The sequence below is a fragment of the Gracilimonas sp. genome (assembly GCF_014762685.1).
Lineage (GTDB): Bacteria > Bacteroidota > Rhodothermia > Balneolales > Balneolaceae > Gracilimonas.
Genome location: NZ_JABURM010000005.1, coordinates 576,714 through 634,384 on the forward strand (window position 1 = coordinate 576,714; position 57,671 = coordinate 634,384).

Genomic DNA, 57,671 nt, shown 5'->3' on the forward strand with positions numbered 1-57,671 from the left:
GACTTACAATCCCCTCTAATAAAGAGGGAACAGTTGTGCAGAAGCTATTAAATCAAGGACTTAAGAAAGTGGCTAAAATTTATGCTCAATTAAATTTAGAACGCACGCTTCTTAAGGTTCAGTATGAGCAGGTGGGTCCTCTTAGAATGATTTTTTCCTATGCTAATTTTCGGACACAGCGACTCATAGAAAAATTAAAGGCTACTAAGCTTTTTAAATAAAGAAAGAATTAAGGAGATAAATTGATTGACAGCAAGGTAATATCAAAAGAGAAAGCCGATGATGAAATCCACCCATCGCTAAAGCTAGAGGTTATTTCTAAAACATCAGACTTTGATTCATTAAAAGAGGAATGGAATACACTGGCTGAACAAACCGGTGTTCACATTTTTCAAGCATTTGAATGGCAACGAACCTGGTGGGAAGTTTTTGGCGGAAATAATAAACTCCATATTCTTCTTTTTCGATATAGGCATGAACTGATAGGGATTATGCCTTTTTTTCTGGATTCTTTTAGAGTTTTTGGTTCACCTGTATATCGTTGTTTAAGGCTGCTTGGTTCCAGAGTAATACAGCCGGAATCAGGAGCAATTCCTGTTGAACTAGCTTTTAGTGATTACTTATCAGCGATTATTCATCCTGACTATAAAAGGGAAGTATTAACATGCCTTCAGGAATATCTACAATCTAATTCAGATTTTTATGATGAAATTATCTTGGAAGAAATTCCACAAGAAGATGTTCTGATTGATAAATTTCTTCCCGAAATGAAGCAAAGAGGATGGAAATCAAAAACCAAAGAGGCTTCTGTTTGCCCACAAGTTCATTTTCCTGAAGAATGGGATGAATTATTAAGTGATTTAAGCAGTAATGCCCGCTATCAGATTAGGAGAGACATACGACGTGTTACGGAGGATGGAATATTTGAGTTGCATACCGCTGAATCATTAGAGGAATTGAAACAAGTCTTTCAGGAACTTGTGTATTTTCATCAACAACGTTGGCATAATCTTGGCCAGCCGGGTATTTTTGCTGATAAAAGAATCACAGAATTTTTTGAAAAAGTCACAATGCGGCTTTATAAACAGGGTCAGGTGATTTCAAAAACTTTATCTGCCGAAGGGCAGAATGTAGCCATCGATTTATATTATAAATACAACAACCGGATTTATATGATTCAGCGTGGTTTTGATGACACATCTACTTTCAATCAATATGGTCCCGGAAATGTTCTCTTGTATTGTTTTCTCAAAGAAGCTATCGAAGAAGGCATTGAGGTGTATGATTTTCTGCGTGGAGATGAAAAATACAAATTGAGGACAGCAAATCATGTCCAACAGAATTTGGAAGTGATTTTACAAAAAAAAACAGATTTGCAAGAGAGACGCTCTAAAGTGAATAATATGGTGCACAACTATGCTCGAGCAAAGAGAAAATTGTACAATGAAAAGCAGATAATGAAGGTACATATGGAGAAAAACAATCCTGTTTTTGCATTGGGAATATATATGAAGGAGTTCTTTCAACGAGGTATCAGGAAATTGAATTCAAGTACTAAAGTTCCGAAGCCCTGATTTAATTTTAACAAGAGAGACAGAGGTTAATTTATGGACTTGATCAGGTATCGAGAAATATCGAAAGCTAAAGAAGCATTTGCTCGTCACGACAGGGTGATGAAATGGAATGTGAAGCTTAAGTTGGAAATTATAACAGAAAAGAAGTCATGGAGCTCAATTTCAGAGGATTGGAATAGATTAGTTGAAGAATCAAATACCCATATTTTCCAAACCTATGAGTGGCAAAAAGCTTGGTGGAAGTATTTTGGCGAAAATAGCAAGAGACAAAATCTGCATATTTTATGTCTTTATCATAGAGAACGACTTGTAGGAATTGCTCCTTTCTTTATTGATGATTTCAGGATTAATGGCAGGATAAAATATCAGTGCCTTAGGCTCATTGGCTCAACAGTCATGCAAAATGAACATGGAGAAGCTATGGGTAGATTTACTTATACCGATTATTTGGACCTGATTATTTGTCCCGGTTATGAAGAATGTGTGAGCCAAAAAATTACGGACTATTTGGTGAAAGCCGATGCGTTTGATGACATTTTACTAGAAGAAATCCCAGAATACAGCGTGCTGTTTAGTAATTTTATTCCTTTAATTAAGCAACAAAAGGGTGAGTGGAATGTGACTGTTAAGAATTCATCGGTCTGTCCGGTTATAAAACTTCAAAATACATGGGAAGGTTTTTTAGAAAAACTGAGCACCGAAGCAAAAGATCAAATTCGTCGTTTTGAAGAAAGCAGGAAAACTCAAGATAAACAGTCAATACTTAATACCAGAAAGATTACGGATGGGCAGGAGATTAGTGCTGCATATGATCGCTTGGTCAATTTTCACCAGCACCATTGGACTAAACAAGGCAGGCCCGGTGCTTTTGGAAAACGATTAAAGTATGAATTTTATAAAGAGATGATCTCCATTTTCCATGAACGGGGATGGGCGCAGTTATGGGAGATTACCGCACCTTCGGAGGAGGACCAATGTTTAGCAATTGATTTACTTTTCGTTTTTAATAATACCATTTATCTGGTTCAGCGTGGATTGAAATACACTTCAGCTTTTACAGAATTTAAGCCGGAAAATTCACTGTTATATAATGTTTTAAGAGAATCGATCCGAGACAGAATGGACAGATTTGATTTATTGAGAGGAGCCGAGGATTATGCATTCAAACCCGGAACTCATGATGTACAGACCAAAAATATTCTGATCCGGAAAGTTCGAAGATCAAGCATGAGATTATTTATTTACGATCATTTTTTTACCCGATATATCTCAATGAAAAAGAGAATTCGGTTTGAACGAAGAGTTCTTGAAGCTTACATGAAACAGGGGTCTGCAGTATTTGCCGTGGGCAGTTATATCAATGGCTTTTTTGAAAGAGCCATACTTAAAATCAGTCATCTAATAAACGGAAAAGGAACTAAGCATCCAGTTAAATGAAGATATTACATGTTTTTCCTTACCTGCCAACACCTCCGAATTTCGGAGGCGCACTTCGTATTTATTATATCTTGCAGCACCTGCACAATAATCATGATGTGACTGTGGCCGGCTTCAGTACAAATGGTAACCTGGAACAATTTCATGAAACCTTTCCCGGACTTAAAGGGAAATCACATTTTATCAGCCGCCCATGGAAAAAGAAGTTTCGGAAATTAATACAGATGTATTCTTTATTCACGAATCACAGTTACTGGTATACAACGGTATTTTCAAAAAAATTACAGCATACTATCGACCAATTGCTGTTAGAAAATGCATTCGACCTCATCCAATTTGAGTTTCCTGTGATGGGAAGATTTGTTAAAAATACTGATGCCATAAAAATTTTGGATGCCCATAATGTGGAGTATGATAATTTCAAGCGTATGTCTAATCTGAAAGGATCGAAACTAAAACAATTCTTTTACCGACATGAGTACGAGAAATTATTTAATGAAGAAATTAAGATTTGCAGTGAACAAGATGCTGTTTTTACTACCAGTAACAGAGATCAAAAGCTATTGGATAAGGATGTACCTGAAGTTTCTAAATTTGTAATCCCGAACGGGGTAGATGTTTCTTATTTCTACCCTTCGAAACAAAAGTATGAATCTGCTTCTCTTGTTTTTACGGGTATGATGGGATACGTGCCAAACTATGAAGGAATAATCTGGTTTTTAGACAATATTTTTCCATTAATTCGAAAAGAGATACCAAATATAAAAATTTATATAGTCGGAAAGAATCCTCCACAGAAGCTGCGTAAAAGAGCAACAGGTAATATCATTGTAACAGGTTTTGTGAAAGATGTCCGGCCCTATGTCTGGCGCTCGAGTGTATATGTGGTTCCCCTGAGGATGGGAGGAGGAACGAGGTTAAAGGTTTTAGAAGCTCTGGCCATGAAAAAGCCGGTGGTTACAACCAGCATTGGTTGTGAGGGCATAGATGTAACCAATGATGAAACGGTGTTGAAAGCTGATAATCCCGAAACCTTTGCCGATTCAGTAATCAAATTAATCGGGAGGAAAGAACTCAGAGACAGGTTATCACAAAATGGCCATGAACTAATACATTCGAAATATCGATGGGATGCTATTGGCAACCAAATAGAGGAAGCCTATTCAAAATTAATGCAAAATTCCCTTGCGGGGAAAACTGAGAAAAAAGCGATGGTAGACGAACAATTCTAACCCCATTTAACAGAAGTAGAAAAATATATTCTCAATAAACTTCTCAAATATAAACAAATGAAAAAAAAACAGGATAATCTACCAGTTCCGGCATTTGTTTGTGGAGAAATTGGGCTTGTTCAAAGCTTGGGTATTGCCGGTATTCCAGTGTATGTGGGATCAGAATATGAAGAAAATTTAGCTTTTTACTCTTGCTTTGCCCAGAAAAAAATATTGATGCCTCCTTATGATTCCGGAAAATTTATTGAAAAACTATTGGAATTTGGGGACCGTGTAGCTCATAAACCCTTACTTTTCACCGATGATGATCAGGCGTTATTGGCTATTTCCCGAAATAGAAGAGCTTTACAGCAAAAGTATCGCTTTTTATTGCCGGCTGAAAGAGTGGTTGAACAAATTCATGATAAACAACAATTTTATAAGAAAGCAGGAGATTGTGAGCTTCCGGTACCCGAAACTTATACAATCACATCCTATAGTACGTTGAAAGCCATACAGCATAAGCTTTCATTTCCATGTATTCTTAAACCTGCCAATACCAAAGATTGGAGAAATGATGAGTTTGTTAAAATTTTTGGTTCAAATAAGAAGGCCATTCGGTGTGACAATAATAATGAGGTATTACTTTTTTATAAGAAAATTTCCAAAATAAACCCTAAAGTAATTCTCCAGGAATTTATAGAGGGAGAAGATCATCGCCATTACAGTATAAATATGTACTTCGATAAAGAAGGGAATTTGAAAGGTTATTATTCTTATCAAAAGCTGAGAATGTATCCTATTGGTGCAGGAAGAGGAAGTTTTTTTGAAACCGTCCATGATCGGGAAATTCTGGAAAAGGCTATTGATGCAGCAAAAAAATTTGAAATGCGGGGTTTAGTTAATCTCCAGTTTAAAAAAGATTGTGATTCGGGGATATTGAAATTAATCGAGATGGAGGCGCGCTTAAGTATATCCAGTTTTTTGGGCCCTGCATCCGGGATGAATCTTGCAGAACAATATTATTATGATCTGATCGGATGGGAGGCAAAGACAACCAATAATTATCGTCCGGGCATCAAGTACGCAGATTTATTGAGAGATATTAAAGCATTTGTTGCATATCGAAGACAAAAAAAATTATCATTTAGAAATTGGATAAGATCATACAAGGGGAAGTGTGTTTATAGTGGGTATTTGTTAAATGACCCTCGTCCTATGCTGCAAGATATTTGGCTTGTATTTCGGAACCGGGCCATAAAGAACAAAAAATCACAAAAAAAATATAACAGAGAATCGACTTCTAAACTTGTAAAAAGTAAAAGTAGTTAACAATAAATGATCACATTTTGCCGGCATTAAGGGATAAATAAAATTTAAAACTCGACAGGACAGTCACAATTTTAGTTTAAGACTAAGAACTAATGGTTTTCTGTTTTCCTTTGGAGATAAGCACCTCGTTAAGTGATGAAGCTATATCCTGAAGTATAACATTCACCGTTTGCTCAAAATTAGTGTTTTCTATGACCATAACATCATGTTTAAGTGCTTGTTTTTTAATATAATTTTGAATTTTCCTAATCGAGGACATATCACGAATATAATACTCCGGGTCTCGTTTACTGCCCTGAGATCTTTCATAAAATCGCTGAATATGACGCTCTTCGTCTTCAAGATGAAGGATATATTCAAATAATAAGACTTCGCCATTATCATAGCCTAAATCAAGGTAGCCCGGTATAAGGTGCACACCATTCATAACCGTGTTAAGCCCTTCTTTTACGTTTCTTCGAATGTAGGCTAGCACTCCCTGGCTCACAAGACTACTTTGCTGACTAAATCCATAAACTACATTTTTTTGGATAAAAGGATTATTTACAACATGCCCAGCTGTGAAACTTGATTCATGAAGGGTAGGGACGACTTCTTTGGGTAACATATACCTCATAATTTCCCGAATTACATCTGAATTATTAAACCTGTCGATACCAAGTTTCTTGGATACCGCTGAAGCAATGGAAGTTTTACCAACACCGGTCACTCCTCCAATCAAAACAATTACCGGTTTTTTGAGTTCGGAAATTTGGCTTAGAGTTTTAGATAAGCCATCTTTATCGTCAATTTCTTTTGGATATTTTTGTATGAATTTTGAATCTATATTATTACGGTGTGATTGCCCATTTCTCATGTTAATAACTGTATTGATGGTTCTTGGTTAATAGACTCTCGACTATTAAGTAAGTATCAAGAAGTGTGCCAAACGTTTTATGTTTCTGCCTGCAAGTGTAGCATACATAGAGGGGTGGTAAAGAAGAAAGAGGGGCAAGTTGTTAATTTATTTAACATAACTGTCAACATATATAACAGCTAAGCTAAACTTATAAATGATACTTTGGTCTATGCCATCGATAACATCAGTTTTAAATCAACCGTAGCTCTGGAAGTCATACGCCTTCTAATGCAGCGTAAGTTTTTTGCACAGGTCAAGCATAATATCGTCGAGATTTTTGGTGTTATTTTCTTTTAAAACAAGTTGGTTATGTAAGAAAACAATTTTCTTTTTGTAATCCATAGCAGCTTTAGCCGCCATATCAATTGATGCTGCTTTTATTTCGGTAAGAAGGATGTCGGCTGATTTAAGTTGCTTTAAGTCATTCTTCAAGAGTTCCCGATTAGATAAATGAGTAGAAACCCCGGTTACTGTACAGTTATAGTTTTCCTCTAGCCACGCGCTTTGAGTTTTTATAACCTTTGCAGGTGAAGTAGTAGCTAAAAAGATTTTTTTATTTTTGAGATCTCCAAATGGTTCGGGGCGAAACACAGTGAATACAACTTCAACATCCGGATTTATTTGCTTTATAATAACCTCAATTGCTTTGATTTTTTCTTGATTTGCATTGGGCGGCTCACACATGGTCACAATTACCAGATCTGCTGTAATTAAACGGTAATCACCAAAATAAGTATTCAAATCTTCGATCTTTTGGTGGGCACCTGTTACAAGTATTTTTCCCCCGGTTTTAACTGGAGGAGTAGTAGGGCCTGATCCTTCCATAATAATTAAATCCTCCGGCAGATTGTTTGCAATATTTACTCCTTCACTTACATTTGAAATAAAAGGATTACCCGCAAATCCGCCTCCACACCGCCGGCAACCAATGGTGGTAGTGTTGGATAAAACGGCATTTTCCCAATAGTCAGAAGCTGCATGATGCCCTTTTGCAGCAAAATCCAACAAATATTCCGGTGTGATTTTAATTTTATTTGGAAATACAACCTGAGGTTCTGACGGTCCGCCTCTGCCCATTGCTACAACAGCAGGAGATATGTCATGGCGTTTTAAAATTCGTGCTAATGTGATACTTACTGCTGTTTTTCCAACTCTCTTCCCGGTTCCCTGAATAGTTATTGACGGTTTAGTTAAAATATTTGAATTGGCGGGAGGGGTAAATATGAAATCTGCACCTGCATAAGTGATTTCATGAGCCAAGAGGATGGAAGCAATCTTAAAACGTGTTTGCGAATCTAGGATTGGCATGTCTGATAAATCAATGACAAGATCCGGGGAGACTTCTTCAACGGCTTGGTGAACTAATGAAGCCAAAGTTGTAGATGACTTGTTCTTCTCCGATGCATAATAAGGACAGGAAATTGAGAAAATAGAATCACTATTATTTCCTTTTATTTTCTCTGTGCCTCCAGTGAAAACAAGACCTGAAATTTTTCCTCCTTTTCTTTTTATAGAATTCAATGCCCATTCTGTTACCGGAGGATGATGTTCTCCATCTACAAGACAGAGTATTCTTTTTTTATTAATTATACTCAGGCTGTTTAGCCAGTCAATTCCTTCTGCCATCTTGCTATATATAGAATTTCAGATTAATGTACATTTCTAATGACATGCAAAAACCATTCCTTAAGCATCTGAAGCAGTGAACTTATTTCAGGAACTCATAAATTTTATGTTTGATCACTTTATGGAATAAGGAAGGAATAAAAGTGGGTTGAGAGGTTATATTTATGACATATCTACAATTAAATAAGCGGATATAATTGAATAAAATTCTACAAGAATATCAGAAGATGTACTATTTTATTTAGCTGAAATGTTTATGAGCTTATAAGAGCAGGTTGCGTAAATAGTTTCAAAACTAGAAAATTTGAATATTGTTAATAAGAAGCTAAATATTACGGTTATGGGAGGGAGTACAGATTCAGAAATGAATAAATTTCTTTATGAGCGGTTTTATGTTTTTGGGATACAGTATTTAAACAGGATTATTGTATGATTCAGAAAAATCAAAATAATCCTGCTCTTATATGTAGCGAAATTGGATTAGTTCGTTGTCTTGGGAGTGCAGGGATTCCGGTTATAACGGGTACAGAGGTAAAAGGAAACCCTGCACTATATTCTCGCTATTCTCATGAGCGCATCAATTTTTCATCTTATGAATCGGAACAGTTTATTCAAGAGCTATGCGAATTTGGAGATAAGCTTGACTATAAACCCCTTTTGATGTCCTATGATGATCGATTGCTTCTTAATATTTCCAGAAACCGTGATGAATTGTTAAAGTATTACCGGTTTTTGTTGCCAAAGCCAGAAATGGTTGAGGGCTTGTTAGATAAATTGAAATTTGTAGAATTGGCAAAGAAATATAACCTGCCAACACCGCCATCTGTCAGGGTTAGAAAAAAAGGTGATTTAAAATTAGTAAGTAAACACCTGAAAAAACCATATTTGCTTAAACCCCTTTATCGGCATCATTGGTTTCATGAGAATTTTTCGAGTATTGTGGGTTCTTATAAAAAAGCGTTTGTTTGTTCCACATTGCAAGAACTTAAAACACTTTATGAACGAATAGCACAAATCAATCCAAATGTAGTTATACAGGAGTATATCGAAGGTCCTGATGATCATATGTATGACATAAATATGTATATCGATGACCGGGGTAATGTTAAGGGAGCCTTGGTAGCTCAAAAATTAAGAGTATATCCTCCTACAGCCGGTTATGGAAGTTATGTTGTTACTGTTGATGACCCTGAAATTTTAAATCTTTCAAAAGAAATCGCACAAAAATTGGATTTAGCAGGTTTGACTAATATTCAGTTTAAAAAAAGGAAAGATACCGGAGAACCTATACTGATAGAAATTCATACCCGGACCAGTATTTTTGATATACTGGGTATTAAGGCGAAAATGAATCTTCCTGTTATTTACTATAAAGATCTGAATGGGCTTCCCCTCCATACCAATGGCCAGTATTTATCCGGAGTTAAATATATTAATGTTGGCAGGGATCTGAGGCTATTTTTAAAAAACAGAAAAACCTATGGGTTGACTTTGCCTAAAATGGCCAAATCCTATATGGGTCCCAAAGTAATAGATGGATTTTCAATTAAAGATCCTTTACCCACAGCTATAGATATTTGGCAAAAGGCAATAAAGCTTTTTTAATTCTTTTTGTATAACAATTTTGCGGGGAACCGGAATATTTTCATCATGTTTATAAGTACTAAAGAAGGTTAGTAAATACGCTCTATATAGACATTATTCATTCTACCAGGAAAGTGCTTATCATAACTAATAAAGAAAAGTTCTCTTTTAAAAAGAGCCCTGTTTTGTTTATGTAATTAGTTCCGATACCCTCATCCCACATTCTTTGTTACAAATGATTCAAGCTATATGCCATGTTTTGCCAATAATTAGATTATTACTTTTAAGTAATTATAAGGGAGGGCTCTAAAAAGGTCAGAGTTAAGATTTAAAATCATTTGGCATTCCTGTACATCATTATTTCAGTATAATTAAATCTCATTTGTACATTGAATAGGTATAAAATAGAATTACGAGGAGGGGAATTTCCTGAACAGGAAGAAATCCTTACCTCTGCAGCTCAAAGGTTTTTGGCAGGTTTGCATAAGACCTTTAATCATCGAAGAAAAATTCTTCTCCGGTATAGAAATATGCAACACGCTCGCTTTGTTACAGGGAAGTTACCAGGGTTTTCTAATACTATAGGTTCAATCAGACGAATGCCATGGGTAATTGATTCAATTCCCGATGATCTCAAAGATCGTAGTGTAGAAATTCTAGGGCCTGCAGATCGTAAATCTATAGTACATGCCCTCAATTCCGATGCTAATGTGTTTATAGCTGATTTTGAAGACGCTACATCCCCGACATGGAAAAATTGCATATGGAGTCAGATAAACCTCAGAGATACTGTGAAAGGCAATATATGGTATATGGATAAACTGGGCATAAAGCGAGGGCTAAATGATAATACAGCGGCTATCGAGGTACGCCCGCGTGGATTACATCTTAATGAAAAACATATGTTGATTGACGGAGAACCTATTTCGGCTTCGTTTTTTGACTTTGGTCTCTATGTATTCCACAATGCGCTGCCATTGTTACGGAAGGGATCCGGACCATATTTCTCCTTGCCAAAATTAGAAAACCGTCATGAAGCTGAGTTCTGGAAGGATATTTTTCAATATGCTGAAGACAAATTACCAAGTATACGGCCAAATGTAATCAAGGCAAGTGTTTGTGTTGAGACATTGCCGGCTGTTTTTGAACTAGATGAAATAATTTATGAATTGCGAGAACACCTTACCGGGTTGGAGGCCGGCCGCTGGAATTATCTATTTAGCCTTATAAAAAATTTCCGAAAATATAAGCGATACATTTTACCTGATCGTGATTTGATTAGCATCGGCCTTCCTTTTATGGAGGCATATAGCCAGTTAATAGTTAAAATGGCCCATAGACGGAACTTACATGCCATAGGAGACATGACCGTTGCAATGTACGATAAGACTAAATTACAGGGTTTAGGGCAAGGGCAACAGATGCAACAAAGTTTGATTGATTTGCTAGAGGGAACTTTTATGGAAGCAAGCCAGGGTTTTGACGGAACACAAATAATAGATTCTGAATTGGTAACGCTTGTTCGGGAAGTTTTTCAAAAATTTATGGAGGGGAGCTTCGATCAGAAAGATAACCTGAGAGATGATATATCAATTTCCAGGTTAGACCTTCTTTATACACATCTATTAGATGCCGGGAAAATTACAGAAAAAAAATTTCGACAGAACATAGATGTTATGATACTTTATATTGCTTCATGGTTAAGAGGGCGTGGTGTTATTGAGTTGGATAAACGTTTGGTAAATACTTCAACAGTTGAGATTTTTCGAACCCAAATGTGGCAATGGAGCCACCAACCAGGTATTAAACTAGATGATGGCCGGCCCGTCACCAAGGAGCTTTTTGAAGAATTCCTTGCGCAAGAAAAGAAACAACTTATCAGGGAATACAGAGAATTGAAAGGTGATTCTGAAATTTTTGAAAGAGCAACTGAGTTAGTTTCTAACTTTATTTGGGCTGATGATTTTGAGCCTTATCTTTCAATGAGCGCTTATAACCTCATGGAATGAATGATTAGCTGCCCGAGCATTTTAAGAAAGGTGATAAATTGAGGTTTAATCAAGGGCTGTATTAATGCAGGGGGTCTTTTAATCACAACTTTACCATTGACACGGAGTAGATGTTTGATCTGGTATACCGCGGAAAAGCAGTAACTTTCGAGCGATCCACGGTGATTCTAAAGATAAACTCGCTTTTTGTTCAGGAAGACGAACAGTTTGTTTTGATCCATTTCTTATAAAGGTTACATGTATATTTTCTGAACGATTTTCATAAAGAAATCGGCTTAACTCGAAGTATGTCATTCGTTCATGCCTATTTATAAAAGCCTGTAGATAAGAATTGTTAGTATTGAGTAGGATAACGGTATCATTTTGAAAATCAGAGACCTGATATTTTGAAGGTAAAAACAAGTGGTTGTTGTCAGCTCCGTCAACTTTTAGATTTGAAAACATAGAGAAATTAGTGGCAGTTTTAAGCCCGATATAAGGAGTTATTCCATTGAAGATGGTTAAAAGCGGAAAGATTAAAAGCGGGGACCATGAAATCTTGAAAAAAGGTGAGGTATTTTCCGGAGTATGAAAAAAGTAACCGCGGAACATGAGAAAAGCCCCGGTTATCAATAGCAGACACCATATACTCCAAAAGACAGGTATCAAACTAAAAAGAGCTGAAAAAATATTTTTTAATAATGTTTTAGAGATTGAACCGGATTGCAGAATATTGATGGTGAAATATATCAGCGTTGTAAGAATGACTGTTCCGGATAATACCAATACAATTCGTTTTATGTTGATTCTTTGCATTCCCTTTTTAAATTCTCGAGTGATATTCAGAACCAGTTTGCTTGGCAGGAAAAGAATATATAAAGCATAAAGTTCAGCAGTAAAACTGAGGATGTACAAATTTGGATGCAAAGAAAGTAGAAAATGAAATACTAAGCCAGTAAAAACCCCAAGAACACGCGTAGATGAAAACAGTAATAAGAGAGGAATGGTCAACTCAATAAGTAGTATTAACCAAATCATTATCCCATCAACCCACATTTCTTGAGGAAGAAAAGGCAAAATGGAGGTTATTTCATGGTACAATTCAACAGAGCAGCTTACAGTGGGATCAAAATAATCATGGTTTAATTTATGCAGGACTACAAAAAAATATAGGATCAATAGTTCGATCCTTATATATGGTGCAGTTTTATCAAACCAAGCGGCAATACGTTCCTTTGACTTTAAAGAAGAGTTCCAAAAGAAAAAAAAACTCGTAAATATTGTGAAATGAATAATTAACACCAGGATGATATGATTAGGTACCGAGGGCAGAGCATCCAGCTTAACAATCGTTAAGCAGATGAGTGTCAATAAAAAATATAACATGTGTTTTGGCCGCAGTAAGGAGGCAACGGCAAATAGAACAACAAGGATATTCACAGCAAGAAAAAAGTGGTTGCTTGGATTTAAAAATTCATCTCCAATGCTAGTCCAGCCCGGACTACTAATAAGCATGTGAAAAAGAATAAAAATAACCCACAAAAGCTGAAAAGCTTTGTACCTGTCAAAAGAACTGCTTTCATAGGTGTACATATTTCGGTAGTACTTAATTTCAGTTTAAAATGTCATAGACCTTTATTGGATAGATTCATAAACCGACTGAGCATCTTGTTTACCCAATCGTTCAATAGTTGGCATTAATCCCATAAGTGTCCCAAGAAAAATCATGTTTCTGTAGTATGTGAGCTGAAGGTCGAAATATGATACAACCATTTGATTTATAACTGCTACTACAATCATAGCGCATACGGCTTTTAAATAGGGGTCATCAGTTTGGGCATATACAGAAGCTCCCTTGCTAACGAAAGCATTAAAAAAAAGCCAAAAACTAAGAAACCCAATAGCTCCGGTTTTAGCAAACCACCACAATATTTGATTGTGAGCTATATAGTTACGAAGGGGGAAAGACATAACAAAAGTATCAAGGTCAAGAGGTAGGTCATATTTATTACCAAAACCAACTCCGGTAAGCGGCTTTCGCTTTACCGTAGCAGCAAGGTTGTAGTTTTCATAGTCGCGGTAAAGGTTTGAATAATAATCTTCCGGATTTTCAACTTTACTTGTTTCAACCAGACCGGATTTAATCATTTGTACCGGCTGCGCTAATGTACTTTTATTGTTCCAAAACACTGTACTGTAGGCAAGTAGAAAGATAGCCGCCGGTACTGCTAATTTGAGATATCGTTTTCGTTCTTCGGCGCCAATCAAAAAGAAAAGAGTTGCCAAGGACACAAACAGTCCAGCGAAAGCGGCTCTTCGAAAAGAGAGGTAAAACCCTAATAAAAAGGGAATAAGTAATACAAGCATTAATTTTCGTTGCTGATCTCTGTATTTAAGTAAGATCATTGAGGCCAAAAAAATGAACAATACAGACATGAAAACAGGATCTTCATGATTTGTAAAGGTTTGTATACCACTGGTTGATAGGCCTGTATTTGCAAAACGATAAATACCCTGGCATGCTTTGAAGAAAATGGCGACAATACAAATCCACAACAAGATTCGGATTTGTTCCCGCGTTTGAATGATTTGTGGTACAATAAGATACATTACAGACAAATAGAGCAAAGCCCTGAACTCCCATATGGCAATTACTAAATCCCCGCCACTGCGTATGCCATTGAGAAATCCGAATATAAGACAGCTTAAAAAAAATAGAAAAGACGGCCAGATCAAGATTCTTTGCAGTTCGGCTTTTTTCTGAACTGCTAAGACCAACATCCAAGCTCCAAAAAGCAGAAACAGATATACTTCAACCGGATTTATAACCCCTGCAGGATGACTGGGCAAATAAGAAATTTCTTTGAAATTCCTAAAGAAATCTACGTAATAGGTGAATGGACGAAACCCAGGCACAAGGTACTGGTCGAAAAAAAGCACCATACCAAAGAATAGAAAAAAACTATAGTCAATCCTGTAGAGAGTAAGTCCAACTACTGCCAACAGAGAAAAAATTGCCAGAATTATTTTGAAATTCCCCTCTGTTAAATACAGGATAGCTCCGGCTCCGGCAATAAAAAAAAATGTAATTAAAAGTGGGAAAAGACCTGACTCTTTAATTCCCAAAAAATCAAGTGTCCAATGATTTTGACGGTTTTTTTTATACCCTGTTTGTTGAAGCATTACTTGAGTTACATTTTAAATAGTTAAATCGGGAGTATTAGTATTAAATAACCCATATAATACCATACACAGCATTAATAATGTCAGGGCTATAACAATCACTATTGACCAGAAACCGGTAATATTATCATTCCGGCCGATGAGTATGGCAAGAAGATGAAAAACTATGATGATGAAAATCAGCTTCATATTATATTCCGATTATTTTAGCGGCTTTTTCTGTCCCGATTTCTGAAATAGTAACCCTTACATTATTAATTGCTGTCAGATAGTTTTCTGATTTCACTCGAGGATTAATACTCTTGAATTAAATGACTCACTCTGTTTGTACTGTATAATGAGGTATTTACTCCATTTTATAAATAGAAGGGTTTTTGAACTTTTTGTAATATTAGAAACAAGCTTCTCGTAGTATTTTATATTCGCCATTAAATCCATAGCCTTTTGGACATGATTCAGAGGTAAAACTCCTTATTTCTGTCTTTCTCAATAAATACCAGGTGCCTCTAAATTGGAATCAAAAAGACCTCTCAACGAAAAACAAATACAATTTTAACTCGATTCTAATTATTTTAAAGTGAGATTATGTTTGGTTTCATATAAAAAAAGAGAGGAATATAGAGAGAAGAATGATGAGGAAATTTATCATTTTGATGATGGTATCAATTGCAAGTTTTTCTTGTGATTTGTTGAGCAATGAAGATTCAGAAAAAATAGAGAAGACTCTTAATCCAAGGTCTATGGCATATTTAGCCTCGTGGCATTATGAGTCTCCGGCCTTGAATGATTCTATACATCAAATTCCCACAGAAGAAATAGAATGGCAGGCTATTACAAGTCTCAATTATTTTGGTCTGACTTTTTATAAGGATGGTTCATTAATTCCGATTAGTGATTATCAAGATATGAGAGGGATTGAGGGTCAAATGTCTGAGATTGTTGCTGCAGCACATCACCATCAGGTTCCTGTATTGTTGTCGGTTGGAGGATGGCAGAGCCGAGAAAATTTTATTGCTGCCGTAAGGGATAGCAGTAGTCAAAAAAACTTGATATCCAATCTGATGATTTTATTAAAGACTTATGAATTTGATGGAATAGATCTGAATGTAGAACCTGTAAAGCCGGAAGATGAGGAGTTGTACGAAATTTTTGTAGATGAATTGTATAGTAATCTTCAAACCATCGACACCCCGCTTTTTGATACACCCATGTTAACGGCCACTACTATATGGCAATCTGATTTATTTGCCCGAATTCATGGAAAGCTCGATCATATTAACCTGATGACTTATAACTACAGCAATGCCTGGGAGGGATGGGTCTCCTGGCATAATTCAGCAATTTATAATGGAGGGCATAAATTTGTCAGCATGGATAAATATCTGCCTTCTGTAAACAGTGATGTTGAGAGATATATAAAGGCTGGGGTGCCAAGAAAGAAACTAAGCATTGGGATTAAATTTTATGGAGATATATGGACCGGAGGCGTTTATGAGCCACTTCAAGAATGGACGTCAACCATTACGCCCGAAGTACAGGTAGATGTTCCATACTATTCGATAATGGATAGTTTATTTAACTCCGATTACTATCGTTGGGACGAAGAAGTAAAAGCTGCGTTTTTAAGTATTGACAACCCCGGTTTATTAAATGATCAATTTATTTCTTTTGAAGAAGAAAAAGCTATTGAGGCTAAAATTGAATATGTAAAAGAAATGGGATTAGGTGGTGTTTTTGTCTGGGAGTTAAGCGGGGGGTACCAGCCCGATCAACCCGAAGGTCAAAAAAATCCATTGCAGGCAGCTATCAAAAAGGTCTTGCTGCAAAATTAAATATTTTACGCTGATTATTTTGTTTCAATAGCTCAAATCAGACTGTGGGGCATGCTATTGGATTTTACTTGGCTTTAATATATTAAGTTGGCGAGTAGTGGATAAAATCAATTACCCAGTCTGTCAACGATTATTATGCTCGTTGCAACAGCTGAAATGACCGGGGCTACTACTCTTACATAATCTATAAAGGCTGGTTTTCGTTTTACCTGTACACTTATAACCTGATTGTTTTCTAGTCTGAAGGTGCGGATTCCCTTAGGCAGTGGTTCATTATATCTGAATCTGAATGTTTCAATTTTTTCATTATCAGTCTGTTCATTATAAGTTGAAACATTTACCTCAACACGAAGTTTTGACCAGTCCAGAGTTGTTTCTCTGTCTCTTAGTCCCGTAGGTCCAAAACTGTATGAAATCAATTCAGGAAGCTTCGTTTGTCGGGGAATCAAATAACGGCCCGGACTTCTAACATCTCCCCATACATTTACAGTATCCGCAAGTTGTCCGGGTTCCGCTATACGAATAATTCTTTCAGCCATACGAAATTGTTGGCTATATTCTAATTGTCGGCCACTATCAGTTATTTGTCCATAAGATGAATTTTGGAGAAAAAAATTGGTTATCGTAATGACAAATAAAAATATTGATGCCCTCTGAAATTGATATTTATACATAGTTATAAAATTGTCTGATTTCTCTCTTAAAAACTGTACTGACATTATTTGAATTAAATGGTTAAGGTTTGTTCGTCGGCTATACTTTTTGTTGTTGTTTCCCTTTTCTGTGAGAAATAGTTTTGATATGCCTTTTGGTACGAACGGGAATACCCGGTAAAATAGTCGAAACTGTTTTTATGATCGAATGATGACAAGACGACACCAAGTATATTGGCATTAATATCTTGAAGGTTTCGAATGAGCTCTTCTAATTCATCTTCCCTGGTTTTTTCAAATCGACTTACAATCATTACCCCGTCTGCCAAAGTAGCTAAAGGAGTTGCGTCCGAAAGAAGACCCATTGGGGCTGTTTTCAGTAATATATAATTGTACCTTTTTCTGAGGCCTTTTATCATTTTATGAAATGCATTGCTTCTATTTATAAAAAATGGGTTTGAGGGTTCCTTACCCGGGAAAAGTATATCCAACCGTGGGATGTTGGTTTCTTGGATCGCTTCGTCCAAACTGGCCTCACTTGTTAATACTTCCAAGATTCCGGGGGATCGTTGGCGGCCTAACATCTCATGTAGGACAGGCCTTCTAAAATCAGTATCAATTGCTAATACCTTATTTCCCATTTCAGCCAGGCTCACGGCAAAATTTGCAAAAACTTCTGATGTTCCTTCATCAGTACTAAAACTGGTTGTCATAACTATTTTCTGTTCCGGCCCATCTTGGGGAGTCGAGTAAATGATATTGTTACTCAACTTTCTAAATGCCTCAGATTCCGCGGAATAAGAATCAAATAATGTGACAAATTTTGTAGATAACTCAGCACCATTAAAATCAGCTTTACTTTTCTTGCCATGGGTTTTCTGTATGGTGCGTTTTAAATTTGGTATTAGCCCTAATACAGGGAGATGAAATTTTTGGATTTGCTTCATTCTGCTGATTGTAGGATCGGTATATTCACGTATGCAAGAATAACCAATTCCAAATATGCCACCCATCAATACACCGACCAATAGCAGTAGTAACTGATTATTACCTTCCGGTTTCTTCGGAACGAATCCCGCATCAATGGGCCGGCCTAAACCAAATCGGGTTTGTTCCCAAAGCTTCATTTCGGCGAGTTGCTCAGAAACAGTTCGGTAAAGTTGCTCATTGATCTCAACTTCTCTTTTTGTACGGGCGAGCTCAATCATATTATTAGGCAGTGCTTCAAAAAATGCCCTTTTCTCATTTAAATGCTCAGTTAGCACCTCTTCTTGGGCTCGATATTGATTTTGTTCAACTTTAAGTCTGATGAGTTCATTTTTTATCTCAGCAATATTATCGGCAATATTTGCTCCGGAGCTGCCCAAATTTGTATCCGAAAATTCTTCATTTTGAGCTAAGAATTCTTCTGTAGTATCTCGGATTTTTTGCTGTATTCTGGCAATATCTTCATTTATTTTCCGAAGCTCTGCAGGTGGGTTTATTTCCTCGTCTATATTGGGATTCCGTGATAACATCAGCATTTTATTGGTTTCCAGTTCAGCTAATTGGTATTGGAATCGATCCAGTTTTGGTAAGATAGCTTCGGTGTAATTTTTCAAAAGCTGAGGTTTAAGATCATTCAATCTTTGACTGTACTCTTTAATAGCTGAGTTTATAGATACAAGCTTAACCTTTATAGACTGAATATTTGACTCTAAATCAGCTATATCCCCTATTAATTTATTGGTCTGGGAGTCTAGTTCTACCAAATTCTCACTATTCATGAAGCTGCGCAGGGCTTGTTCAGCTCCTTTTAAATTTTGTTGAATACGTTTTTGTTCTTCTTCAAGAAACTGAACAGCTGAGTGAGCCGACATTCTGTTCTGTTGGGATGAGAAATCGATATAAACATCCATTGTGAGGTTCACTATTTTGGCAGCTTCTAGTGGAGATTTACCTTCATATTGAATATTTATAAGATTTGATTTTTCAATATGTGAAAATGTAGAGTTTTTACGAATTCGTTGCGCAACTGTATCAAGACTTGTGCTTTCAGCGTTTTCCGGATATTCTCTCCACAGGATGGGATACTTTTCCCCGTTTTCCATATACGGATTCCCCGATAGCTCTTGTGCAATCTTTTCTGAGAGGCTTCGTGATTTTAAAATCTGTATTTCATCCGTAATCCTATTTTCTCTGCCTATTCCGTACATATTTGAAAGCATCGTGCTAACACCATTACTGCGGTATGAATTGTAGCTCTTTGATTCAGAAATTAAGATGGAACCTTCACTTTTATATACGGGATCAAGATTATAAGCAATAAAACCAAATAAGCAGGTGGTGATTAATGTAAAGGTCAATATTGTGTATTTATATCGCCATAACATTCCCCAAACCTGCCTGACATCAAATTCATGTGTTTCCGAATTTGTATTTACATTATTGGATCCGTTTTTGCTATGACCATTTGAATTAGAAGTATGTGAAAGTGAATGGTCATCTCTAGAACCATTAGCACCATTTGAGCCATTTGATATATTCATAAAGCTACTCCCGATATAGTTTCTCTTGCCTATTACTTATTCGTATTTGATATAAAGTATATAGTTTTTGTAAATGGCTGGAAACAGAAAAACATTTGATTCTTTTGTACTAATCAGAAGTTTTGGGTTATATCAGTTTTTATTACATGCTTTATTCTGCCTGCAGGCCCACTTTTTAAGGAAAATGAAATAGAAAGGGGTAAGATTATTAAAAATGAAGACCTGGGTAAAAAATATCTAAAACATTTTTTATGACAAAAGAATCAAAAAATATACTCTTTTAATTTAATCGAGGACGATAGTTATTGTGTGTAAGCAAGAGGACGAGAGAGGTAAAGTTGATTAAGCGATGTGTTGGTGATTACCAACCATCGCTTTTTCACTTAAGAAAATCGTAAAGAAGAAAAAAGTGGAGCGGGTTATGAAAGATTATGCAGGAGGAACAAAAGCTTTTTTGTCTGATTACCGGGGAAACAAAATGGTAATTATTCTTTTGATATTTGCCGGAATTTGGGGGTGCAATATGTTGAATAGTGATGATCAGGAAAAAGATAAAAAGGAGAATGTGATAAAGTGGTATAAGGGGAGTTTGCACATACATTCTTACTGGAGTAATGGAAATGAGTATCCTGAAAATGTTGTAGAGTGGTATAAAAACAATGATTATAATTTTATTGCTTTGTCAGAACATAATAGGCTTGCAGAGGGTAACCGGTGGATGGAAGTTCTTAAAGGCACTTATGAAGAAACTATATTTCAAGATTATTTAGAAAAGTTTGGGGAAGAGTGGGTTGAATACGCCGACTTGGACAGTGCATACAGTGTAAGATTAAAAACATTTGATGAGTATAAAGAAGAATATTATGAAGAAGAAAAATTTCTATTGCTGCAATCTGAGGAAATTCATGATGATTATCAAGGACTACCGGTGCATGTAAATGCTACCAATATTCAACAGGAAATTGAACCACAGTCCGGGAACAGTGTGCTTGAAGTACTTCAGAATAATATTAATACAATCCTAGAGCAGAGCAAAAACCTTGGCACAACTATTCTTCCTCAAGTAAATCATCCAAATATTGATTGGGCGATAACAGCAGATGATATGAAACAGCTTGAAGGTGTTCGTTTTTTTGAGTTATTCAATGGCCATCCTAATGCCCGCAATTCTGGAGACTCCAATCACCCTTCTACTGAAGAAATATGGGATGAGGTTAATACCTATTACGTGTTAAATGGAAAGCCTTTACTTTATGGTTTAGCAGTAGATGATGCTCAAAACTACCATGCTTTCAAACCGGAAATTCCTAATCCAGGTCGGGGATGGATACAAGTAAGAGCTGCTAAACTTTCCCATGATTCAATATTTAATGCTTTACAAAAAGGAGATTTTTATTCTTCTACAGGCGTACGATTGTCGGACATTCAGCTTAGAAATGATACCTTGATTATAAAAATAGATCCGGAGTTAGGAGTAAATTATAAGACTCAATTTATAGGTACTTTGACTAATGACGTTGAGACACCCGGAAAAATATTATCAGAAAAAGATGGTATTGAGCCAACATATAAGATTACTGGAAATGAATTGTTTATCAGGGCAAAGGTTATATCAGATAAGAAAAAAGAAAATTATATAGAGGAAGAAGAATTTGAAGCGGCATGGATTCAACCTGAAAAAATAGCTCTTTAATCTTTTTATTTTTAAAAATCTATGATATGAGCAGTTGTTTTTTCTTTAGCAATTAACCCAACCCAGTACAAAAATATTAAAAAGAGCGGGGAACAGGATTTAAACCTGCAACCTTCCCGGTGGTTCCGGGACGCTCTGTCAGATTGAGCTATCCCCGCATTTAACTTTGACAAGTATAACGTTGAGATTATTAACACATCTATTCTCAACGACACTATATCATACTAATCAAATACCGTTCCAAACTCTTCCAATTTCTAAAAAAAAACTTTAAAATGAATTTTGAGGGAGGGGCTAGGTTATTGAGAAGGAGGGCTATTTATATATTTACTATATGATGTTAAATAATTGTACAAAATCGTCCATTGTGGGAAATTGTTGCACACTAAACTTCATGTATTTTCAGGAATAGTAACAGAAATCTTAGATAATATATGTTTTCGGTTAGTAAGGATGAGAGAGAATTTACTAGATTAAATAATAAACTCGGTTAATCAGGTTTTTTCAGGATAATTTATTTTAAATGCTTTCTTAAAGTGCATGGTACATAAAAAATATTTCTGAAAACTGAAATGATTATCGTTACTGAGTTAAGTTTTTATGACAGGAGTATCTTAAAAAGAGAATACTTAAGGATTAATTATCTCTACATAAAAATCACAGTTTCTTGGATTTTACAAGCCCCAGAATTTTCTCACTTTTATATGTAGATGATTTAATGATAACAGACTGATAGTTCTTTTAATCATTAAAGAAGAATTGTCATAAAAACAAAGGAATATTTTGTTTCGGGGAAATCGCAATAACAATAACAATGATATCTCATTAAGAGTTGTTCGTATTGTATTTCCTTTATACGCGATCATTTTATTAATGATGATTTTTGGGATTCCGGCTTCCTGTGATATAGAATCAGGGACTGATCCATTTATGATTCCAGATAAACAAACAAGTGTAAGTGACAGTTCTACTACTTTGGTCAAGAGATAGAATGAGTCACTTCACAACTTAGTATCGGAAGCATAAAGCCGGGCCCAGGAATCATCTTTTTATTCGTTTTAATTTTTGTGAGTAAAGAAAAGGCAATAAAAATAATAGTTTCTAAAAATTTAATCGAAAAATAGAGAGAAAGTAAAAGTAGTATGTGTGGAATTGTAGGATATGTCGGCAAGCGAGAAGCAAAAGATATTCTTTTAAATGGATTGAAAAGACTCGAATATCGGGGCTATGATTCAGCAGGGATAGCATTGGTCAACGGACGTCTTGATATTGAAAAAGGGCAGGGTAAGGTTGATGCATTAAAAGCAAAAATCGCCGGAAGGGTAATGCAAGGAAATGTTGGTATCGGACATACTCGTTGGGCGACTCATGGAGCTCCTAATGATATCAACTCTCATCCTCATGTGAGTCAATCAGGTAAAATTGCTTTAGTTCACAATGGCATCATTGAGAATTACAATTATTTAAAAAGGGAGCTTCAAAATAAAGGTCGAGAATTTAATACTGAAACTGACACGGAAGTTATAGCTCAATTGATAGAAGAGATCTACCAAAACGGAAAGGGGGAAATTTCATTTAAAAAAGCAGTTCAGCTTTCCCTTAAGCAAATTGAAGGAAGTTATGGTATAGCTGTTGTCAATACAGAAGAACAGAATCAGCTTATAGTGGCTCGCAAAGGGTCTCCCTTATTGATTGGAATTGGAGATGGAGAGATGTTTGTAGCATCTGATGCCTCTCCGATTGTAGAATATACCAAGAAAGTTGTTTACTTGAATGACGGAGAAATGGCCATTATTTCTGAAAATGGATATCAGGTAAGCACTATTGATGATGTTGAGCTTACTAAAGAAGTACACGAACTGGCTCTTAATATCGAAGAGATTCAGAAGGGAGGATATCCTCACTTTATGCTTAAGGAGATTTTTGAACAACCCAACGCCATCGAAGATTGTTTAAGAGGTAGGCTTGATACTGAAAAACAACGGGTACAGTTGGGAGGTCTCGTAGATGAGATGGATCGTATTTTGCAAGCCAAAAGGTTTATAATCACAGCATGCGGAACCAGCTGGCATGCGGGGTTGGTAGGGGAATACCTTTTGGAGCACCTTACTAAGGTACCAGTTGAAGTAGAATATGCTTCTGAATTTCGCTATAGGGAACAATTGATAAATGAAGATGATGTTGTAATTGCTATATCTCAAAGTGGGGAGACAGCTGATACCCTTGCGGCTCTCAGATTAGCTAAAGAAAAAGGTGCTTTAACTCTGGGAGTTTGTAATGTTGTAGGATCAACTATTGCCCGAGAAACCGATGCAGGGGTTTACAATCACGCCGGTCCGGAGATTGGGGTGGCTTCTACGAAGGCTTTCACAACTCAGGTAGCTGTTTTGGCTATGATGTCAATTTTAATCGGTCAAAAGAAAAAGAGTATTGATTCTGTTTATGCTGGTAAACTGATAGAGGGACTCGCCTCCGTGCCGGATAAAATTCAACAGATTCTCGAACAAAGTGAGGAGATACACGAAATCGCTCAATTGTTTACCTATGCACCTAATTTTTTATACCTGGGCAGATCATATAATTTTCCGGTTGCATTGGAAGGTGCTCTGAAATTGAAGGAAATTTCCTATATACATGCCGAAGGATACCCAGCAGCAGAGATGAAACATGGTCCTATAGCTTTAATAGATGAAATGATGCCGGTAGTAGTGATTGCTCATACCGAACATACTAATGAGAAAATGATCAGCAATATTGAAGAAGTAAAAGCACGAAAAGGAAGAATCATATCGGTAACCGGAAGGTCTAACAAGGATGTAATTAAGCTTTCAGAGTTTTGCTGTGCAATTCCTGATATAGATGATTGCTTATCATCTATTCTTACAGTTATCCCTTTGCAGCTTTTATCATATTATATAGCCATAAATAGGGGATGTGATGTTGATCAACCTCGAAATCTAGCAAAAAGTGTTACGGTAGAGTAGTAGCTGAGGTGAAGTAATAAATCAAAGGCTAATATTTTTGTTTTTAAATGGGTACAACAAAAGTACAACACTCGCGATAGCTTTCCACTCAAGTAATCTGAGTCCTTCTTTAAACTTCCAAAAAATTGCTCCTGTTATTTATTTCTCAGTCTGGTTTCAATCAATCCACCGCTCAAACGGTATCAGAGATTTTAAAAATGGAATATTTAACTATTAATCTTTAAGATTGCATTGACTTGGTATTGTGCAGTTAGCAAATACTATTAAAAACACTAATTTCCCAAAATGTCAGACTCGAATCGTTTTACCGACCCGAGAACTCACCGTTATACAATTGCCACACCAACGCGGGAAAATCCAGTACTGGTTGTTTGTCCAAAGTGCGAAGAGCAAGCATATGTGTTACCGGATCCAAAAAAGAGTGAGAGATCTGCAAAATTGGTGTGTCACAAATGCGGATATTCAGATCGTTCTGATGGATCCATTCAGGTATACAAATGGCATGATAATCCGGCGGACAGCTACTTTGAATGTGATCTTTGGCTGCAAACTAACTGCTTGGGGTATACTTTGTGGGCTTTTTCTGAAAAACACCTTACACTTTTGGAAGAATATATCGAAGCCGGACTTCGTGAACGCACCAAAGATCCTGAAATAGGCTGGCGCAATGCCTCCATTTTTAGCCGACTCCCTAAGTGGATGACTTCTTCTTCTAATCGTAATGAGGTGCGTAAAGGACTGCAAAAACTTCGGGATAGGCTTTAGTTGCTATCTTATCTGATTGGTGCTGTAATGCGTGAAAAAGCAAATTAATCCTTTTTAATCACCAAGCCTGTAACTGGTCAGTGTCAGATGCTTGCAAATTCTTTAGGATTAATCAGAATTATTTAGAGCAATTATTATGATAAATGAAAATTGAGCGCAGTTTAATGGAATATTAGAAACTCTCTTATAATTCATAAACTGGTGTTTTAAAGTTATACATTGAATCCACTCAAGTTTTTGTTTTGTATTTGAAGAAACAAAAAAGAGTTTATTGCATATCAATTAGAGGTATAAATTATAATTAAAATGGAATTATATAATGAATGTTAAAATAGGGATGATTTTGTTGACCATGTTCATTCTTATCGGATGTGGCAATTCAAATCAAAACGAACAACCTGCTTCAAGTGAAGAGATACAATTGGTAATAGATTCAGATTCACTTTCTATTGAGCTTTCAGCGGCAACTGATTCGGTTGAAATGAAAACCAGTGATTTGCAATCAACGCTGGAAAGCTTGAATAACTAATTAAAACTAAAGCTGCTTTATTATGAAATATTTTTCACAAATAAGCATTCTCGCACTTTCTATGGTATTTTTTGTAGCCAGTGCCGGAATGGCTCAAAATAGCAAAGCCAAAGGGAACAAAGACAATAAAAATAACAAAGGGAAACCTGAACGTAGTGAGAATCGCCCGTCGGATAGTCTCGATGTTGAAACCAAAAGAGGCGATGCACAAGCAGATACGGTAAAAGGAAAGGGCAGAGCAGATCGCCAACCCGATAGTTTAAAGAGTAAAAGAGGAAGACCTGAGGGCGTGGGCAACGCCAAAGGAAAAGGCAATGCCTTTGGTAAAAACAAAGAAGATATGACTGGTCGGGAATTTGGCCAGGCTCGTGCTGCAGCAGCCCAAAAATTGAATAAAGAGATTGAAAGGCTGGATCAAAGTGTAAAGGCTGCCGAACAGACTACCAGTCGAGCAGAAGCTGATATTGAGCGCGCTGAAGAAAACCTTGAAGAAGGTAATTTAACCGAAGACCAAAAGCGTGCTAAACAAGAACAAATCGAAAAAGCCAAACAGCAACTGGCTGAGCTGGAGCAAATGATACAGAATCAAAAGGCAAAAATTTCAACTGCTCGTCAAAAGTTCGAAGAGCTGAAAAAAAGCATACCTGCTGCCGATAGTACTCAGGTAGATCAACCTGACAATAATGAGGATGAAGATGAAGACAACACAGATCAGTAGAAGATGAGATGATCCGGTAGTCAGAAATAGCTTTTTGTTATATAAAAAAAGGCCTGCATTTTATTAATGCAGGCCTTTTAAATTTTAAGCAGTTAAGCTTTAGTTCTCTGAAAGTGTTATGGTTCCGATATCGTTGGTTTCCCCAATAGTCACCTCTACGCCTGTAGTGTCTGTTGACTGATAGTTTTCATTGGTTGGATTCATTAAAACAGTATAGGTTCCTTCCTCCAGCCCAATCAATTTAAAAGAACCATCGGTGGTATCAGCTTTGGTGGAAGAAAGGGTATCACTATCTGCAATGGCGTAAATAAAGGCTTGTGCATCTGCAGGTTCCACAATTCCGGCAATATTTCCTGTTACGGCTTCATTAGAAGCACTAATAACCGGCTTCAACAGGTATTCGACACCTGATTGTGCGTTTTCAGATTGTGCCTTCCCTCTTTTAACAACTGATCGGGCAGCATCAAAATCAAGCAAAAGTGTGTAGGTGATATCCGGTTCAATCTCCGCATTTACATTTAATTTGATTCCGGTTTGTTCACCACTGGGTATAAACATGTCGTGTGATGTGCCATCAATAACCACATTGTGTCCCTCGCTACTCAATATAAGCCGAATTTGTTCGTAAGTACCCGCTTCCAGCTGCGCTGACACAAGAACTTTAGTTGCTCCATTTGTTAGTTTTAACAGGTCATAGGACTGTTGGGGGCTGCCGATTTCGATCCAGCCGTCGGTGGAATCGCTGTTATTTACTTCAACGCTTTCAATAAATACGTTGACTTCTTCGTAGTTAATCGGTGCGTCGTGAAGCAGTATTTCAAGCGTTCCGGTTCCGACTTCAACTTCAATTTCGGTATCACTGTCTGTAACCGAGGTGTTGTCACAGCCTGTAAACCCCAAAGTAAAGGCAGTGATCAATGCAATTGTTACTGAGAATATTTTATTCTTTAACATAACGATAGCTTTTATTGACTTTAGCTGAATTTATTAAAGGATAAGTACTATTAATATTAGGATGTTCCAATCATTTAATTTAAGGATTGTGTAGGCAGAACACTGAAGCTCGCACGATCCTAGCATAAACATGTGGTTTCAGATACGTGCGAAGAAGTGTTTTTTGAAGCTAACCTTTTATGTAAGGAGGAGATTTCATGAAAAAACAAAACAGCAAATATTATAAGATCATTGCAGCAGCAGTGCTTGCCGTAACATTATCAGGGTGTAGTCAGGGAATATTACTCATTCAGGGCGAACATGGGCGTGTAGAAGTTCAGAAAACTCAGGATAGGCATCAACGCGGTAAATCATTCCAAAAAATACCGCCCGGCCATTTACCGCCTTCCGGACAGTGCCGTATTTGGCTTCCTAATACTCCTCCGGGACAACAGCCTCCTCCGGGTAATTGCCATGAGCTTTCCCGTAGAGTCCCACCCGGAGCATGGTTAATTGAAGGGGGAGGACCTGGGTAAACGTTGGGAAATCAGTTCATATATTGCTCAATAGTTTGTAGCAATTGTTGAACTTGTGGGTTTCCGGGATGTAACTCTTCCAGCTTTGCAGCATGCTCCATTGCTCTTTCGTATTGCTCCTGCTGCATGTAAAGGGTCACGATTCCATAACGGTAATCACTATTCTCAGGCTCCAGGTTAATAGCTTGCTGATATTTGGATTCTGCTTCATCGGGTCGATTTAATGTTTGCAGTGCTATAGCCCAGTTATAAAATATGCGACTATACTCCGGCAAAAGGCGGGCTGCCTGTTCAAAATACTGGACGGCCTTAGAGAGCTGGTTTTGTTCGGCCAGTAATAAACCAAGAGAATAATGAGCCTGCCCAAATTTCGGCTCCTGTTCTATAACGGTTCTTAAAAGCTGCTCAGTCCTGGCATTATTTCCCCGGCTGTTATAAAGATAGGCCAGGTTCATTCGAGCCGGGTTAAATCCGGGATCTTTTTCCAGAGCTTTCTGATAGGCTTCTATTGCTTTTTCAATTTCCTCTTGCTGCTCATAGAATTGGCCTCGGTTCATCTGTCCCTGGGGGAAGTACTGTGTGACATCCAGGTAGGTTTTATATTCTCTGATAGCACGGTTTAGAAGATCCCTTTGAGGTGGTTGAAAATCATTTTCTGTAAGCCCCGCCAACTCTCTGGCAGCCGGTAGCCGGACTGCCCTGATGCTGTCTCTCAGGGCTTTTTGCTGAAGAGTTCGACCCACGTCATCTGGCAGATTATGAATTGCTTTAGCTGCGGCAGCACGTATTAACGGCTGCTTCGACTCCAGTGCCTGTATAAGCATTACATTACTTTGGGGGCCCGGGAATTGGCCGACATACCAAACCAACGTAGCCCGAATGATCTCCGGCTGAGAGGGATCGTTAATCCACTGCTGTAACTCGTTGGGTGTTGCTGCTCCGGATCCAGCTTTTGCGAGTATTTTTGGGGCATTATTCTCGTAGCCGGAGCCATACCAATTTTCGATTGCTCGGGCTGTCCAGTTTGTAGGCTGATCGCTATGACAGTTATTACACGCGTTTGGAGTGTTAAGTTCTTCACTTAAATCCGGTCTCGGAATTCGGAAACTGTGGTCGCGGCGGTAATCGTTTCCCATATAGGTTTGTCCTGTCATATGGCAGCTTACACATTGAGATGCCTCGGTATTTTCTTCGTGAAAATGGTGTTGGCGCGAATTATATGAAGGTTCATGGCAATTCATACAAAGCTTATTATCTGTTATAGATTCCTTAAGCTGAAGGGTGTGAGGGTCATGGCAATCTGTACATTGAACCTGGTTAGTGTACATCTTGCTTTGTAAAAAAGACCCATATACATATACTTCATCCCGGATCTGCCCGTCGGCAAAATAATTTTCAGGATGGGGGAGAGCAGGATCGAAATGATCCAAAAAATTATTTCCATGCACATAATCATCTGTCAGTTTCTCTCGTCTCGAATGACACGGAGCACAAGTGTTAATTTCTTCAAGCTGTGATGTGTTTTGAGCCAGACTTAAATCTTTTCGTATTCTTTCGGGAGTAGCATCATCCGCTTCATTGCTGTTCATGAATTCCACGTGCTCACTACCGGGGCCATGACAGGCTTCACAACTTACATTGATAACATCCCATGTAGTATTGAATGAATCTGCCTCCGCGATATAATTTTGTTTTAGATTTGTCGAGTGGCAATCTGCACACATGGTATTCCAATTCATTGATTGCCCGGTCCAATGCAACCATTCTCCCGGTTCTATTAGTTCGTCAGGATATAAGGAGAACCAACGGTTTTGCTCGGTATCCCAAGCAGCGTGCAGTGCCTGATATTTTCCTTTCCCAAAATCCACAAGGTATTGCTGAAGAGGTTCCCATCCAAAGGTATAGACGACTTCATAAATTTCAGGCTCACCCTCAGGCCCCGGAGCTTCAACCATATATTTTTCACCCTCCCGGAAAAACCGGTAAGTATCATCACCGTCCCGGAATGAGACATCCTCAAAATCTCCACGAACCATTTCCTCGTTTGCTTCACCAATCGCATAATCATGATGAGAGCCTTGCCATGCTTTCCACTCATTTTCATGGCACGACCGGCAGGTTTGATCTCCCATAAATTCATGATCTTGGGGTATCAGAATTGAATCGGAAGTTTCCGTTTTCTCCTCCCCGGATTCACTGCAACTGTAAACAATGCACATCGAGAGAAATACAAATAAAATACATAGCAGTTTAATCGAGGCGGATGAAAAATTAAATTTTTTCAAAGCAGAATATTATAAATTGGAGTTAGTACTTGGCTAAATAGGCAAAAGTTTTTGGAGTGTAGGTTCTTTATTCATTTTGTAGTTGTTGAAAAAATAAATTGATTACCCTTCAATTATGTACTTTAATAAGTTGTTATTGATTTCTCTATTCTACAAAAAATATCAAACAGGGGGCATTTTTCTTTTTCAACTTAATTTAATCCTGAAAAACTGGTCGATTCTTTAATTATGGCTACAAAGTTCTCCTCGCTATTTTTCTGAAAGCCCTTCCGTTAATTTAATAGCTGAATCAAGCAAAACAATAACTCGGAAATTTGAAATTCGAAATAATAAACCCGGCATTCCAATTATTAGTGCTACAGCCTCAAAAGATGACGCTGGGGTAATGCACTTTACAGTAAGTAACACCCATGCTACAGATGCTCAAGAAGTAAGTATTGATAACCGTGGCGAGGTTGCAAGAGGTATCGTATTAGGCTCAGCCCAATTGCTGACGGCCGAAAGTGTAGACTCCATCAATACCTTTGAACTTCCCGACCTTATTTTTAGTCATGATCATATGGTAGAAGCGGCTCTCAAAAGGCTGTGTTTTAAAGCCTCACATCAACCGGTAGGTTTTGAATTGCTTCCCGATAAATTTACTCTGCCCGAATTACAGAAATTGTATGAGGGCATCTATGATACCAGGCTGGATAAAAGAAACTTCAGGCGTAGAATTCTTTCAATGGACGTACTTGTAAAAACAGATGAAAAACAGAAAAAATACTCTAAGAAAGGAGCTTACCTGTACGAATTTGATAAAGAAAAATATTCCGAAAAAGTGACTAAAGGAGATATTCTGGGATTTAAACCGCTTAGAACTTAACACTCAAAACACGTTACATTTTTAGGCAATATCCGGGTTGAATTTTTATAAAGAAATAGCCAGATCAAATATTTCTACAAAGTCTGTATACAAGAGAATAAAAACGAATAGAAAAAAGGTAGCAATAGCATGAAATCCAACGGTAAGTAGAAGGTAGAGTGCCCGGCCCGATTCCATCTCACGGGATGCATCAAAAGCAGCAAGATTATAAGCACCAAACCAAATTGTTATATACAGAATAGAAAGGATAATAATAAGGGAGCTTCCGATTCCGGCCGTGAATAATGTTACCATCAGAGTTAAAATAAGGTAGTCAAGGTAAAAAGCACCGGCATAGAGGTTAATTGTCTGGCTAAAATGATTAAGTGTTTTAGCCGGAAAGTGCAACCATAAGAGAGATAGAAATTGAGCTGCGAGAACCACAATTAAGCCTATAAAAAAGAAAGAGAAATAGTTTACCCCTGTAATTGCGAGCAACGGGAGATGATTAAAGAATGCCTCAACTCCAATTTCACTGAGAAAAACCTGGGCAATAATGTATAAAACGAGCCCTCCAAAAAAGGCATGCTTTATCATCATAAATATGCCGGCTGTAGCATAACGCTCCCGGTAATGAAGGATGTCATCTACAAAAAACCTGTGTGCTAAAAAATACCTGAGTATCATCGGTCGTACATAGGGCAGATATTTAATCTGTACAGCTAATGCAATCCAAAGTGCCAATAATATGAGCACAATCCAATTTGAGTCGGAAGTAGTGTCAGCAGTATTTGGTAAGGGAAGTTCCCATTCGTTAATATCGCGGTACTTAATTAAGCTGGTGGTAAATTCAGGATATTGCTCAACAGCTTCTAAAAACCAGTTAGAGCGAAAGAATAGCAGTTTATTAGACTCTTCAGCGATCAAATAACTAAAAGTACTGTCCAACTCCTTTAAATCCGTTGGCTCATAGGATTTATTATTGAAAAAAAGCGCAAAAGACTGTTCTGGACTAACAAAATTAAACCATGCATTTTGATGAAAGTAATAGAATGATTTGTTGGAAAATGAAGAAAGGGAATCAATAACGGGGCTGAAAACTTCTCTAAACTCTGCATGGCTTGTATGGCTGTGAGACAAAAGCCCTATACCTCCTATATTAAGTGCGGCTCGATATTCTTCAGCAAGTTCAAGAAAATTATCCCTGAGAGTTGCTTTGTTGTCCTGGATGTCAGAAATAGTCAAGAATTGGTTCTCAGAGCGCACCAATATTATAAACTCAGATTGAGTTACAACAGGATATAGTGAAGGTTCTATAGGATGAGTTATTTCCAGGTGGGTGACACCAAGATCAGAAAAGAGATCCAGCTGATTGGTCGCAGTTGCTGTATCAGCAGGGGGGGACCAAATTATTCCCAATGAGGGCTGGGCTATACTTTTAGGACTCATACCTGCAACAAACAGAATAATGCAGATACCAAAAAGATATGTTGCCTTGTATTTCACTTAGGCTACAACTTCAGCTCCGTAATATTCGGAAAGGGTTGTTTTTCTAATAGGTTTGGCGATGAGAGTGGCTGAGGTTGTCTCAGTTACTTCCACTTCCACATAATCTCCGGGTTTATAATCTTCGCGATCAAAAACTACCATTTTGTTAGTATCGGTTCTTCCGCTCATCTGTTCCTCGGATTTCTTACTGGTGCTTTCTACAAGTACTAAATGCCGGTTTCCAACCTCTTCTTTATTTCGCCTTTCTTGGATTTCTCTTTGCTGCGTAATGATTTCAGTCAGCCGTCGCTTTTTAACTTCTTCAGGAACATTATCTTCATATTTACGAGCTGCTAAAGTTCGGTCTCTTTCCGAATAAGCGAACATATAAGCCAGATCATATTCCACTTCTGCCATCAAAGAAAGTGTTTGCTGATGTTCTTCTTCAGTCTCATCACAAAACCCGGCAATTATGTCGGTTGAAAGTGAAACCCCGGGAATGATGGACTTCATGTTCTGGATAAGCTCCAAATACCCTTCTCTTGTATAAGGCCGGCGCATACGTTCAAGCATACTGTTGCTTCCGGCTTGTGCGGGAATATGAATATAATTGCAAAGGTTTGGCCGCTCTGCAATTAAATGCAGTAAATCGTCTGGAAAATCTTTCGGGTGAGGAGAGGAAAAGCGAAATCGCATTTCAGGATCTACTTTACTGGCTTCATCCATAAGTTTGGTAAATGTAGTTTCACCGTCTAAGTATGAGTTTACATTTTGGCCAAGTAAAGTAACTTCCTTGTAACCCTCATCACTTAATTGTTTAATTTCCCGTAAAATGGATTCCATAGGGCGGCTGCGTTCCCGGCCTCTTGTAAACGGGACCACACAAAAAGCACACATATTATCACATCCGCGCATGATGGATACAAAAGCATTAACACCGTTTCCGGTAGTTCGTACAGGGGCAATATCGGCATACGTTTCTTCAAGAGATAACAATACGTTTACGGCTTTCCGCCCATCATCCACTTCTTTTAACAAGCGGGGAATATCACGATATGCATCAGGTCCTACAACAATATCCACCAGGTGCTCTTGTTCAATAATACGATCTTTGATGCGCTCAGCCATACAGCCAAGTACACCAACAGTAAGCTCCCCATTTTCTTTTTTGATTGATCGTAGTTCTTTAAGCCGGTTCCAAACTTTGGTTTCAGCATTTTCCCGGATCGAACAGGTATTGACCAGTACTACATCGGCACTTTCTGCATCGTGAACAGGTTTCATCCCCTCTTCCAATAAGATGGAATTCACGATTTCAGAATCTGCGAAATTCATTTGGCAACCATAAGTCTCGATATAAAACGTTTTATTTGTCACTGCACTTAATTTTTTTAATGAATTCGAATATACAAATTATTGATCGTCAGGGCTATCGGGCCATACTTCGGGATGATCCCTCCAACTGGATAGCAAATCTAAATCCTCACCATCAATAATGCCTTTTTCAACGGCTACATTAACAAGGGTTTTGTAATCAGTAAGCGTATAAACAGGAACTCCTATATCTTTAAATCGTTTGGCGGCTTTGTCAAAATCGTAAGTAAAAATAGAAATTACTGCTTCAACTTTAGCTCCAACAAATTTCAGAGCTTCTACAACAGAAATAGCAGAGCCACCGGTGGAAATTAAATCTTCGATAACAACTGTTGACTCTCCTTTTTTAACTCCGCCTTCAATTTGATTCCCCATCCCGTGTGCTTTTGCTTTAGCTCGTACATAAGCCATGGGTTTGTTCAGATTAGCTGCAACCCAAGCCGCATGAGGAATCCCGGCCGTAGCTGTGCCTGTAACTACGTCTATGTCTGAAAAATTTTCCTTGATGATAGAAGTAAATTCGTTTTCAATTTTATTCCTGATTTCAGGATAACGTAACGTAAGTCGGTTATCACAGTATATAGGAGAATTCCAGCCTGACGTCCACGTAAATGGATTGTTGGGCCGTAAAATTACGGCGTTAATTTCGAGCAAATGAGCAGCCAGCTCACGAGCAAATGAGGTATTAAGTATCATAGTATTTTAAATTCTGTTATTGGTCCGCTGCGATGAGTGAGAGGTTATGTCATCCCAAATAAATTCGGCCACGTAAAAATAAGGGTTTTTAAGCAGATAAGCGCATACAATCCTGCTAATAAATCATCGGCTAAAATTCCAAACCAGCCCTCTAAATTTTGCAATTTGTTGATTCCCAAAGGCTTTAGAATATCAAAGATTCTAAAGAAGATAAACCCGGTTAACAAAATTATAATATCAGTTTGAAGGTTTCCTGTAAAGGAAATAACGATAAAAGTCATGCTTTGACCGGCCCACTCATCAATAACCATTAACTCGGGGTCGTTTCCAAATTCTTGTTCAAAATAGGGAGTGACCCAGAATGAAATCAGTGAAGTGAGAATCAAAAAAAGTAGCAACCATGGGTAAACTTGTGCATAGATAATTCCAAAAATAATAAAAACAGCAACTGTACTTCCGGCTGTCCCGGGGGCTTTTGGAATCAAACCTGAATAGAATCCGGTTCCTAAAAAGTGCTTGAGTGCATTCACGAAGGTTGACCTTGAATTTTGAAAATTTCTCGGTTCACCCATAAATATTCAATTCCCGAATAAACAGTCAACGCAGTAACAAACATCATGACATAGTATAAAATCCCTGAGTTAAAAAATTGAGCTGCTACGTCTGCAAACTCAATATCCGCTTGTTTGAACACACCAATCAAAAGAACAGCATATAAGAAAATCATTTGTACCATAGTTTTTGCTTTAGCTGTTAGGCGGGTTTTCATAGTAAACTTTTTCCTGCCGGCGTAAAGTCTCAGAGCAGTTACTATTATATCACGAGCTACAATGGCGATAATAGCCCACCATGGAAATTGCGTAACATCTAAAAAAGGAAGGCACAAAAAACCCGCAAAAGTAAGAAACTTATCGGCAAGGGGATCCAGGAAAACCCCAAAATCGCTTTCTAACTGATAGTAGCGAGCGATTTTCCCGTCAAAGTAATCAGTAACAGCAGCTGTGGCAAAAACGGCTATACTGAGCGAACGCCAAATTAAAGCATCTTGGATATACATAAATAAAAAGATGGGGGCTAATACCATCCTGAAGGCGCTAAGTATGTTAGGCAGGTTTTTCATTCTATATCTTATGCAAAATTTGAATCCTCAAACTTACTAAGGAATTTAATTCATAACACAGGGATTTTTTTGAACTGAGGGAATCGTTCGTGGTAAGTGGAAATCTAATATCTAACATCTATCTTATTTAGCTGTGGAATTTGGGTAGGGTAATACGGAATTTACGCCCCATGAAAGCACAAATAATCTCAATTGGCAACGAACTACTTATTGGTGATACGGTAAACACAAATGCTTCCTGGCTGGGAAGGTTTTTAACCGGGTTGGGATTTACAGTCTCACAGGTTTATACCATCAGTGATGAACTAAACCAAATAAAAAGAATACTGAAACGCGCACTTGAAGAATCAGATGTAGTAATTTGTACGGGAGGATTAGGGCCTACACATGATGACATAACCAAAAAAGCAGTAGCTGAACTCTTTGGTGTTGGGCAAAAACTTGATGAACAGACGCTGGCTTACATTAAATCTTTGTTCAAGGAAAGAAACATTCCTTTATCGAAATCCAATTACAGTCAGGCTGAAGTTCCGGAAAATGCAGAAGTGCTTTTCAATAAAGCAGGAACGGCTCCGGGAATGTGGTTTAAAGAAAATGGATACTTAGCGGTACTGCCCGGCGTTCCTTACGAGATGAAGTACTTGATGAAGAAAAGAGTTGCGGGTAAACTTCGAGAGGCATTTGGAGAAATTGGTTACCTGCACTCACATTATATAAAAACAGCCGGTGTTGGAGAAAGTACTCTCAGTGATGAGATATTGGGAGATTTATCGGAATATTTTACAAATGGAGTAAGTATGGCCTATTTACCTTCTCCGGGTGGGGTGACTTTGCGCCTGAACGCAAGTGGCAAGACAGAAGAAGAGGCCAGGCAGCGTCTGAAGAAACTGACGTCTGTTATTCATCAAAAAGCAGGAGATTATATTTATGGAGAAGGTAAAGATTATTCTATAAGTGAGGCTGTCGGACAATTGTTGATAGAAAGAAATTGGAAAATTTCTGTAGCAGAAAGTTGTACAGGAGGACTCATTGCTAATACTTTTACAGATGTTGCCGGAAGCAGTGATTACTTTGATGGAGGTATTATTTCATATTCAAATCATGTGAAGGTAAATCAACTGGGTGTGTCTGAAAGTGATTTGGAGAGTGTTGGAGCTGTGAGTAAAGAGGTTGCCTTGCAAATGGCGAAGGGGGTGGCAGAAAAATTAGAAACGGACATTGGAATTTCTACTACAGGTATAGCAGGACCGGGCGGAGGCACAAAGGAAAAACCGGTGGGAACCATTTGGATGGGATGGTATCAAAAAGGAGGAGAACATTTTGCAATTAAAACTATGTTTACTAAAGATCGACTCATTAATAAAGAACGAACCAAAATGGTTTTATTGGAAACAACGCGGCGAATGTTAAAGGGAATTGATACCATGCCTTATGATTTAAAAAAGCAGTTGCCTTGAAAAAAATTAGCGTTCTACATATCGTATTACTTTTACTGTCAAGTACAGCTTTTGCACAAGTTATTGATACCACCAAAGTAGGTTCATCCGGAATAGGAGTTGAGGGACGTGGTGCCCCCGGGATGGGATTACAGGATACTACTACTCAACAACGCGAAGGGCCGGAGCCGGGGCAAGTGACTCCATGGGTTGAGGATAATCCTTTGGATTCAGATGTTATTACCAATGATAGCTTAATGCGCTGGCAGTTATGGCCTAACTGGGGTGATTACCAGGCTTATCGGCGCGATGTGATTTCATTTCGGCAAGGTACAATCGGAAGGATTGATGCTTTTCATATCAATGGTTATGAACCGCATGAGCAACAACTTGAAATGGAGGGTCTTTCACTGAATCATCCCATAACGGGTTTGCCGAATTATAATCTGGTACCGCATCGAAAAATAGATGAAGTTACGGAAAGCTTTGAGGGAACCTATCATTCCGATATTCGAATTCGAGATTACTATATCGTTAAACCCAGAAGCTATTTGAATTATGATGAAGCGGGTGGGGGATTTCGAAATTTAGAATTTCTTGTTTCGCAAAATTTCACTGAATTCACAAATCTGGAGGTTTCGTATTGGGACAGAAGAGGGGGTGGTTATTACCCAAGCAGTGAAGTAAAGGGTAATCAGATTCTAGGGAGGATATACCACCATTTAAATGAAAGGTTTTTACTTCGGGGATTTTATCTTCGAAATCAGCTAAATAAAGATGAGTCGTTTGGTTACAATATTGGTAATCCTGCAGCATTCCCATTTGATGAGTTTACAACCATTCCTATGCGTTCAAATGCTAATTCTGAATTTAACCGGTGGGATTTTATTGCGGGAATATACCACCGTAACGACTCATCTTCGATGGAAAATGCAGGGCTTGAATTCTCCATCACCAAAAATAAGCATGATTTGTTTTCCAGTACAGATACACTATCTCAAGATATCCGAACCTTAAGTGCTAATCTTTTTAAGTCCTTAAATTGGCATAATTTTGAAATTCGGGGTGAGTTTGAGGCCAAACAGCATAAGGTGCAGGAGATTAGTCCGATTTCAGAAAATGATTGGATGAACTTAAACGCAGATGCTTTATTGGGGTATCAATTATCTGATTACTTACGAGTTTACAGTAATGGAACTTTCAGCAATAGAAGTGATGGGAAAACCGGTATGGAAGCTACCGGTGGATTTAAAATGAATTTATTTGATCGATTGAGCTTCGGAGGAAGTATTTCAACATTTACACGAATGCCTTCTATGCAGGCTTTGTATTGGCAATCCCCGAGTTACCGGGGAAATGAGGGGTTGGAAAATGAATCTGGAATTTCAGCTGCAGGAAATGTTGATTTTCAACTTAGTCCCATTCTTAAATTTGGAGTAAAAGGACGATTAAAGCGATCTGAGAATGCAGTTTTTCTCACTCAAGACAGTACATTCACGAATAGCCAGAGTTTTCAGCAACTTTCGGGAACAGCATTTGCTCGTTTTGAAAACAATTTATTTGAAATTGAAAGCTCGGGAACGGTTCAGAAATTCATTTATAATGACGTAAGCTCTCCTGAAGCTCACCTGAATAATCAAGACCAGATTGTATGGCTGCGAAATTCAGCTTTTGTAAAAGGATATGTTTTTGATCGGGCTGCCTATCTGAAATTAGGCGTAAAAACCTTATTATCACCCTTCTATTATGGGGCCCGTTCATATAATACGGAATTGGGTTATTGGCAGGGTAATAGCACCTATCAGAAAATACCACCATTCTTTAGGTTGGATGGGGAACTTTCGGCCCGGGTTCGTGGAATAATGGTTGTAATAAGGTGGGAAAATGCGCTTGACGGGTATGGACAGGCAGGCTACTTTGAGGCGGCAGGTTTCCCAATGCCACCGCGACGTTTATTAGTAGGAATAAGAGCACAATTCAGAAATTGATATGAGTATAAAATATATTGTAAGAGAAGGTTTTACAGGAATTAAGCGAACTAAACTTGCTGCTACCACGTCTATCTTCTCTTTGTTTATTGCTGTGCTGTTATTAGGTGTACTAACCCGAATCGGCTTTAATGTATATAGTCAGGCAATGTCAATTAAAGACCTTATAGAAGTAGAGGTATTTTTACTTGATGTGGATGAGCGTACCACCGATCAAATTCGACAGCAGCTGGAAGATGAAGAGTTGGTTCAGGAGATAACATACATTTCTAAAGACAGTGCCTCTGCAGTAATGCGAAGGGAATTTGGTGCCGGTGTTGAAGAGCTTGCAGAGCTTAATTTTCTTCCCGCATCTTTTCGTTTGAATGTCGATACCGACGCAGGTGCAGAGGAAATTGAGAGTATGGTTTCCCGATTGAGCGACATACGCGGGGTTGATGAAGTGGAGTATAATGCAGTATTACTCAGGATGATGGAATCAAACCTGAATACCTTTTCACTGATCGTGGGCGGAATTGGAATTTTGATTTTACTGGCGGCACTTATCCTGGTTTATAATACTATCCGGCTTACCATTTATGCCAAGAGAGATTTGATTAGAGCTATGAAATTGGTGGGTGCTACGAATAAATTTATTCGCAGTCCTTTTATAGTTGAGGGAATTTTACAGGGATTAATTGCCGGTACCTTAGCCTTACTCAGTGTATTTGTGATATTTGAATTTGCCGTTCCTTTCTATCTTTCTGATTTAGGAACGTTGAGCTGGCCTTTTGGAAGATGGTATTATTTGGCCGGAGCTATGTTAATACTATCTGTTTCGATGGGATGGTGGGGAAGTCGATGGGCTGCCCGCCGATTTATTGAAGAGACTTATATCTCAGACTAAGCCTAAAAAATAAAGGGCCTCTAGACTGATTATGATTCTTTAAGATCCGCAATTTTATTGTCAGCTTCTTTTCTACGCTTACAAGCTTCAGTATCGGTGCAAGTTCCGAAGAAATGGAGCGAGTGGCCATCAATATCCATATCATGGATTTCAGAAAGCATCCGCTGGATTTCACCTACACGCGGATCACAAAATTCCAGTACATGGCCGCATTCCCTACAGATAATATGATCGTGCTGCTGATAGGCATAAGCACGCTCATAATAATACTGACTTTTCCCAAACTGCTGACGTTGTACAAGTCCGCATTCTACCAACAAATCTAATGTGTTATATACAGTAGCCCTCGAAACTCTGGTACCCCCTTCTTTCATGCGAAAGAAAATATCGTCTGCATCAAAATGACCATCGGCGGTATAGATTTCTTCTAACACCATGAAACGCTCAGGTGTTTGGCGTTGGTTACGTTCTTTAAGGTAGGAGCGAAATATCTCCTTTACTAAATTTACTGTATCTTCGTGTGCTGGGTGTGCCATAATACTCTGTTAATTTACTCAAATATACGATTTGTAAACTTGCTTATGAAACCCGTGCTTTTGATTTCAAGAGTATTATATTTCCGGTGGAGTTTTATTTGGAATAAATCAGCTAATTATGCCTACTATCGTCCCTTTTGAAACACTTACTGAACTTTTTATTAACCTTTCCAAGAAGTATAAAGGAGCAGGGAAAAAGCCATTTTACTATAAACCAACTCCTGATTCTGAGTATAAGCCTATTGATTGGGATCAAGTTACCGATGATGTCTATTCCATTGCTGCTTATTTGATTGAAAAGGGAATTGAAAAGGGAGACAGGGTTGGAATTTTAAGTGAGAACAGATACGAATGGGCTGCGGTTGATTTAGCTATTCAACTAGTTGGTGCAATCAATGCCTCACTGTATACAACCCTTCCGGCCGGACAGTGTGAATATATTTTAAAAGACTCCGGAGCAAAAATATTTTTTGTTTCCACAGGGCTTCAACTTAAGAAGGCGGTAGAAGTATTTGAAAATTGTGAAGAATTGCATGAAGTAATCGCTTTCGATACCCCAAAGTTAGAGCATCTGATGGAAGAGGAGTATGTAAAGATGTATGATGATATGCTGATGGAAGGGGGTAAGCATCTCGCAACTCACATGGAGACCATTAAAGCAAGAGTTAAAGCTGTTGAGCCGGAAGATGTATCCACCTTGATTTATACATCCGGTACTACGGGAAAACCTAAAGGCGCAATGCTTACTCACCACAATATAGTGAGTAATGTGAAAGCGGCTACCCAACATATTTATTGGGATGATAATGATCGCTTACTCTCATTTCTACCTTTATGTCATTCTTTTGAAAGAACAGCCGGTTACTATGCCATGATATCAAGTGGAGTAGAAATTTATTATGCAGAGAGTGTAGATACCGTTTCCAAGAATATGCCGGAGGCCAAGCCGACTATTATGATTAGTGTACCTCGTTTATTTGAAAAGATGTACAACCTGATTGTAAAAAGTGTGGAAGAGGGCAGTGAAACCAAGAAAAAAATATTTAACTGGGCAGTTGAAACCGGACGTAAATATTCTAATGGAGAAAGAGGATTGGTTACACTCCAAAAGAAAATTGCCGACAAGTTGGTTTTTGATAAATTGAAGCAACGCACAGGTGGGCACGTGCGTCTTTTTGTGTCAGGCGGAGCAGCTCTTCCTCCTGAAATTGATACATTTTTTCAGTGTGCCGGAATGAATATTTTGCAGGGGTATGGGTTAACGGAGACATCTCCGGTGATGGCTGCTAACAAACCGGGTCAAGAAAAGGTAGGGGCTGTGGGAACGATCATTCCGGGAGTAACGGTAGGTATTCAGAGTTTGGAAAATGGTGAAATCCTGGCTGAAATAAGTGGAGAAGATTATCCTACTGATTTAAGTTGTGAAGCCGGGGAAATACTTTGTAAAGGCCCTAACGTTATGAAGGGATATTGGAATAACGAACAAGCCACAAAGGAAATGATTGATGAGGATGGATGGCTGCATACCGGGGATGTAGGAAAATTTGATGAAGGATTCCTGAAAATAACGGACCGCATTAAGCATATGATTGTAAATGCCGGTGGTAAAAATATTTATCCCGGCCCGATCGAAGATCTATTTAAAACAAGTAAATGGATTGATCAGATTGTGGTTGTTGGAGAAGCACAAAATTACATGGCAGCGATTATAGTGCCTGATTTTGAGGCTGTTGCCAAATTTGCCAAAGGTCAGGGTTTGTCTTTTTCGGATAATGAGGAACTTATTGAACTTGATGAAGTGAAGGATCTGTATAAAAAAGAATTACGGGCTTTTTCTAAGGAATTGGCATCCCATGAAAAAATTCGTGACTTCCGGCTGGTTCCGAATGAATTTACGGTAGAGACAGGTGAAATTACGCCCACATTAAAGGTCAAGCGCCGAATCATTGCTGATAAATATGGTCATTTAATTGAGGATATCTTTAAAGATGACAACAATTAATTAAGCAGCACAAGTTTAGTAAATAGAAAAGGCCTCATTTGAGGCCTTTTCTATTTATGCAATATCCTGAAATATGTATCCGGGAGTATTAATTTTTATTCAGATTCTCAAATACAGATGCGTCTGCTTTTCCACTGGCAACTGCTTCCAGGCGAGCTACCGCATCCCAGAGTGTCATGGCTTTGTCTAACGTATTATCAAAAATATCGTTAACAATAGGGTAGAAGTATTCCATGCCCCAAACCTGACGCGCTAATTCAGCTTTCATTCGTCCTTCAAGCAACCAGGCAACTTCTTCAAAATGACCGCTTGGCACAAACAATGAATCTCGTCTGAAAGCAGGACTTTTAACGGAATCAGCGATTACCATGCCTCGCTCCAGAAGCTTAGATTTCACCTCACTCATATGATGAGGTTCCCAATTAAAATTTTCCCGGAAATGTTCAAAATCAGATTCCCATTTGGTTCTGAATTTATCTCCATTTTCATCTAAAAATGAGCGTACGTAATCAAAAGAAACGCGTTCCCTGATTGCAAAATTAAAAACATATGCGGCGGTGTTAGTATCAGCCGGAACAATGTAGTCAGGAACAATGCCGCCGCCGCCGTAAACAGTTCTACCGGCAGCAGTGCTGTGTTTTAGTGAATCGGGAATGTCATCAATAAATTCAGAAGCATCATTCATAGCATCATCACGACGATAAATCTCATAGGCGTATTCTTCACCGCCTTCGACAAATGGTTTCTGGATCAAACGTCCGGATGGAGTGTAGTAACGAGAAATTGTTACTCTGACACTGCTTTCATCTATTAGTTCGTATTGCTGCTGTACCAGCCCTTTTCCAAAAGTTCGTTTACCGACAATCAAACCACGATCGTGGTCCTGTATGGCACCACTTACAATTTCACTGGCTGAAGCTGAACCTTCATCAACCAAAACAATAACAGGCTTATTTCTAAAGTCACCGTCTTTTCTTGAATAATATTCTCCATTAAATCTCTCGTGTTTACTTTTGGTAGAAACTAATTCAGTACCCCTTGGGAAAAACTCTTCAGCAATTGCAATAGCTTGACTTAAGTAGCCCCCCGGGTTCCCACGAAGATCTAAAACCAATCGATTCATGCCTTCTTCTTTAAGTTCTTCTGCGGCTTGCATGAACTCATCGTGTGTGGTTGCTGCAAATCGATTTATTTTAATGTAACCGGTACGATCATCCAGCATATAAGAAGTGTCCACGGTATAGAGCGGGATATCATCTCGTACAATAGTGAAATTAATCGGCTCTTTAACATTAGGTCTTTTTATTGTGACCTTAACTTCAGTTCCTTTTTCCCCTCTAAGTCGGCGCAATACCATTTCATTGGTATAACCAACTGAGGAGGAATCTTCGATTTGTATGATACGATCTCCGGAGCGTATCCCAAGTTGTTCACTGGGTCCACCCGAAATGGCTGTAACAACCGTTATGGTATCTTGAATAATCTGAAACTGAACTCCAATTCCCTGGAATTTTCCGGCAAACTCAGCTTGAATTTGCTCATTATCTTCCGCTTCAATGTATAAGGAATGTGGATCCAGAGTTGAAAACATACCCCTGATAGCTGCTTCAGTAAGCTTAGCCATATTTTCATCGGGGCTGTTATTACTTACATACAGGTAACCCTTTTCAAAGTTTGTGAAAGAATCTCGAATTGAATTTATTTTAATCCCTTTGAAAGTAGTATCTATCGGAGTTCCGGTAATTTTAAGTGTGGAATCTTTGATAGCATCTACCATAGATCGAATACTAGACTTATACATCCGATCTATATCAGGTTCTCTAAAATAATTGGCTACAATACTACGCTGTGCTTGATGATACTTGGTAAGGTTTTTTGTGTCATCATTTTCCGTTTGAAGAACAGGATCAACTCCCGTAAATCGTAAAACAGAGAGAATTAATAATATTAAAACGTTGGGATAGAGTATTTTTTTCAAGTGCATAAATAACATCTTACTTCAATAATTTATACTAATAACCAAAACATGGTTAAATAGTTTCATGGCTAACGATTGTACTAAATAATGTAGTATAGTACAATTTCTGAAATGAGCTTTGTTTAAGTAATACCCAATATTATGCACTATAAAAATGCTTAAAGTTTAATGGGGCTTCCTTAGAGTATGTAATGGCTCAAGTCTTTATCTTTTACAATGTCGCATAATTGTTTGTCAACATATGCCTTATCTATGGTGATTTCTCCGGAATTAATATCATCCGGTACGGCAAATAAAAGCTCATCAAACAGTGAAGACATAATGGTATGCAACCGTCGTGCTCCAATATTTTCAACAGAGGAATTCACCTCGGCAGCAATTCGGGCAATTTCCCGGATGGCATCTTCTTTAAATTCAATACCTACACCTTCTGATTTTAACATAGCAATATACTGCTTGGTAAGTGCATTTTTTGGTTTTGAGAGAATATCAACGAAATCATCTTCAGTTAAAGAATTTAACTCCACTCTAATTGGAAAACGCCCTTGCAATTCGGGAATTAAATCAGATGGTTTGGAAACGTGAAACGCACCAGATCCAATAAAAAGGATATGGTCGGTTTTAACGATCCCGTGTTTAGTATTAACGGCACTTCCTTCTACAATAGGAAGTAAATCTCGCTGAACACCTTGGCGACTCACATCCGGACCGCCTTTTCCTCCACTTCCGGTAGACGATTCTGCAATTTTATCAATTTCATCAATAAATACGATTCCTTGTTTCTGAACACGTTCAAGGGCTTCCTGCACGGCAGATTCATGATCAATTAGCTTCTCGGCTTCTTCGTCCGTAAGAATTTCCCGCGCTTCACTGATAGGTAGTTTTCGTTTTGCTGTTTTATTTCCTTTTCCAAGATTTCCTAACATATCCTGGAGGTTAATACCCATCTCTTCCATTCCCTGAGGTCCAAAAACCTGCATCATGGGACTTTTGGTAGACTGAACTTCAATTTCAATTTCGCGTTCCTCCAATTCTCCATTTCTAAGCTTCTCACGAAATCGTTCTCGGGTACGTTCATTTAGCTCCGAGTCGCTGGCTTTTTGAGGGTCAAAGTCCTCAGATGAATTACTGCTGTTAAAACCAACCCCTGTTTTTTTGACAGGAGGGATAAGGATATCAAGAATTCGTTCTTCTGCTTTTTGGGCTGCTTTTTCTTTTACCCGGTCCTGCATTTCTTTCTTAACCATGCTGATGGCTACATCCGTAAGATCTCGGATCATGGATTCTACATCCCGGCCAACGTACCCGACTTCAGTAAATTTGGATGCCTCAACCTTCATGAAAGGGGCATGGGCCAGCTTCGCTAAACGGCGGGCTATCTCGGTTTTACCGACTCCGGTAGGTCCAATGAGTAAAATATTGTTGGGAATGATTTCCTCACGTATTTCCTCATCGGAATTGAGTCTTCTCCAGCGATTACGCAGGGCAATAGATACTGATCTCTTGGCTGATTTTTGGCCAACGATGTATTTATCTAACTCAGCTACAATTTGCTGAGGTGTTAAATTCTTCTCTTCAATAGTTAACATATCAGTCTTCAATTTCTAAAATCGTAATATTATGATTGGTATAAATGTCGATATCGGCCGCAATGTTCAGGGCATCTTCAACGATTTGGCGCGAAGATAATTTTGGTGAATGTTTTACCATGGCCCTGGCTGCTGATAAAGCATAAGAGCCGCCGCTGCCAATGGTTGCAATTTCATCATCGGGTTCTATAACATCACCTTGTCCTGAAATGATGAGCGACTTATCATTATTCATGACAATCAGCAGTGCCTGAAGTTTTTGTAAAAACTTATCTTTGCGCCATTCTTTGGCTAGTTCTACAGCTGCTCGTTCCATATTCCCATTATACTCATTGAGTTTCTCTTCATACTTTTCAAAGAGGGTAAAAGCATCGGCGGTAGAGCCGGCAAAACCGGCTAAAATTTTACCTTCGTATAATTTGCGCACTTTTTTAACGGTGCTTTTCATAACGGTCTTTTCCATGGTGGCCTGGCCGTCACAGCCAATAGCTGCTTTACCGTTATGGATGATACCCACTACGGTAGTTGCGTGTAGTTCAGATAAATTCATTTCTAAATTTTATTTAAAAGGATTGAACTAAGAAGTACAAAAACCAAGCCAAGATTTAATTGGAAGACTTATAGTACTTGGAATTACCTCTTCCGTTCGATTTGTCATTAAGTCCTGACGATCTGTTTCCGGATTTATGTTCTTTTTTGGAAATATCCAATCCTTCTTTGTCTCCTTTTCCACTCTCAAGCTCAATAAGTTCGCCTTCACGGTCTAACACTTCCTCAATTGACTCATCTCTCATTACAATATCAGTAATGTCGATATCGGAGCCAACTAATGTGGCGCGAAATTCATTCATGGATACGGTTTCGTCACCAATGAGGGAGATTTTAATACGGTATTTAACCATCCATTTCCATCTTGTACTCATCAGACCTTTTGTCAGAACAGATTTTAAGTATGGATTTACATACAAATCAACTGCACGGTAATTGGTATTGTGTTTAAATTTACTTAACCAGGTTTCCAGATCTGTGAGAATAGTATCTTCGGTAACAACATTTCCGGAACCGCCACAAACCGGGCATACTTTGGAAACGGAATTGACTACGCTTGGGCGAATACGCTGGCGGGTAATTTGAACCAAGCCGAAGTCGCTCATTCCTATGACGTTAGTTTTGGCAGGATCTTTAACAAATTCTTTCTTGAGCTCATCGTAGATTTTCTTGCGGTTTTTATCATCACGAAGATCAATGAAGTCAACTACGATAATACCTCCGATATCCCGCAAACGAAGTTGTTTTGCTATTTCTCGCGCTGCTTCAAGGTTTGTTTTCAGGGAATTATCTTCCTGACGTTTTTTAGCTGCGTAAGGGCCCGAGTTTACATCTACCACATACATAGCTTCAGTTTGCTCGAAGATCAGGTAGCCGCCCGATTTCATGCGCACACGGGGACTAAAGATTGAGTTTACGTCATGAGCAATCTTCATGAAGTCAAAAATGTGCTCTTTGCCTTTATAAAGTTCTACATTCGGCACCATCTGTGGTGCTATCTGGCTTACGTAAGACTTAATCTGACGATAGAGTTGCGGGTCATCAATTAAAACGCGATCGTAATTTTTTGCAAATAAGTCGCGAATCAAACTCTCCGTCATATTCAAATCTCGATACAGAAGGGCAGGAGGTTTGGCATCTTCAAGCTTATCAACAATTTGTTCCCACTTCTTAAGGACGCTTCGAAGATCATCTTCCAAAGCTTTCTTTTCCTGTCCTTGAGCGACGGTTCTCACAATTACCCCAAATCCATCAGGAACCATATTGTTTAAGATTCCTTTTAATCGCCGGCGTTCTTTATAATGGCCGATCTTTTTTGAAACGGCGATATAATCACCCATCGGAATCAGCACTAAAAAGCGACCGGCGATAGTGATATCGGTTGAAATTCGCGGTCCCTTCGAACCTATGGGCTCTTTTACTATCTGGACCAGAAGTTTTTGGCCGGTACGAAGGATTTTTCCAGCCAAGACCTGCTTCTCAACATTGGAGAGATTGTCTTTATTTTGAATATCCTTTTTGGCGTGACTTGGAATAGCATCAGGACCATTAAGTCTGGTGATATATTCATCAAGGTGGTCACCTGCATCAGAAAAGTGCAGAAAAGCATCTTTGGGTGTACCCATGTCAATAAAAGCAGCCCGAATGCCGCTTAATACCTTATGAACTCTGGCTACATATATATTACCAACAGTACGCTGGTTTTCTTCTGTTTCTATGAATAGCTGCGCTAACTCGTTGTTTTCTAAAAGCGCGATACGGGTCTGATTGCCCGAAGAGTGTATAATAATTTGATTTTTCATTAAAATTCTTCCTTTCCCGGAAGCCGCTGAAGCCCCTGCAAACAAACCATCGTATTAATTTATGATACAAATTGTGTACGCTCTCACGAGTGAGGGTGGGGTTAGAAGCAAACGGTCGAGCGGCTGCTTCGGGAATAATATCTGTTAAAATTGTTTTATTTGGGGATTCCTTTGTGGAATCAGAAAAGAGAGTCTGCGTTAGTGTTGTAAGTAGTAATCCGCAGAAAAAGAAAAAATCGATGATGGCATCGTTACAATAGATCGACAATGATGCCGCCAAATTTTGTTTTTGGTATGTATTCTGTGCGTTATGCAATTGAAAATAGTTTAAAAAAGCTTGTTTATGTCGATTTTCTCTTTTATTAATATAACTGTGAAACGTCATTAATGTAAACGCTATTTTAGCTAATATTTTTAATTAGAAAGTGACCTTGATAGAAAGAGATAGGGCTGAAACTTCGAAACAGACACCTGCCAACCAACTGCAAGCTTGCCTGATGCAGACTAATGGCTTACAGTTTATGTTTCTTCAACCCGTTTGATATTGGCTCCAACGGCAGTAAGTTTGTCTTCCAGAGATTCATAGCCACGGTCGAGGTGATAAATTCTCAGTACTTCAGAGGTATTTTCAGCAACTAAAGCCGCCAGTACCAAACTTACACTGGCCCGAAGGTCGGTACTCATCACTGATGCCCCTGTAAGCGGGGTTTTTCCAGAAATTTTGACTGTGTTTTTCTCTACTTCCATATCGGCTCCTAACCGAACCAATTCGGGAACATAACTGAACCGGTCAAAATAGACGGTATCAGTTACTTTGGAATTTCCATCAGCCTGAGTCATCATTGTAGCCCATTGAGCTTGTAAATCAGTAGGGAAACCCGGGTAGATCTCAGTTTTAATGGAAACCGGCTTTAGTTTATCCGATGCCTTAACACGAATGGTAGTTCCATTGATATCTACAGAAGTTCCGGTCTTCCGGAGTTTGTCAGGAAAACTCCCCAAGTGATCAGGATTACAGCCGTTGAGGGTGAGGTCTGAACCGGGAAACATTGCTCCCGCGATCATGAATGTACCTAATTCAATACGGTCGGGATCATTGGACACTTTAATTCCCTGAAGCTCATCCACCGCCTTTATTGTGAGGGTATCTGTGCCTATTCCCTGGATATTAGCGCCCATTTCAACCAGGAAATTACAAAGCTGAACTACGTCGGGCTCTTTAGCGGCATTTTTTATAGTAAATTTTTCTGCTTTCAACACCGAAGCCAATACCAAATTTACGGTGGCACCTACGCTACTTGGTTCCAGCTTGAATGAACCGCCTTCAACTTTATCACCTGCTTTAGCAATTACATAGCCTTTTTCCAGGGAGATATCGATGCCCATCGCTTCCATGCCTTTCAGGTGTAAGTCAACCGGCCGGGGTCCCCAGGCACAACCGCCCGGCAGAGAAACTTTGGCAAAGCCGTGTTTACCGACCAATGCTCCCAGCATATAAAATGAAGCACGCATTTTACGAACGAGGTCATACGGAGCTTCGAGATGGTTTATATGGGTAGGATCGATAACCAGTGTATTTTCATCTTCCTTAAAATCAACATGTGCCCCTACAACCCGAATAACATTATTGAAAGTATAAATATCCTTGAGCTTTGGGATATTCTGGATAACAGAAGGCGAATTACCGAGCAAAGAGGCAGCCATAAGGGGAAGCGCGGCATTTTTTGAACCGCTGATGGGAATAGTGCCTTTTAAGGGGGTGCCGCCTTTAATAATAAATTTATCCAATGGTTTCGATCTCCAGTATAGGTGAATTTTTTTCTAATGATTGTCCGACTTCCGCCGAGATAGTAGCAATGGTTCCGCTAATCGGGGCTTTCAATTCATTCTCCATTTTCATGGCTTCGAGAATTGCTAAAGGTTGATCTTGTTCAACTTTATCCCCTTCAGAAACCATGATCTCCAGAATTTTTCCGGGCATTGGTGCTTTTAGCATCCCTTCGGCAGCCGCGGCCCCGGTTTTAAACCCAAGCCGGTCGAGAAGTAATTCCTGTTCGTCCTTTACTTCAACCGAATGCCATACACCATTCATGGTAAATTCAATAGAAGAACCATTCTTATGTACGTTATCAATTTTGTAGGTTTTTGTTCCAATGCGAAGGATATGTCGGCCATTGACATACTCAAAAGTATAATTTCCATTATGGTCTTCCGTTTTAAAGGCTCCATCTTTAGGAGACAGTTCTACATTGTGTTCATTTTCACCAATAGTTGCCTGGAATTTCATATGTGATTTTTCATGTGGTTAATTCCCGATTTAGTTATGCGGTAAGTAGAATCTTTAACATGATCAGAGTCGAAAATATGAGTACTGTTTTCTTCGGCTTGATCCGGACTTACTACTTCGATGAGGCGTGAATTCATCAGATTTATAATATCATCTCTAATTTCGCCGTATCCCAACTGTGTTTCTTCCTGAATTACTTCAAAAGGTTCAGGGAAAATAAGACGATCTAAAATTTTGCGCTCTGATGGAGTTAGTTTTCTCATATGGACTGAAGATAGAGCCGATGTAAAATTATCACAAATAAATACCCGTTAAAATTAAGCTGTTTTCAGAACTTAAAAAATTTAAAAGGGATTCATCGAAAAGTCTCTTATTGATTGTTATCTTAGGATATGTTCAAAGTAAAAAATACAATTCTTTCTGATGATATTGCTACAGCCAAGTTTGCCTGCGATTTGCCCCGCTGTAAAGGAGCATGTTGCGTGGTGGGCGATGCCGGAGCGCCCGTTTCAAAAGAAGAGATCCCGGTTTTACATAAAGCATATAAGTTCTTAAAAGACGAGCTAATGCCGGAGGCGGTGGAAGTTGCCGAAAGAGATGGAGTAGTTATTGGCTCAGCTAAAGCGGGTTATGAGATAGCAACAGTAAATACAGATGAATGCATATTTGTGAAGTATGATGATAATGAGGTAGCTTATTGTTCTATTCAAAAAGCATATTATGAGGGAAGGTTTAATTGGGAGAAACCAATAAGTTGCCATCTCTTTCCGGTTCGCCTTAAACACATTGCCGGTTTTGATTATGCCAATTTTGAGTATGTTCCCAAACTTTGTTCCGTGGCTTGTGAAAAAGGTGAAAACGAGGATATTTACCTTGCAGAGTTTTTAAAAAAGCCGTTAGTGAGACGGTATGGCCCGGAGTGGTTTGCACAATTTATCGATTCATGCAGAGAGATTAGACAAAGGAAGAAGGATGCTTCGAAATAGACAAAATATAGGTCAGAGGCAACAACAAGGGCTTCAGCAGAAGCTTTCGCCACAGCAGTTACAATATATTAAGTTATTACAGCTGCCTACCATCGGGCTTGAACAGCGGATTAAAGAAGAGATTGAAGCAAATCCTGTTTTGGAAGAGGCAGATCCTATGGAGGGTGAAGCCGTAAGCCTGTCAGATGAAGAAACCCCAAATGAAGAAAATGAGGAAGCCTTAGAGAGTCTTGAGGACCATGAGGTTGATTGGGATGAGTTTGAAAACAATACTGAATATGACGGAGAGAATTTTACTCCATCATATAATCCGGATTTAGAAGAATGGAAGGAATTGCCGAATCCATACCATGCTTCGCTTCTTGAAAATCTGGAAGAACAGGTGGCTTTGCTTGATTTAACTGATGAGGAACAGTTAGTAGCCGATCAGATACTGGGGTCTCTTGATGAAGACGGATACTTTAGACGTGAGACGGAAGCTGTGGTTGATAATATTGCATTTAACCACGGTATTTTGCTGGATGCTGAAAAAGTAGAGGAGGTACGCAGAAAAATTCAGCGGTTGGAACCTACGGGGATAGCCTCAAAGAATTTACAAGATTGTCTGCTGGTACAACTACAGACTTCAGAAAAGTCATTAGCAGCTCGCGAACTTGCCATCAAAATTGTAAGGGATGCCTGGAAAGCATTTGAGAAAAAACATTTTAGCAAGTTGCTGCAGAAGTTTGGGATTACCAGAGAAGAGCTGCAGGAAGCCTTCGAGACCATACGCCATATGGATCCAAGGCCCGGCTCAGTAGCAACAGATATGGAAGAGACTCAAAATTATATTGAGCCTGATTTTGAAGTTTATTGGAAAGGGGCAGGACAGGGGGAAACGGACCGGGGAGAATTTACTATCAATCTGAATCAACGAAATGCTCCTTCTCTGCGGATTTCTCCGGAGTACAAACAAATGTGGGAGAAAATAAAAGCCAAGAAAAAGAAAAACACAGATGCAGAAGCGCGTTCTTTTATGAAGAACAAAATAGATTCAGCTCAATGGTTTATTGAATCTATTCGTCAGCGGCAAAATACGCTTATGAATATTATGAAGACGATTGTAGCTCTTCAGGAAGATTTTTTTAAATATGGGGAAGGCATAAAGCCAATGATTCTTAAAGATGTGGCTGAGCGAATTGGAATGGATATCTCTACCGTATCGAGAGTGGTGAATGGTAAGTATGTGCAAACTCATTTTGGTGTTTTTGAGCTGAAGTATTTTTTTAATGAAGGATTGGAAACGGAAAGCGGGGAAGAGGTATCTAACCGCGAGGTTAAGAATTACCTTCAAACCTTGATTGACAATGAAGACAAACAAAAGCCTTTAAGCGATCAGGAGCTTACAGATTTATTAAATAAAAAAGGATATAAGGTTGCCCGTCGAACGGTGAGTAAATATCGCGAACAACTGAACGAGCCGGTAGCCCGAATGCGAAAGCAGGTCATTTGATCTCTGGCCCGGAGCTGGTGATTCAGGATTTAATTTTTCTTTTCTATCATAAGAATAACAGGATCATCAAAATCGTCAACATTATTATACCTTTCTTTTAGATTTTGAATGTTACTCCAGCTTTCGAATGTTTTGCTTACCACTATAAACGAAGATTTATTCTCATCGATCAATACTTTTAGGTTTTCTCCTAAGCGGGATTCAATTTCCTGAGCATAAGTATTGGCTGCTTCAATGGTGTCAAAGCTTTTGATCAGCAGCATAAATTCAAAGCTTACATTTATAACTTTTGCAGGCGGAGAAACTCGTGTGATCACTGAATTGGCAATATCCGGAACTTCGCTAAACCCGGAAAGTTTTCGGGCAGCCTGATTTTTGGTATCAAATGGGCCTAATGCCACAATATGTAAATCTTGCTGATTTGTTGACATAAGCTTGGCGTTAGCTCCATAACTGGAGTTAAGCTTATCAATAAGTTGGTTGGCTTCAGCAGGGTTGCTTAGCTGTTCAATCTCTATATAATATTCAGGAGTTTCAGGATTAAAATCCAGGTCAGCATAGCACTGACTAATAACGGCTGCGTCAAAATAATCATCGGAATTTATTTTTTTGGCAGCTGAACCGGCATTGTTTAAACTTTGATACCTGATTTCCCGAACGGCGTGGAGTTGGTAAGGTTCGTTATAGATGATAAAGGTTAGATAATTATCCTCAATTTGTTTGGACAGTATGTTTGCTCTTGCTTCGGTAAAATAAGAGGCAAATTGAATTCCATAAATACACCTACCCGGACTTAATTCCTCAATATCTGCCGTAGAGCTGAAAACTTTGGGTACGGATTCAAATTCCAGTGGCCCGGGCCTTGTTATAGCTGCCTGTTTATCTGCGACTGAATCAGGCACTGAAGGTATTGGAACGGCCGGTGGTGTGATGGTAATATTTCCTTCCGGCACATCCTTGGGGTCGTCAATTCCCTGCTTTTGGTCAGCGGCCACAATTTGAGTACTGTCTGCAATTGTGTCTTTAATTGGGTCAGGATCAATTGTTTTTACTGTATCAGTAATAGCAGGGTCTGTTTCATTTTCGGTGATTACCGAATCAGCACCTGTCGGAATGTTCTCTGTAATAGGCTCATCGTGGACCATTGTAACTGAATCAACCACACTGCTATCAGGGGATAAAGTAATGTTTTCCGTAAAATCCGGATCTGTTAAGAGGGATGAATCTAATCGGGCTTCTGTAAGAACAGGTGGTGTTATATTCGGGACAGGGATGGCCGGAATGGTAATGATGGGGGGATCAGAGGGGGGCACTTCAGGATCTTCATCATCTTGTCGTTGATCTGTCTCATCAAGGTCTTCTTCTGTTTCGATAATTTGAGTAGTGTCGCTTTCGGCAATAGCTATAGGCTCATCGGCCGGTGAAGCGATAGATGTGTCGGCTACAGTGCTGTCTTGCGCAAAAGCAAGAGTCTGAGTTGTATCTTGTTCAATGAGAATTACCGAGTCTTCCGGCAAGGTATTTAGTTTTGCAAGCTGAAGGCTGTCCTGCAAAGCTTCTGTTTTATCCTCTGCAATCAAAGAATCAATATCACCGGGAATATTTTCTTCCTGAGTAATAAAGGAGGAATCAACCACGCTGCTGTCAGGAGCTAAAGTAAGGTCTTCTAACGAATCCGGGCTTACCAACTCGGCAGAATCCGGTTGCACATCTGTGAGGGCAGGAAGGGTAATAGTTGGGACAGGAATACTAGGGATAACAATTACAGGAGGATCGATCGGAGTGTCATCAGAGTCTTCAGCAGTTTGTCTTGGGGTTGTCTCATCTCTTTCGGCTTCAGTAATTTGGGTGGTATCGGTAAGGGCTTGTGTGATGGTTTCTGGATCAACTGCAGCAATGCTATCCGGAGCTACTGTTTCTGTAACTTGACCTTGATCGGTGCTATCCGGTAATTCTGTATCTGCTATAGCTTCGGTTTGAGGAGATTCAATTACTTGCTCCGGAGTATCCGGAGTCTCTTCAGCTTCAGTTATTTGTTGAAGTTGTTCGGGGTCCAGATTGGCCGGTACTAACAGTATCTGAAGTCCTTCCACAAAATCTCCTTCAGCAATGGGTTCAACCTCAAATTCAATGCTTTCAGGAATACTTTTGCTTTGAAGTATGTCAAGCTGTGATGAATCTACTTCAACCCTGTATCTTCCCGGCGGCACTTCGTAATTATAGAAACTTCCATCAGAGAAAGTTCTCATTTCCTTATCAAAATCACCGTTGGTTTGGGTTAACAAAACTCTCAACCCGGCAACTCCTCTTGTATCTCCATTTAAAAGCTGTTGTGCTACCAATCCTTCAATAACCCCGGACATGTAAAAGGGGATTTCCACTTTTTTGAAGCGATTTGGGTCCGTGATCAACCCAAATTTTTCGAATTCCGGAACTAACATGGGGTTTTTGATAACAGATTTATTCAATTCCATGTTATAATAGAAATAAGGCTGCATTTGCGTTAAGTAAAGCACCCCGTTTTTAAGGACACTGGTAGCACCCGATCGTTGGACCCGGACGGCATTTTCTTCTATAGTTTGATCATCATTGTCAAATATGCCATTAGAATTATTATCCACATAAAGCTGAATCGCTGTCCCTGATCTTCCCACCTGTTCCCTGCTGGTGAAAATGGTATTATTATAATTGGTGTCATAACCAATAGAACCCCGCACGTTTTGAGTGAAGTTACCGCTGCTTCTAATATTACTATAGGTAGAGCTGGTGCGGACTTTATTGAAATCAACAATCAGGCTAAACCTTAGACTGTTATAGTTTCCAGTAAAGTTACGTCCAAATGAAAGTTGTAATTGCCCTTGATCAAATACATTTTGAGAAATTAATATTTCAGCCGACTCAAATCGATTAAATGTTGGCTGATAGCGAGCTTGACCTCTAAGGAATGCCCCTCTTAAATAAACAGGAAGATTTCTATTACGAGTAATATTATAAGTTGCTGAAGTTTCAAGGTAAGCGATATTTGTGGGATTAAGGAGATCTACCCGGCCGACGTATCTATCGCTGTACCCTAACCTTAAGTTTAGCTTGCCTATACGGGAATTAGCATCTACCCGGAAAGTGGTGGAACTGGCGTTTGGTCTGATTCTTGAAAATGTGGATGCTCTTAGATTAAATGGAAGTCCCCCAAAATTGAATGGATAAAATATACTGGCCACCATGCGTTTATCATCATTTGAAGGATTGTATATGCTAAACCCTTCTGTAAAATCAGTATAATCGAAACTAAAGCTGGCTGAGTTGGGGTAAATTACATTTAGGAGTCCACGGTAGTAAACATCTGTTGCTGCTTCTAAGGTTAAAATGTAGTTCGTCATAATTCGGGACGACAGGGAAGAGGTGAAGGTAGGCAGGGATTCGTGATATCCCTGGTAATACTCTACCCCGACTTTGGCCGTCAGCCAATCGGTGATACCATATGCCCCCGTACCTTGAGCCGTTAAATCCTGAGAAGTTTCGCCGAATATGGGGTTATCCAATTTTCCGGCATTTATAGTATAGTTAAATACACCGGAGGGTTGAAAGGTAAAAGGAACCTGAATCCTGTTTGAACGTTCTATGATTTGTCCGGTAGGCCCGTATATCTTCAAATCAAGCTGAGAAGAGCCGTAGGTAATGGGGGTTAAAAATCGATAGTTTCCTAATTCATCTGCTTGCTGGAAATCGATCAACGCATTATTCAAATACAGTTCAACTTCCGATTGCGGAATCGTATTTCCCTGAACCTCAAATTCATCAAATAATCTACGGGGTTCGATAGGTTCGTTTGAAAGCCGAACCCCGGTGTATGCATTTCGCGCAAAACCATCTGTTGTGGTCTGCCCAATGGTTAGCTTAGTAAGCCATGGCTGGTCTCTGTACATATATCGCCAGCGAAGGTTGTTTGTGGCAAAATTGGTGAAATTTTCCGAATAACTGCCAAATATAGATCCTTGCAGGTCTCCGCCATACACCTGAAGTCCAAGGTTAGTGTTAAAATTATAGACGTTTTGATTAGAGTTCATGTTTGCGGATAAATTATAGTCCACAAATCCACCATCAAGGAAGGGGCGCTCCCGGTCATATCTCAACTCATATCTCTCTTGCTGAAATCTATTCTCATCGGCCAGTCGCCTGCGTTGATTTCTTATGGCTTGCTCTACTGCAGGCAGCTCCCGCTCCGTTTCCAGGTTAAGGCTGAGGTTATTGAAATCGATGGTGAAGTCGAGGCCGAAAGCTTCGTGAAAAACATCTGCACGAAGGTAGGAATCAATTTCCTTTATCAGGTAA

At 38.7% G+C, this 57,671-nt stretch carries 43 protein-coding genes, 1 tRNA gene and 1 pseudogene (2 of these 45 cut by a window edge); 22 read left to right on the forward strand and 23 right to left on the reverse strand.

Annotated elements, in window-relative coordinates; genetic code table 11:
• The 5 genes in view from HUJ22_RS02630 to HUJ22_RS02650 are tightly spaced (at most 57 nt apart) and all read left to right on the forward strand, a layout consistent with a single transcriptional unit that may run on beyond the window.
• A protein-coding gene (locus HUJ22_RS02630; RefSeq protein WP_290873334.1) for a GNAT family N-acetyltransferase crosses the window boundary here: on the forward strand, window positions 1–221 show its 3' portion. The gene continues 1,150 nt to the left of window position 1, outside the view; only the last 221 of its 1,371 coding nucleotides appear in the window; the start codon falls outside the window, past its left edge; it ends in the stop codon at window positions 219–221.
• A 21-nt stretch (window positions 222–242) separates the two neighbouring features.
• The gene (locus HUJ22_RS02635; protein ID WP_290873337.1) at window positions 243–1,574 is read left to right on the forward strand and encodes a GNAT family N-acetyltransferase; all 1,332 of its coding nucleotides are present in this window, start codon (window positions 243–245) and stop codon (window positions 1,572–1,574) included.
• Window positions 1,575–1,607: 33 nt separating this feature from the next.
• Window positions 1,608–3,011, forward strand: a complete 1,404-nt coding sequence (locus HUJ22_RS02640; protein ID WP_290873340.1) for a GNAT family N-acetyltransferase — start codon at window positions 1,608–1,610, stop codon at window positions 3,009–3,011.
• Window positions 3,008–4,243: a glycosyltransferase gene (locus HUJ22_RS02645; protein WP_290873343.1), complete on the forward strand. Its 1,236-nt coding sequence runs from the start codon at window positions 3,008–3,010 to the stop codon at window positions 4,241–4,243. The genes HUJ22_RS02640 and HUJ22_RS02645 overlap by 4 nt, the downstream gene beginning before the upstream one ends.
• 57 nt (window positions 4,244–4,300) lie before the next feature.
• Window positions 4,301–5,554, forward strand: a complete 1,254-nt coding sequence (locus HUJ22_RS02650; RefSeq protein WP_290873346.1) for an ATP-grasp domain-containing protein — start codon at window positions 4,301–4,303, stop codon at window positions 5,552–5,554.
• An 82-nt stretch (window positions 5,555–5,636) separates the two neighbouring features.
• On the opposite strand, the gene HUJ22_RS02655 is transcribed toward HUJ22_RS02650, so the two are convergent.
• Both HUJ22_RS02655 and HUJ22_RS02660 read right to left on the reverse strand, forming a co-directional pair.
• Window positions 5,637–6,410, reverse strand: a complete 774-nt coding sequence (locus tag HUJ22_RS02655) for a zeta toxin family protein (protein ID WP_290873349.1) — start codon at window positions 6,408–6,410, stop codon at window positions 5,637–5,639.
• A gap of 267 nt (window positions 6,411–6,677) precedes the next feature.
• Window positions 6,678–8,078: a 2,3-diphosphoglycerate synthetase gene (locus HUJ22_RS02660; protein ID WP_290873352.1), complete on the reverse strand. Its 1,401-nt coding sequence runs from the start codon at window positions 8,076–8,078 to the stop codon at window positions 6,678–6,680.
• Between the two features lie 429 nt (window positions 8,079–8,507).
• On the opposite strand from HUJ22_RS02660, the gene HUJ22_RS02665 reads away from it, so the two are divergent.
• The 3 genes and pseudogenes from HUJ22_RS02665 (at window position 8,508) to HUJ22_RS02670 (ending at window position 11,671) form a co-directional block, all read left to right on the forward strand.
• On the forward strand, window positions 8,508–9,683 hold the full coding sequence (locus HUJ22_RS02665) for an ATP-grasp domain-containing protein (protein WP_290873355.1): 1,176 nt from the start codon (window positions 8,508–8,510) through the stop codon (window positions 9,681–9,683).
• Window positions 9,684–10,051: 368 nt separating this feature from the next.
• Window positions 10,052–10,222 (forward strand): annotated as a pseudogene (locus HUJ22_RS14960) (hypothetical protein); the annotation flags it as partial.
• 39 nt (window positions 10,223–10,261) lie between these two features.
• A complete protein-coding gene (locus HUJ22_RS02670; RefSeq protein WP_366871003.1) occupies window positions 10,262–11,671 on the forward strand; it encodes a malate synthase A in 1,410 nt (469 codons plus the stop codon).
• Between the two features lie 90 nt (window positions 11,672–11,761).
• Here the strand turns inward: HUJ22_RS02670 and HUJ22_RS02675 are convergent, their stop codons facing one another.
• Complete coding sequence (locus HUJ22_RS02675) at window positions 11,762–13,243, reverse strand: HTTM domain-containing protein (protein ID WP_290873361.1); 1,482 nt, start codon at window positions 13,241–13,243, stop codon at window positions 11,762–11,764.
• Window positions 13,244–13,285: 42 nt separating this feature from the next.
• Window positions 13,286–14,833: an O-antigen ligase family protein gene (locus HUJ22_RS02680; RefSeq protein WP_290873364.1), complete on the reverse strand. Its 1,548-nt coding sequence runs from the start codon at window positions 14,831–14,833 to the stop codon at window positions 13,286–13,288.
• A gap of 629 nt (window positions 14,834–15,462) precedes the next feature.
• Between HUJ22_RS02680 and HUJ22_RS02685 the strand changes: the two genes are divergently transcribed.
• Window positions 15,463–16,665 carry a glycoside hydrolase family 18 protein gene (locus HUJ22_RS02685; protein WP_290873367.1) on the forward strand — a complete coding sequence of 401 codons (1,203 nt, stop codon included), beginning with the start codon at window positions 15,463–15,465 and terminating at the stop codon, window positions 16,663–16,665.
• Between the two features lie 107 nt (window positions 16,666–16,772).
• Here HUJ22_RS02685 and HUJ22_RS02690 read toward each other — a convergent pair whose 3' ends face one another.
• Both HUJ22_RS02690 and HUJ22_RS02695 read right to left on the reverse strand, forming a co-directional pair.
• A complete protein-coding gene (locus HUJ22_RS02690; RefSeq protein WP_290873370.1) occupies window positions 16,773–17,204 on the reverse strand; it encodes a hypothetical protein in 432 nt (143 codons plus the stop codon).
• Between the two features lie 188 nt (window positions 17,205–17,392).
• On the reverse strand, window positions 17,393–19,846 hold the full coding sequence (locus HUJ22_RS02695; protein ID WP_290873373.1) for a polysaccharide biosynthesis tyrosine autokinase: 2,454 nt from the start codon (window positions 19,844–19,846) through the stop codon (window positions 17,393–17,395).
• A gap of 421 nt (window positions 19,847–20,267) precedes the next feature.
• Between HUJ22_RS02695 and HUJ22_RS02700 the strand changes: the two genes are divergently transcribed.
• A complete protein-coding gene (locus tag HUJ22_RS02700; protein ID WP_290873375.1) occupies window positions 20,268–21,539 on the forward strand; it encodes a hypothetical protein in 1,272 nt (423 codons plus the stop codon).
• A gap of 84 nt (window positions 21,540–21,623) precedes the next feature.
• Here HUJ22_RS02700 and HUJ22_RS02705 read toward each other — a convergent pair.
• Window positions 21,624–21,697: transfer RNA gene (locus HUJ22_RS02705), tRNA-Gly, on the reverse strand.
• 984 nt (window positions 21,698–22,681) lie between these two features.
• On the opposite strand from HUJ22_RS02705, the gene glmS reads away from it, so the two are divergent.
• The 4 genes from glmS to HUJ22_RS02725 all read left to right on the forward strand — a co-directional run bounded on the left by glmS (window position 22,682) and on the right by HUJ22_RS02725 (window position 26,535).
• Window positions 22,682–24,523 (forward strand): glutamine--fructose-6-phosphate transaminase (isomerizing), encoded by a 1,842-nt coding sequence (gene glmS, locus HUJ22_RS02710; RefSeq protein ID WP_290873378.1) that lies wholly within the window; start codon window positions 22,682–22,684, stop codon window positions 24,521–24,523.
• 285 nt (window positions 24,524–24,808) lie between these two features.
• Complete coding sequence (locus HUJ22_RS02715; protein ID WP_290873381.1) at window positions 24,809–25,288, forward strand: hypothetical protein; 480 nt, start codon at window positions 24,809–24,811, stop codon at window positions 25,286–25,288.
• A gap of 319 nt (window positions 25,289–25,607) precedes the next feature.
• The gene (locus HUJ22_RS02720) at window positions 25,608–25,817 is read left to right on the forward strand and encodes a hypothetical protein (protein WP_290873384.1); all 210 of its coding nucleotides are present in this window, start codon (window positions 25,608–25,610) and stop codon (window positions 25,815–25,817) included.
• A 22-nt stretch (window positions 25,818–25,839) separates the two neighbouring features.
• Window positions 25,840–26,535: a hypothetical protein gene (locus HUJ22_RS02725; RefSeq protein WP_290873387.1), complete on the forward strand. Its 696-nt coding sequence runs from the start codon at window positions 25,840–25,842 to the stop codon at window positions 26,533–26,535.
• A 99-nt stretch (window positions 26,536–26,634) separates the two neighbouring features.
• Here the strand turns inward: HUJ22_RS02725 and HUJ22_RS02730 are convergent, their stop codons facing one another.
• Entirely contained in the window at window positions 26,635–27,489 is an 855-nt protein-coding gene (locus tag HUJ22_RS02730) for a DUF4382 domain-containing protein (RefSeq protein WP_290873390.1), read from the reverse strand.
• A gap of 197 nt (window positions 27,490–27,686) precedes the next feature.
• On the opposite strand from HUJ22_RS02730, the gene HUJ22_RS02735 reads away from it, so the two are divergent.
• Window positions 27,687–28,004 (forward strand): hypothetical protein, encoded by a 318-nt coding sequence (locus HUJ22_RS02735; protein WP_290873393.1) that lies wholly within the window; start codon window positions 27,687–27,689, stop codon window positions 28,002–28,004.
• Window positions 28,005–28,015: 11 nt separating this feature from the next.
• Here the strand turns inward: HUJ22_RS02735 and HUJ22_RS02740 are convergent, their stop codons facing one another.
• Window positions 28,016–30,136, reverse strand: coding sequence for a tetratricopeptide repeat protein (locus HUJ22_RS02740; protein ID WP_290873396.1), 2,121 nt, complete (start codon window positions 30,134–30,136; stop codon window positions 28,016–28,018).
• Between the two features lie 538 nt (window positions 30,137–30,674).
• Here HUJ22_RS02740 and HUJ22_RS02745 point away from each other — a divergent pair.
• Entirely contained in the window at window positions 30,675–31,154 is a 480-nt protein-coding gene (locus HUJ22_RS02745) for a hypothetical protein (protein WP_290873400.1), read from the forward strand.
• Window positions 31,155–31,199: 45 nt separating this feature from the next.
• On the opposite strand, the gene HUJ22_RS02750 is transcribed toward HUJ22_RS02745, so the two are convergent.
• From HUJ22_RS02750 to HUJ22_RS02770, 5 genes are read right to left on the reverse strand one after another with little or no spacing between them, the layout of a single operon-like run.
• Entirely contained in the window at window positions 31,200–32,582 is a 1,383-nt protein-coding gene (locus tag HUJ22_RS02750) for a hypothetical protein (RefSeq protein ID WP_290873404.1), read from the reverse strand.
• A gap of 57 nt (window positions 32,583–32,639) precedes the next feature.
• Window positions 32,640–33,998, reverse strand: coding sequence for a tRNA (N6-isopentenyl adenosine(37)-C2)-methylthiotransferase MiaB (gene miaB, locus HUJ22_RS02755; RefSeq protein WP_290873407.1), 1,359 nt, complete (start codon window positions 33,996–33,998; stop codon window positions 32,640–32,642).
• 36 nt (window positions 33,999–34,034) lie between these two features.
• A complete protein-coding gene (pyrE, locus tag HUJ22_RS02760) occupies window positions 34,035–34,691 on the reverse strand; it encodes an orotate phosphoribosyltransferase (protein WP_290873410.1) in 657 nt (218 codons plus the stop codon).
• 44 nt (window positions 34,692–34,735) lie between these two features.
• Complete coding sequence (locus tag HUJ22_RS02765) at window positions 34,736–35,221, reverse strand: phosphatidylglycerophosphatase A (protein ID WP_290873413.1); 486 nt, start codon at window positions 35,219–35,221, stop codon at window positions 34,736–34,738.
• On the reverse strand, window positions 35,218–35,811 hold the full coding sequence (locus HUJ22_RS02770) for a CDP-alcohol phosphatidyltransferase family protein (protein WP_290873416.1): 594 nt from the start codon (window positions 35,809–35,811) through the stop codon (window positions 35,218–35,220). Before HUJ22_RS02770 ends, HUJ22_RS02765 begins: the two co-directional genes overlap by 4 nt.
• A gap of 170 nt (window positions 35,812–35,981) precedes the next feature.
• Here HUJ22_RS02770 and HUJ22_RS02775 point away from each other — a divergent pair, with 170 nt between their 5' ends.
• Genes HUJ22_RS02775 through HUJ22_RS02785 form a run of 3 tightly spaced genes read left to right on the forward strand, consistent with a single transcriptional unit; the run spans window position 35,982 to window position 40,121 of the window.
• Window positions 35,982–37,268, forward strand: a complete 1,287-nt coding sequence (locus HUJ22_RS02775) for a competence/damage-inducible protein A (RefSeq protein ID WP_290873418.1) — start codon at window positions 35,982–35,984, stop codon at window positions 37,266–37,268.
• A complete protein-coding gene (locus HUJ22_RS02780) occupies window positions 37,265–39,235 on the forward strand; it encodes a hypothetical protein (protein WP_290873422.1) in 1,971 nt (656 codons plus the stop codon). The genes HUJ22_RS02775 and HUJ22_RS02780 overlap by 4 nt, the downstream gene beginning before the upstream one ends.
• A 1-nt stretch (window position 39,236) precedes the next feature.
• On the forward strand, window positions 39,237–40,121 hold the full coding sequence (locus HUJ22_RS02785) for a permease-like cell division protein FtsX (RefSeq protein ID WP_290873425.1): 885 nt from the start codon (window positions 39,237–39,239) through the stop codon (window positions 40,119–40,121).
• Between the two features lie 29 nt (window positions 40,122–40,150).
• Here HUJ22_RS02785 and HUJ22_RS02790 read toward each other — a convergent pair whose 3' ends face one another.
• Window positions 40,151–40,657: a transcriptional repressor gene (locus HUJ22_RS02790; RefSeq protein ID WP_290873428.1), complete on the reverse strand. Its 507-nt coding sequence runs from the start codon at window positions 40,655–40,657 to the stop codon at window positions 40,151–40,153.
• 118 nt (window positions 40,658–40,775) lie between these two features.
• Between HUJ22_RS02790 and HUJ22_RS02795 the strand changes: the two genes are divergently transcribed.
• Window positions 40,776–42,659 carry a long-chain fatty acid--CoA ligase gene (locus HUJ22_RS02795; protein ID WP_290873431.1) on the forward strand — a complete coding sequence of 628 codons (1,884 nt, stop codon included), beginning with the start codon at window positions 40,776–40,778 and terminating at the stop codon, window positions 42,657–42,659.
• An 88-nt stretch (window positions 42,660–42,747) separates the two neighbouring features.
• On the opposite strand, the gene HUJ22_RS02800 is transcribed toward HUJ22_RS02795, so the two are convergent.
• The 7 genes from HUJ22_RS02800 to HUJ22_RS02830 form a co-directional block, all read right to left on the reverse strand.
• Complete coding sequence (locus HUJ22_RS02800) at window positions 42,748–44,643, reverse strand: S41 family peptidase (protein WP_290873433.1); 1,896 nt, start codon at window positions 44,641–44,643, stop codon at window positions 42,748–42,750.
• 173 nt (window positions 44,644–44,816) lie between these two features.
• Entirely contained in the window at window positions 44,817–46,226 is a 1,410-nt protein-coding gene (gene hslU, locus HUJ22_RS02805; RefSeq protein WP_290873436.1) for an ATP-dependent protease ATPase subunit HslU, read from the reverse strand.
• 1 nt (window position 46,227) lies between these two features.
• A complete protein-coding gene (gene hslV / locus HUJ22_RS02810) occupies window positions 46,228–46,776 on the reverse strand; it encodes an ATP-dependent protease subunit HslV (RefSeq protein WP_290873439.1) in 549 nt (182 codons plus the stop codon).
• Window positions 46,777–46,831: 55 nt separating this feature from the next.
• Window positions 46,832–48,577, reverse strand: a complete 1,746-nt coding sequence (locus HUJ22_RS02815; RefSeq protein ID WP_290873442.1) for an Rne/Rng family ribonuclease — start codon at window positions 48,575–48,577, stop codon at window positions 46,832–46,834.
• Window positions 48,578–49,096: 519 nt separating this feature from the next.
• On the reverse strand, window positions 49,097–50,365 hold the full coding sequence (murA, locus tag HUJ22_RS02820; protein WP_290873445.1) for a UDP-N-acetylglucosamine 1-carboxyvinyltransferase: 1,269 nt from the start codon (window positions 50,363–50,365) through the stop codon (window positions 49,097–49,099).
• On the reverse strand, window positions 50,358–50,864 hold the full coding sequence (locus tag HUJ22_RS02825; RefSeq protein ID WP_290873448.1) for an acetyl-CoA carboxylase biotin carboxyl carrier protein subunit: 507 nt from the start codon (window positions 50,862–50,864) through the stop codon (window positions 50,358–50,360). Before HUJ22_RS02825 ends, murA begins: the two co-directional genes overlap by 8 nt.
• Window positions 50,861–51,127 carry a hypothetical protein gene (locus HUJ22_RS02830; RefSeq protein ID WP_290873451.1) on the reverse strand — a complete coding sequence of 89 codons (267 nt, stop codon included), beginning with the start codon at window positions 51,125–51,127 and terminating at the stop codon, window positions 50,861–50,863. Before HUJ22_RS02830 ends, HUJ22_RS02825 begins: the two co-directional genes overlap by 4 nt.
• Window positions 51,128–51,256: 129 nt before the next feature.
• Here HUJ22_RS02830 and HUJ22_RS02835 point away from each other — a divergent pair, with 129 nt between their 5' ends.
• Window positions 51,257–51,850, forward strand: coding sequence for a DUF3109 family protein (locus tag HUJ22_RS02835; protein ID WP_290873454.1), 594 nt, complete (start codon window positions 51,257–51,259; stop codon window positions 51,848–51,850).
• Entirely contained in the window at window positions 51,837–53,342 is a 1,506-nt protein-coding gene (gene rpoN / locus HUJ22_RS02840; protein WP_290873457.1) for an RNA polymerase factor sigma-54, read from the forward strand. Before HUJ22_RS02835 ends, rpoN begins: the two co-directional genes overlap by 14 nt.
• 29 nt (window positions 53,343–53,371) lie before the next feature.
• Here rpoN and HUJ22_RS02845 read toward each other — a convergent pair whose 3' ends face one another.
• Window positions 53,372–57,671, reverse strand: the 3' portion of a protein-coding gene (locus HUJ22_RS02845; RefSeq protein WP_290873460.1) for an SPOR domain-containing protein. 350 nt of this gene lie beyond the right edge of the window; the window shows 4,300 of its 4,650 coding nt (coding positions 351–4,650); the start codon falls outside the window, past its right edge; it ends in the stop codon at window positions 53,372–53,374.

Coding starts and splice junctions, on each gene's coding strand:
- HUJ22_RS02670 (WP_366871003.1), top strand. CDS start 10,262: ATGCCATGGGTAATTGATTCAATTCCCGATGATCTCAAAGATCGTAGT.
- HUJ22_RS02795 (WP_290873431.1), top strand. CDS start 40,776: ATGCCTACTATCGTCCCTTTTGAAACACTTACTGAACTTTTTATTAAC.
- HUJ22_RS02745 (WP_290873400.1), top strand. CDS start 30,675: ATGCACTTTACAGTAAGTAACACCCATGCTACAGATGCTCAAGAAGTA.
- HUJ22_RS02650 (WP_290873346.1), top strand. CDS start 4,301: ATGAAAAAAAAACAGGATAATCTACCAGTTCCGGCATTTGTTTGTGGA.
- HUJ22_RS02655 (WP_290873349.1), bottom strand. CDS start 6,410: ATGAGAAATGGGCAATCACACCGTAATAATATAGATTCAAAATTCATA.
- HUJ22_RS02825 (WP_290873448.1), bottom strand. CDS start 50,864: ATGAAATTCCAGGCAACTATTGGTGAAAATGAACACAATGTAGAACTG.
- glmS (WP_290873378.1), top strand. CDS start 22,682: ATGTGTGGAATTGTAGGATATGTCGGCAAGCGAGAAGCAAAAGATATT.
- HUJ22_RS02720 (WP_290873384.1), top strand. CDS start 25,608: ATGAATGTTAAAATAGGGATGATTTTGTTGACCATGTTCATTCTTATC.
- HUJ22_RS02665 (WP_290873355.1), top strand. CDS start 8,508: ATGATTCAGAAAAATCAAAATAATCCTGCTCTTATATGTAGCGAAATT.
- HUJ22_RS02740 (WP_290873396.1), bottom strand. CDS start 30,136: ATGGGAGATCAAACCTGCCGGTCGTGCCATGAAAATGAGTGGAAAGCA.
- hslU (WP_290873436.1), bottom strand. CDS start 46,226: ATGTTAACTATTGAAGAGAAGAATTTAACACCTCAGCAAATTGTAGCT.
- HUJ22_RS02680 (WP_290873364.1), bottom strand. CDS start 14,833: ATGCTTCAACAAACAGGGTATAAAAAAAACCGTCAAAATCATTGGACA.
- HUJ22_RS02640 (WP_290873340.1), top strand. CDS start 1,608: ATGGACTTGATCAGGTATCGAGAAATATCGAAAGCTAAAGAAGCATTT.
- HUJ22_RS02785 (WP_290873425.1), top strand. CDS start 39,237: ATGAGTATAAAATATATTGTAAGAGAAGGTTTTACAGGAATTAAGCGA.
- HUJ22_RS02735 (WP_290873393.1), top strand. CDS start 27,687: ATGAAAAAACAAAACAGCAAATATTATAAGATCATTGCAGCAGCAGTG.
- HUJ22_RS02790 (WP_290873428.1), bottom strand. CDS start 40,657: ATGGCACACCCAGCACACGAAGATACAGTAAATTTAGTAAAGGAGATA.
- HUJ22_RS02675 (WP_290873361.1), bottom strand. CDS start 13,243: ATGTACACCTATGAAAGCAGTTCTTTTGACAGGTACAAAGCTTTTCAG.
- HUJ22_RS02725 (WP_290873387.1), top strand. CDS start 25,840: ATGAAATATTTTTCACAAATAAGCATTCTCGCACTTTCTATGGTATTT.
- HUJ22_RS02800 (WP_290873433.1), bottom strand. CDS start 44,643: ATGCACTTGAAAAAAATACTCTATCCCAACGTTTTAATATTATTAATT.
- HUJ22_RS02830 (WP_290873451.1), bottom strand. CDS start 51,127: ATGAGAAAACTAACTCCATCAGAGCGCAAAATTTTAGATCGTCTTATT.
- HUJ22_RS02835 (WP_290873454.1), top strand. CDS start 51,257: ATGTTCAAAGTAAAAAATACAATTCTTTCTGATGATATTGCTACAGCC.
- HUJ22_RS02815 (WP_290873442.1), bottom strand. CDS start 48,577: ATGAAAAATCAAATTATTATACACTCTTCGGGCAATCAGACCCGTATC.
- HUJ22_RS02685 (WP_290873367.1), top strand. CDS start 15,463: ATGATGAGGAAATTTATCATTTTGATGATGGTATCAATTGCAAGTTTT.
- HUJ22_RS02730 (WP_290873390.1), bottom strand. CDS start 27,489: ATGTTAAAGAATAAAATATTCTCAGTAACAATTGCATTGATCACTGCC.
- HUJ22_RS02775 (WP_290873418.1), top strand. CDS start 35,982: ATGAAAGCACAAATAATCTCAATTGGCAACGAACTACTTATTGGTGAT.
- HUJ22_RS02645 (WP_290873343.1), top strand. CDS start 3,008: ATGAAGATATTACATGTTTTTCCTTACCTGCCAACACCTCCGAATTTC.
- HUJ22_RS02750 (WP_290873404.1), bottom strand. CDS start 32,582: ATGAGTCCTAAAAGTATAGCCCAGCCCTCATTGGGAATAATTTGGTCC.
- HUJ22_RS02690 (WP_290873370.1), bottom strand. CDS start 17,204: ATGGCTGAAAGAATTATTCGTATAGCGGAACCCGGACAACTTGCGGAT.
- HUJ22_RS02695 (WP_290873373.1), bottom strand. CDS start 19,846: ATGAATATATCAAATGGCTCAAATGGTGCTAATGGTTCTAGAGATGAC.
- HUJ22_RS02770 (WP_290873416.1), bottom strand. CDS start 35,811: ATGAAAAACCTGCCTAACATACTTAGCGCCTTCAGGATGGTATTAGCC.
- rpoN (WP_290873457.1), top strand. CDS start 51,837: ATGCTTCGAAATAGACAAAATATAGGTCAGAGGCAACAACAAGGGCTT.
- HUJ22_RS02715 (WP_290873381.1), top strand. CDS start 24,809: ATGTCAGACTCGAATCGTTTTACCGACCCGAGAACTCACCGTTATACA.
- HUJ22_RS02660 (WP_290873352.1), bottom strand. CDS start 8,078: ATGGCAGAAGGAATTGACTGGCTAAACAGCCTGAGTATAATTAATAAA.
- hslV (WP_290873439.1), bottom strand. CDS start 46,776: ATGAATTTATCTGAACTACACGCAACTACCGTAGTGGGTATCATCCAT.
- HUJ22_RS02700 (WP_290873375.1), top strand. CDS start 20,268: ATGAAAGATTATGCAGGAGGAACAAAAGCTTTTTTGTCTGATTACCGG.
- pyrE (WP_290873410.1), bottom strand. CDS start 34,691: ATGATACTTAATACCTCATTTGCTCGTGAGCTGGCTGCTCATTTGCTC.